Raw genomic sequence first — 57,671 nt, forward strand, 5'->3', positions numbered from 1 at the left:
GGGAATATACCTCTTCACAAGCATCCTTACAGAAGTATGGCCTTAGAACAAAGGACAGAACTGGATACCAACTCTCTTATTCTTTGGGAGTCGGCAATGGAACGCGTAAAAAGAGGCAAAACACCGCCCTACCCTGACGATGTCTTGGAAGATTTCCAAGAACTGGACTATAATTTATTTTCAGGTTCGCTGGTTCGATAATTTCTTCTAAATTCATCCATAAAAATAAATATTCCGATGAATTTAGAAGAACAACCACGAACTTACATCATCTATTATTTTTGTCAAAATCATTACATGTATTTCCTGTTTTTCCGACTCAGTATAGGCCTTCCATGAGTCATGGGAATAGTCTTTATTTATCTTTGAGCGGAAAAGGAGGGATTTTTCCTTTATTTCTTCCTCGGTTAATTTTGAATAGGATTGTAAAACATTGACGACAAAATAGGTACTTAAAGTTTTGATCAGAGGATTTTTAACCGTATCCGATACCTTGGCAAATAAAACGGCACTTTCTTCATATTTTTTAAGCATTTGAAGGGATAGAGCCGAATAAAACATGCACCACTCACCTGCACTCTTATTATCCGCAGGTAAAGACGAGGTAAAGTCAAAAACATCCTGATAATTTCCTGAAATCATCTTGGCAGCGGCAAATTTCGGGCCTAATTTTAATAGATATCTTGGTTTATTTTCTTTTAAAAAGGAACAAAGTTTATTCATTGAAGAAAAATCTCCTAAAAGAAGAAGGGCTTCCGTCAAAAGCCTTGAATTTTTATAGGTAACTCTTTGTTTTGAATATATTTTTATTTCGAGGAGGGAGGCAAGGGATGCCCAATCTTCAGCTTCAATATAGCTTATCAATGTCTTGTTCCTGACAAACAGTATATTTACAAATACTATAAGAACAAAAAACACGGGGCCAAAAAACCAGTTTGCCTTCCAAAAGTCCCTCATAAAAGAACCATCTGCATAAAATAAAGGAAGAAAAAACATGGTAAACAACAATAAACCTAAGACAATATTAAATATGATAAACAGTACTTTTAATTTCATTTAAAATCCTTTATAATGATATATACATTATACTACAGGAGAGCAAATAAGTGAATACCTATAATGCAGAACAGACAAAAGATTTGTCTTTTTTTAACAAAAATGTCTATTTAGACAAGAAATTTTTGCTTTTAATCCCCGAAACACCGCTTACAGCCGAGCTAAAAGCCATTTTAAACGAATGGGATTTTTCTCTCCTCTATTCTGACGGCGAACCTTCAAGTTTTATGACTGTAAGACCGGACAGAGTGTCATCATCGGGTAAAGATGTTTTAGACTCAAGCAAAGAAAATGAAATTCTATCGGACAAGATAAAAAAACAAAAAGAAATCATGGAAGAAGTCGAAAATAAATTCTGGGAATTTTTAAGATTTACCGATAAAATTTTTACCGATTATACGATGAAAAAAATTCTGGATCCTAGATTTATTTTTGATAGAATAAAGGAACTCTGCGATTTTGTAAAAACAGATAAAAAAAATATCCTTCTAATCGAGATGCAAAAATACAGCTCTCCGACAAATTATCTGGTAATGCACTCTCTAAGGTCCTCAATTTTTGCCATAATTATAGGACTTCAGCTTAAAATGCCTCCTCATAGGCTCATAGAGCTGGGAGCAGCCTGCCTTTTACATGAAATCGGAATGTTTAGACTTCCGCCTCAATATTACATGTATGACGCACCATTGAGCGAAGAAGGAAAAAAAGCTCTTTTTACGCATCCGGTCCTTTCATATAATATTTTAAAAACATCCTCTTTTTCTTTACCCATATGTTTAGGAGTTTTGGAGCACCACGAAAGAGAAAACGGACAGGGATACCCGCGAGGACTTACAAAAGAAAAAATCTCAATGTACGGCAAAATAATTGCCGTTGCCTGTTCCTATGAGGCGGCTACAGCTCCACGTCCTTACAAAGAAGCGCAAGATGCTTCTTCAAGTATCGTAGAAATGATAAAAAACACCAACGGACAATATGATGAAACTATTTTAAAAGCCCTTCTTTATTCTCTGTCTTTTTATCCTGTCGGAATGTATGTGCATCTTTCTAACGGAAAAATAGCAAAGGTAATAGATGTAAATCCCAATGATCCAAGATTTCCGATTGTACAGATCTACGGAAAGACAACTCCCATGGGAGACCCTGTTATTGTACAAACAAAGGCAAGGGAAGTTACCGTAAAAAGGCAGTTATCCAAAGAAGAATTAAAAAGTATTGACCGGAATACTATATAAAAAATAAAATTTAGTTTATAATCTGAAAATAGAGGTGAATAAATGAAAAAAAATAAAATTTTATGTTCCATGTTTGTTCTATTTGTTTTAGTTTTTAACCTTTGGGGAAATGAAGGAAAAAAACTTTTAGAAGACTATGAAACCGTTCTTACGCGAATAAGGTATTCAAAAACTTCGGGATTTTGTCATGACGGTAAAACAAGAATCAAGGAAGAAAAAGTAAAAGGTTCCGAAAATTCTTTTTTTGCCGAAAAGACAAATATTTACTTGAAGGTAAAACACACAAAAGAGAATAAGGTATATTATACAAGATGTTTTGACCTAAAAGAATACGGCGGAAAATTGGCAGCTGCCGCGAATTATCAAATAGAACCTGCCGTCAAAATAACGGGACATTGGAATTTTTTCAAAATAGGAAAAAAATTGAATATAACCGTATGCAGCGGTGAAACATGCAAAAACACCGAAATGACTCTTTACGAAATAAACGGCGAACCTGCCGAGATAAAAGACGGTATATTTTTTAAATTCGATGAATCCAAAGAAAAGAAAGCCGTAAATTTTGCCATAGCTCTTAATGAAAAACCTATGCCCATCATAGATGTCAAAGAAGAAGAAGCAAAAATGAATGAAATATTAAAAAAGATGGAAAAACATTTTACGGCAGCTCAAATTAAAGAAAAAAAAGAAGCTTTTTCTAAAGCCTTAAAAGCTTTAAACTAATTTTTATTTTAGTATAACCCAGGTAGAGCCGGTTCCTCCGTCTGCATTTTTAGGATGACCGCTCTCCCCTGCTCTTTTATGTTTTTCAAGGTAGAGCCGTACAAAGGGGGCCAAAACAGCTCCGCCTCCCGAATGATTTCCTTTGCCGTGGATAATCAAAATTTTTTTTAATCCGCGGCGGATGGAATTTTCAAAAAAAATATTTAAGGCTGATTCAGCTTCATCGCAGGTCATACCATGTAAGTCGATCTCGTCCTCGCAGCGCATTTCTCTCAAAATTTTACGCTGGCGCGCATAATCGACCGAAGTCAACTCTTCTTGAGCATCCTTATCTTCAACCCCGTATCGTCTTAGCCACATTTCCATGGGATTTATTTTTTTTGTATTTTCTTTTTTAGCATTAATCTTTTGAGTTTTTTTAATTGAATGCTCGTCTTTTTTTATCTGTTTTTTTCCGTAGGGTTTTCCCGTAATTCTTTCCCATTCGTCCAAAATATCGCCGAAATTTTTACTCATATTTATCCTAATCGCTTATAATAAATTCGCATCTTTTTTGCCAGCCGCCTGTTCCGTCTTTTTTTTCGATAAAAAACCATTCTGAAGTTTTTTGTTTTATGATAACGGTTTCTCCTATTTTTAATGAACTGACTACAGTTCCGTTTTTTTCGGGAATGTGATAAACCAATGGTTCTTCATCACGGTCTGTAGGTCTATAGACGGCTCTTTCGTACTGCCCGGAATAAAAAAATATAAAAACCGAAATAAGAATAAGCCCGCCCATCAAAAAAATTTTAGTCATCATATTTTTTTTCTTAAAAAAAATAAAAAAATAGATTTCCGCTACCGACAAAATAAAAAAAACAACCCAAAGTCCTTTTTTAAAAATTGAGGATCTAACCGGGAACCCATCCTTTAAATTCAATTCTTTTTCATATTCAAGCCGTTTATTTTTTATTTGTCCCGTAAAAAACAAACCGGCTTCTTTTGTCCGCATCTCTGCAATCATTTCAGCCTTTGATATTTTTTCTTCAAAATCTTTTTTATAATTGTCTGAATCATTTTGAGCTGCCGAATTATTTTTAACCGTTAAAGCAGGTTTTAAACTTTCAAGAGCTTTTTTTTCTTCATCGCTTTCTTCGGAGGGTTTAACAAACCCCTTAGTTACGGTTACAATTTGTTCTCGAACGTAAATTTTACGTGAAACTTTAGATTCCGATGCAATGCTTATTTGAGGCGCCGGAAGGCCTATCTTGCCGGCCTTTAAAGGCGTCCAAAAAAAATACGACACAGCCCTCCATCCTGTTTCTTCTATAGCGGAATTATTCATTTTAAGAGCGTCAGCTTCTTCCAAAATAGAATTTTCAGGAGTTCGGCAGTTTACGTCAAGAACAGAAGATTTTCCTGCATCGCGAAAATGATCATAAAAAAAGCCTATAAGAACAATCAAATACTTTTTGCCCTGAACAATTTCTTTTACAGAAGAATAAGTATCCGCCTCCAATATTTTCCATTTAAACATTGTATCCGTTGACAAAGCGGGCGGCTCTACCTTTATTGAAAAGGTATTGAGCTTTGTCTGATAATTCCCCAGCGATAAATAAGGTATGAGCTCGAAGTTTCCAATTTTTTTAAGTTTATATTTATTGGTAATTAAAATTCCCCCATAGAGTGAACTTATTCCCGAATCTAAAAATTCGAGAGCTTCAGATTCATCCAAAATAATAAGTTTAGGAATATCCGATGACTTGTAATAATACAAAGAAGTTTCATCCAATTTTATTTTTACTTCAAAAACAGAATCGATAAAAAGCGGGCTTGATGAAAATGAAAGATTTATATCTTCTTCAATTCCGGCATGGGCATAAGCCGAATAAAAAAATAAAATAAAAAGAATTATCAATAATCGAATGCCGAAGGTTGTTTGTTTTCTTGTGTTCTGTCTTGCCATCGCTCTTTCTCCTTTTTTCGTATCAAATTTAAAATAGTTTTCTCGGATAATTTATCTTCTTCATCTTGTGAAATATTCACTCCTTGAGAATTAGCAGGTTTATCTTTTTGTTTTTTTTGATAGCGCATACTCAGTTCAAAATTAATTTTAGCATCAATGCTGTTCGGATTCAGTTCAAGGGATTTTTTAAAAAACGCTACAGCTTTTCCGTAATCTTGATTTTTAAATTCTATTATTCCTTTTTGGTAATAAATATATGAATTTAATGTTTCATCTTTATTTTCATTTATCGCATCAAAACGGGAAAGAGCGGAAGAATCTTCATTTTGCATAAGGTAAATGGAACCGACTGCAAAATCAACATAGTTTTTAAGTTCTTTATCGTCGGCTTCTTCTGCTAAATCTATAGAATTCAAGAATTTTGATGCAGCCTTGTTCCAATCATTTTGTTTCCATGCAAGATATCCCGAAAGAAAATTAAGTTTTACCCTGTCGGTTTTAGTACACGACGAAATAACAAAAACGATAAAACCTATACAGATTATTCTACTTATTTTTACCATAAAACGATACTCCGCCCAAACATAAAAATATAAAAGAAATCAAAAGCATTTCAAAATTTCTTTTTACAGGTTCCTGTATATAAACCATTTTTTCGACACCTTCAGTGCCCGCATCGATTATTTTCAAAATGTTTTCCATTGAGCCTGAACTCAAGGCTGAAACGTACATACTTTCTCCGCCCGCTATATTTGCGGCCTTCTTCAAAAAAGCTTCTTCCAATCTTGTATCTCTTAATTGCGAAACTCCTTTTTCATCAAGAACCCTTATTTTACCGCCTTCAACCGTTCCAAAACCCACAATGATCAGCACGGCATCTGTTTTTTTTATTTTTTCTGCAGCATGCAAAAGTGAGCCGGCGGTTTCTCCTCCGTCAGTGCATAAAACTATTATTTTTGAGTTTCCCCTGTTTTCTCCAAAAGAGTCCAAAGCGCGTAAAACTCCGGATTCAAGATTGGTGCCTGACGAAGAAAGAATCAGCGGAGAGAGGGCATCAATAGCAGAAGAAAGAGCATTTTTTTCAAAGCTTAAAGGAACAGATAAAACACCGTCTCCTTTTGTGATCACAAGTCCTACTGCAAGCTCAGGAGATGTTTTATGCATTTTTTCGAGTAATATTTTTAAAAATTGCCGCTGCACTGCAATTCGGCTTGGCTGAATATCTTGAATGCTCATACTTTTCGAAATATCCGAAACGAACATCACGGATACCCCCCGCCTCCTGACAGAAACAGGTTTAGAACCCCAAAGCGGGCAAGCCAAACCTAAGATCAAAAAAATCCATGCACCGGAAAAAAAGAAAGAACGCAGTTTTGCTTTTTTAATCATTTTTTTGGAATTTTCCAAACCCAAATAAGCTTTTTTTATCTTTTTCAAGTTCATATAAAAAACAAACTGAACGGGGACCAAAAGAAAAATAAAAAACAGGTAATACGAATTTTCAAAACTTATCATAGGTATACCCTCATAAAAATACGGCGTAAAAACCATACAATTACAAAAGAAAATATCGAGGCCACCAAAAAATAGACATATAAATTCTCTTCGATAATTTGTGTAAAATTTGATTGAGCTGCAGGAACTTGTTTTGATATGGTACTAAATATATCCTCAAGGACTTCAGGAGAAGAGGCAGAAGCATATTTACCGTTCCCGTATTGGGCAATTTTTTTTAATTCGAATTCATCGAATTTAGAAAAAATAGAACCTGAGTAAGTTTTTCCGCTTTTTTTATCGGTATACTCCAAAGTGGTGTATCCTGAACTTCCTATTCCGATAACATAGAACCCGATATTTTTATTTACCAAAGATTCCGCTGCGGTTTTAGGATTAATCTCACCGGTGTTATTTTCTCCGTCGGTAAGTAAAACAATATACGAAGAGTTTAACTTTGTTCTTGTCATATAAGCCGAAGAAACCGCAAGCCCCATGCCGATTGCAGTTCCGTCGCCCAACTCTCCTATATCCAAAGAATTTAGGCGGGATAAAAATACCTGATGATCAATCGTGGGAGGCACAATAAGGGCGGCAGAACTGGAAAGTGCCGTCAAGCCGAAAGAGTCTCCCGGATATTTTGCAACAAATTTTCTTATAATTTTTTTTGCACTTGCAATTCTGGTTTCGCCGTTCATATCCTTTGCAGCCATAGAAGGACTTATATCCAATAGGAACATAATCGAACTTCCGGAGTCGGTATAAACCTGTTTATTTTTAAAAATTACCGGCTCAGATAAAGCTATTATTAAAAAAATAATTCCCGAATACCAAAGCAAATAACATAAAAAATTGCCGAATTCCATGAGCTTATTTCTTTTAGGAAACAAGCCTTTCCAATTAACCAAATTTAAATTTAATTCGGGATTCGACATCAAGCCGCTTTTTTTTAATACAAAGAAGAAAGGAAAAATCAAAATCAGCAAAAGCAAAAAAGGATGGTTAAAGCTAATCATTTACGGCAGCCTCTGTTTTTGTATTTATCTTTTGCTTGGCATTCATTACTTTTTGAATTTCCGATTCTGCAATTTTTATAAGTTTAATTGTTTGATTTAAAAAATACATAGTTTCCATTTCAAAATTTATTTTTGTCAAATCCGAATTACCGAAACGGAGATCCTGTAATTTAAAAAAAAGTTTTTCAAATTCAAAATACACGCCGTATGTATTTTCAAATCGATTTTTAAGACTTTCCAAAATTTCGGAATATGTCATACAATCTCCATCACCCGACCGCAGCTCTTTTTCTGATGATGTTAAACTAAAACAATATCTTCTAAATACAAATTCAAATTTTTTTAACCAATCCTTTTTCTTTGTAATCATTTCGAGCCCTTCGGAAGAAGAAACTGAAGACAGTTGCCGTTTTAGTTTTCGCAAAGATTTATTTAAAGTTCTGATTCTAATTCTTTGAGCCCGGGAAAAAGAATACACAAAAAAATGTTTTCTTAATGCGGAAATAATCATTATTGAAGTAAAAATAAGAACACCGCTTACCGATGCAATAAGATAAAGCAAATAGCTTGTACCCGGAATTAAAAGAGGAGGACGAGGAGGCTGTAAAACTTCGACCTTTGCCGTTTCCAATATTGAAGAAATAAAAACCTGAGGAATTGCATCGTTAATGCCTGCTTCATGGAGTGAAGGAAACGAAATAGAACCGGTTTCCCACGGAGTAAAATTTATGGATATATATTCTTTCTTTTCCTGTTTTTTAATTTGAATCGATGTTATGTCCATAAAAGAATTTTGTTTTATTGTTTCTATCCTAAACGCTCCGGACATTAAAACGGACGGATCGAAAGAACTTAAAGCGTCAATCGGAAATAAAAATTCTGCAGAGTCTCCAACAAAAACCTGTTGAGGAATCAAAATACCTTCCATACATCCGCCCTCAATTTACCCGGATTATTTTTAAAAATATTCCGGTTACTTTGCTTAGACAAAAAAAAGTTGCCTAATACTTTTACGGTATCTTCATTTATGTCGAGTAAGACGGGATTTGCAAGAGAATGTTTACAGGTATTTTCCCATCTCGATATGTCTTCAGCAAAATTCTTTTTGTACTCCATCTGAAAAATTTTAGAACCTGTAGGCAAAAGCATCCTAAAATTAGTTTCAGGGTCTTTAAACCTTATGGAGCCTGCCGCCGGTAAAGAAGAATCTATTGAACCGTGTATTTTAATGCAGACAACATCATGCTTTGCGGCCAAAAGGCCGAGCTGTTTTTCGTAACCTTCGACTTTAAAGTCTGAAATAATAATTACCAAAGAGCGTGAACGCAAAATCTTGGAAGCAGCCGTCATTGAAGCTGCAATACGGGTTCCGTTTAAAGGTTTTCGATTTTTAGAAAAAGCAAAATCTTCCATAGATTTTAATATGGCCAAAATATGGTCTTCTCCCGTCCGGGGAACAAATAATGGACCTTTTTCTCCATCAAAGAAAAGGGCTCCTACAGGAGAAAAAATATGGCTTCCCGCAAAGGCTAAAAGAGCAGCAGTCTCGACGGCCTTTTCCTTAGGACTGATTTTATCGAGCCCCGGTTCCATGGAAAGTGAAAAGTCCGCACAGATAAAAATGCTTAAATCTCTTTCTTCACGATACATTTTAACGAAGGTTTTACCGCTTCGGGCCGTAAGGTTCCAATCTATGGAGCGTACGTCATCCCCTGTTTCGTATTCCCGCACAGAATCGAATTCGATACCCTGACCGCGAAAAGCCGAACTGAATCCGCCTGACCGTAAGCCTTCAGAAATCGAAAGAGATGAAATTTTTAGCTGCTTTGCTCTTTCCGCAATAAAACCCGTTTTCATAAGTACACATTTTAGTATTAAAATCACTTTTATTCAAGATAGGTAAAAACGGGTATGCCGGTATATTGAAAAAAAGCAATTAATCGCTTATAATATGACTATGGAGGATTTATGATATGTGTAAAAAATTATTTTTTTTGATTATAAGTTTGGCTTTTATTTTATCAGCCTGTAATCAGTTTTTAGCGAATATTGAAACCGATTTGGCTTATTGGGCCTCCACAGTACAGATTACAGATATTGAAAACCCTCCTGCCGAAATAGATGAAAACGGTTATTTTTGTCTTCCAAGTACAGTTGCTAACGAACAAAAAATCATATTAAAACTTATAAATCCTCAAAAATATGAGCTTAAAGAAGCCGTTTTAGGCTCATCTTCGGACATAGTCCTTTTTGAAAGCGGCGTAAAGGGCAGGGATGGTACATCACCTCCCAAGCCCGGTGTAGATTACGAACTTAAGCAAACGGCTCCTGACCGTGTTGAGCTTATCTATAAACGGGATTTTTTAGAATATTCCGAATGGGGCAGTCAAGATTTAAGCCCTAAGATTACCCTTTACGGTAAGGACGGCCGTAAATTTGAACAAAGCTACAACCTTAAACTTAAAGCAAACACTAAGCCGCCCGCTCTCGAATATAAGGGATTATATAAATCCGGCGGGTACTATGTTTTATGCTTTAAAGCAAAGAATATGACCGACATGGCTAAAGTGCAGGGAGTAAATCAGCCTTTGCATAAAGATATAGCTTATCTTTGGGTAAGCGGTTTAGATTCCGCGAACAAGATAAACATTACGGTAGGTACTGCCGGTTTTAATATTACCGGTTCGGGAGGCCGCCTTTTAAATGCAGTTTCTGTTGAGCCGCTTGTATCGGGCGGAACTAAGCCTACAGACCCTTGGATAATCTATTTTAAGACTGATTTGCAAGTAAGCGGCGGAACTCCAAAAGAATTTACTTTGAAATTGATGGACGAAAAATGCTTATCCGGTGCCGCAATAAAAAGGTCTACAAGTCCTTCCGTAGCTACTTGGGCAGAACTTCATCATGCAGTTGCAACGGCATCTGCCGGCATGACTATCGAAATAAATGGTAAGATCAAGGCTAATGATGGTTCTCAAACAATTGATGGTAATTCTTATCCAAATAAGGATGAAATTACAATAGACAAAAATCTCACTATTCAGGGTAAGGGTACCGATGCCGAGTTGGATGCAAATCAAAAAAACCGTATTTTTAATATTACAGCCGGGAAGACCTTAATCCTTAAGAATATAGCTCTTAAAAACGGAGAAGCTCCTGCCGGAGCTAGTGGAGGCGGAGCCGTATTTGTAAGCGGGTCCCTTGAAATTTCCGGTGCTGTAACTATCAGCCCATCTTCCGGAAAAGGAAAAAATGATGTTTATCTTAAGTCAGGCACAAAAATAACGGTTAAGGGAGACCTCTCACCTGCAGGAGGTATTGTTGCCCACATAACGCCTGAGAATTATACCGGAGCCCCTGAAGTAATCGTTATTGATAATGCGGTTACTCAACACCCTGCCGAAATAAAAGATATGTTTAACATTACGCCTCAAGCGTCAGGTTATCATCAATTACAATCCAAACAGAATAACCCGAAAACAATTATAGTTAAGCAAGGTACTGTAATTAGTTCTAATTCATGGAGCACATTAAAAAGTCAAATACAAGGAGCTTCCAATGGGGATTATTTTATTGTTGAAAATAATGTTACTGCAACTTCCACCGATTTCGGACAGATTGAGATAAGCAAAAATCTCACTATCCAAGGAAAAGACTCCGGTGTGGAAATTGATGCCGCCCAAAAAAGCCGAATATTTAAAGTTGCATCCGGGAAAAACCTGACCCTTAAAAATTTGACTCTAAAAAATGCAAAAGATAACACAGAGGCAAGTATCCATGGATCAGGCGGAGGCGGAGTTTATGCTGATGCAGCCTCCAATATTGAGCTTATTGATGTAACAATAAAAGATTGTGAAACGGCAGGTAGCGGTCCAGGTATTCGTATTGACTATAAAAATCCGGGAGGCGGATACCTTTTATTGAAAAACTCTAAAATTATGAATAATACATATAATCCTGTGGGATATAACGGTTACAGCATTAGCGGCGGAGGGGTTGGCCTGCCTTATATCGACTATACTGCCGTTATAGACGGATGTGAGATTTTAGGCAATAAAATAGATCTTAGACCAATAAGTAACACAGACCAGTATTTGAATGTAAAAGGATGCGGTATAGACGGAGGAAATGTTAATTTAATCATTAAAGGAAAAACAAAAATAGAAAATAATACCTTTATTCCGAAACCCGGGAAAAAGGTAAAATCTTATGGTATGGGAATTTATAATCAATTCGGTACTATTACAATCGGTGAAAACGGTGCGTCTCACGAAAACAGCCCGATCATAAAAGGTCATACGAAGCCTAACAATGTAGCATCAGGTTCTTTGTTTGAAGGACAAGCCTTACATGTAAACGATTTCACATGGTATAGCGGCCAAATCACAAATAACGGAGGTTCGCATAATGCGGTAAAGGTACGCGGAACTTTTACGAATCCGAATAACTTGCAGGCAAATTAACCCATGGTTAACCGTGAACCTCTTGATTTTTTTTAAAAAAAGGACGAAAATAAAGATATGAAAAAAGGGTTTATTATATTTTTATTTTTTGTTGCAGCTTTTGGCTTTGCAGAAGAAGCTCCTATTGGCGATAAAACAGTTGCAGGTGAAAATGAGCTGCAGCAAATCATGCCTGAGGTAAGACCCGATAAAACGGGTTCCGAAAAAATAGAATTTTCAACTCAACCACAAGAAGAAGAAAAAACGGAAGAATTCGCATTTATATCTTTTTCGATTCTTTTAAGGGAAAAATCGGTAATGATAAGCTGGAAAGCTAAACCTGAAGGGCGAAATTTAATCATTTACAGATCAACCTCAAGTTTTTCGTCTATCAGCTCGCTTGCAGAAGCTATTCCGATTGCAAACATAACCGATAAGGGCCTTCCTTTTTTCGACTCCCCTATTCCCGGCATACCTTATTACTATGCAATAGCTGAAGAAAACGAAATAGCTTCGGGAAATATACAGTTTATAAACGGAATAAATACGATCAGCAGTCCGGTCGAAGTTTTCGGTTCCGTTGGAGATCAAAACAAAAAGCCTCAAAACAGGCCGGTACCTCTTCCTTTTTTAAATCTTGCAAAACAGCCCAAAAAGAGAGCGGAATTTTTTTCTTCCCAAACAGAAACCCTAATAAATACTCTTACAGCCGAAAAAAAGGATTACAGAGAATTTATCATTTCTTCTCAAAGGCTTGAACCATACATCTTTCCTGACGACAAAAAAACACCCGACGGGGGAGAAAGCATGGAATTGCAAAGAATTTTAAACGATTATTTTTATACAAAAAACTGGCAAAAATGCGAAAATGAACTTACTAATTTTTTAAGAATAAGAAGGACTTCAAGAATTTCTGCAAGAACTCATTTTTATATAGGCCAAACTCTTTTTTTCCAAAACATGTATGACAAGGCCCTATTGGAATTTTTAACTGCCCAAGACATGTATCCGTCTCAGGCTAAAGAATGGGCTCATTATTGCCTCTTGGAACTAGCGAATTCTCCTAAGAAGTAAAAGCAGCGAAGAATTTTTTTGACCAAAATAGGCATAATCTTCGGCGGGTTTTTCTTTTCCGTTTTCACTGAAAAGAATTACCGAATCTCCTGCATTCATTCTGTCATAATAACCTTTTCTTTTTAAAAGGCCTTCAGACAAATTCTCTTCAGACTTTGAAGGTTCAAAATAACCTAAGAGGTCTGAAGGATCAAAAACAATTCCCAAACCTTCCTTTTCGATGACCAAGCGATCCTTTCTTATGACGGCTATTTTCATGTCTTTAAAATCAGAATCATGTTTTCCTATGTCGATAACAGCCTCATTTTGATACCGATTTAAAACTTTACCTACAATCGGCATTGCTTCGTTAAGCACCGAAGAAAGACGCCTTATACCGTTCGAAAATCTATCATTTCCGGAGCGGTAAACGGTAAAAGTCCTTGCAGGAGAACCAGTTCTGGAAACATAAAGTTCCAATATAAGCTGAATGTCTCTTCGGTTTTCTTTCAGTTTTATAATACCGAAATAGTCTTCATTTTCAGTACGGGATTTTTTTGCAGCTTCTCTGTACGAAACAGGTTTATCTGAATAAGAATTTATTTTTAACCTAGGATTATATGAAAAAATATCTGAGGTTAAAATCTGGGTTATACGCTCGGCCTCAGGGTGTAAAACATTTGAGCTTTCCATGCCATAAAATAAACCTATCGATATGTGGCCCTTATCAAGATAAAGAGAGTCTATGCGCCACTTCGATTGAATGGAGCTTAAAAGATGCTTTTCATAAGCTTCAACAGCGTCATTTACCCTATTATTACTTTTTACAATTGACTGAATAAAAAGCATTTGTTCCAAATATCTTTCAGGATAACCGAGGCGTAATAAAATGCGTGCATAAGACTCCCGGCTTTCAACATCATAAGGATATATCTTTAAGGTTCTTCTGAACTCATAGAGAGCTTGTTCAGTCATGTTGCGCCGTGAAAAACCCAAGGCTTTTTCTGCATGATATTTTGAAAGTTCCATGCGGAAAGAATCTTCAAAATTAAGATTTTCGATTGCAAGTTCTTCCAAAAGACAGCGCATTATTTCGTCATCAGCATCTAAAGAAAGCCCGACCTTAGCGGCATTTACGGCATCACCGTGCTTCCCAAGCCGCCTTAAACTCAAAGTTTTTAAATACCATGCATCGGCTCTGTCTCTTTTTTTGGAAATCCTCATATCGGAAATCTTTATAACCTCTTCATAACGCCTTTGTGCGTAAAGGACAGAGGCAAGCAAGGCATAGGCATCATCATAATCTTCTTTTAATTTGATTGCGGCATAAATGCGCCCCTCAGCTTCTTCCAGTTTTCCTTCGAGAGAATTTAAATAGGCCGCAAAATAATGAACTTGAGGCTTATCTCCATGGTATTTTAAAGCTCTTTTTATGTACTCCTCGGCTTGTTTCATATTTCCGGCTTCATAACTTACGAGAGCTAAAGAAAGGAGAGCTTTTCTATTTTCACCCTGACGGGTGAGATTTTGTTTGTACATTTCTGAAGCAAGGTAGAGTTTTCCTTGAGAAATTTCTATTTCGGCCAAACCGAAACGGGCCTCGGGGTTATTGGGATACTTTTTTAATACCTCATCAAAAAGAATTTTGGCTTCATCTATTTTTCCTAAACCGACCAAAATAAAGCCGTGAAGATTTTTTAAATCGGGATCGTCTTTTTTATATCTTCGGGCTGATTCGGCAAAGGACAGGGCTTGGTCATATTCATCCAAAGCATAAAAACATTCGGCCAAGCCTTGATAGACCAAATTATATGAAGGATTTTCCTTTAAAGCCGATTGGTACATCTCGATTGCACCGTACCAATCTTCCATAGCCTGATATTCGGCACCTTTTTGATATAGATCTGCAGGATTGCAGAATAAAGAGGCTGAAAATAAAACGGTAAATATAAATCCGAAAAAAGGCTTTTTCATAAATTTCCTCCCATAAAATAACGCCCTTATCATATCATATTATCGGCATGATTGCAATAAATAAGTCCGGCTCACATTAATTTTGCAAATCTTTATTGTAAACAATTTTAACGGTTTTAACCTTGTGCCCGTCCATATCCTGAACGATAAAATCAAAATCATTCCATGCCGTTTTTTCATATTTGGCAGGTATCTTTCCGAATAGATCGAATACAAAGCCGCCCAGAGTTTCAAACTCATCTACAGGCAGATCTTCACTTTTAATTGTTTCGGCTAAATCATCCAAATCAACACGGGCATCGCAAAGCCACACTCCTGAGGCTATTTCGGTAATATCATCTCCTTCATTATCAAATTCGTCCTGAATATCGCCTACAATCTCTTCAATAATGTCTTCCATACAGACAATGCCTGAAACACCCCCATATTCGTCAACGGCAACTGCGATATGAACATGGCGCCTTTTGAACTCGGCCAAAAGAGCATCTATACGTTTAGATTCCGGAACAAAAAAAGCACGGCGCACTATCTTATCAAGCTCGATCTTTTGATTTTTAGTTAAAAGTTTAATAATATCCTTAACATAAAGAATGCCTATAACATTGTCGATAGACTCGTCATAAACAGGAAATCTGGAATGACCGCTTTCAGATATTCTGTCCAAAATTTCGTCGCCGGGCGTATCAAGGGCTAAAAAATCTACGTCAATACGCGGAATCATTACCTCTTTAACCGCCGTATCCGATAAATCTACAACGCCGCGTATCATATCGCGCTTTTCATCGTTTAAGCTCTCTTTTAGAATATTGTTTACACTACCCTTTTTTTTAAATAAATCCATTATTCCCATAACTATACCCGATAAATAATTATATTTTTATATTGACCAAGCAATTTTTCTTGAAATTTGAGCATTTCCTGTTCAGGAGAATTGTCGGAATGATCCATTCCGTTTAAATGCAAAATTCCGTGAACAATGAGCCGTTTTAATTCCTCATCTATTCCTACATTAAATTCTTCGGCATTAAAGTTAAGACTGTCAAGACTTATGACTATATCTCCTGCCATAAACCTTTTTTCTCCCTCATCATCAAAATACTCATCTCCCTGTTCAAAAGAAAGCACATCAGTGGGAGAATCGATATTTCTATACTGTTTATTCAAATTGCGGATAAAACCGTCATCGCAAAAAAGCAGAGAAATATCCCAATTATCGAGGTTTAAATCGTTTAAAACCGTGGAGATAAAGTTTTCGACTCTTAAAGGGTCGATAGCCCCCGGAGGTTCATCATTAAATGACACACTGATTGAATTAGACATTATTGTTTTCCTTTTGAGCTTGTACGCTCTCATCATCATCAATATTTTTTTGATTGGGATACTCTATTCGAGAATGATAGTATCCGGCTAAAATTTTTACGAAGGAAGCCTTTATTATGTTGACTTCACGGAATGTCAAATCTGAGTTATCAAGCTGTCCGGCCTTTATTTTCCCGGATACGAGCTCATCTATAAATTTTTCAAGCCGGGGAACAGAAGGCTTTTCTAAGGTGCGGCATGCAGCCTCAACTATGTCTGCAAGCATAACCACAGCCGACTCTTTTGAACGGGGAGGTATTCCGGGATAAGAAAAATCCTCGATATCGACATTCGGGTCAAGTTCTTTTGCTTTTGCATAAAAATAGGATATGCAGCTGTTTCCATGGTGCTCGGCTATTATATCGATGACGGCCTGAGGCAAGTGTAACTGTTTTGCTTTTTCAATTCCTATTTTTACATGGCTTCTTATTACCGTAGCCGAAAGCCGCGGGTTTATGTCCATATGTTTGTTGTAATTTGTTTGGTTTTCTACAAAATATTCTCCCTGCTCCATTTTTCCGATGTCATGGTAATAGGCGCCGACACGGGCTAAAATAGAGTTTGCTCCTATCTCGCGGCAGGCGCTTTCAGCCAGAGAGGCTACCATCATAGAATGGTTATAGGTTCCTGCAACAGTTATAAGCATTTTTTTCATGATGGGAGAATTAAGATCCGACAATTCCATAAGACGGAAATTGGTCGGCACGTTCATTAAAGTTTCTAAAATAGGCAAAAATCCCAAAACAAGTATTCCGCTTATAAAACCGTTTGCTGCAGTTCCCAATAAAAGAACGGATTTATCGTTTGAAGAATCAGGAAAAATCAAGAACATACAAAGCAAAATCAACGGCTGCACAAGAATCAAGCCGGAAGCGGTTTTGATAAGGTCCATTCTGCGTCCTGTAATATTTACCATGCCTGCTCCGGCCAGCCCGGCAAGCACAGCAAAGAGTGCCGGCTGAATTTTAAATCCTGTTGCACCGAAAACGGCAAGGGTGAACACAAAAACCGTAAGAACAGAAATTTTCCGCGAAATTAAAGCGGCAATCAGCATTGTAAAAAAGGTAATAGGCAGTACCGGTACAATATTAAGGGGATAAGAAAAAAATGAAATCCCCGAAACAAAAAGAAGCAAAATATAAACAATATCAAACGAAATTAAAAGGAGTAATTTGAATTTAAAATCCAAATTTTGCCCTATAATTTTCTGTGAAAATAAAAATAAACTCGTTATCATTGACAGGGTCAAAAAAACTATACCGGCAGCAATCTGCCAAAAATCTACATATTTTCCATCCCCTATGTAGGCTTTAAGGCGTGTATAAGCATCCTCCGATATTATAAAGCCCCGCCTTATAATCTTCTGATTTTTTTCTATGGTTATTTTTACAGGTAAAACTTTTTTTAAAGCTTCCTCCACTCTTTTTTCCGTTTCTTCGGCATCAAACAAAATATTGGGTTGAGCAAACGGCAAAAGAACACTTAAAACATCCAATTCAAGATTCGATTTTTTCATATCGGAAAGAAAGGTTTTAATCTGAGCTTTTACATTGTAGAATAAAACCAAGTTTGTCAAAAATACGTTTGTATAGGACTGCTTTTGATTTTGGTTTTTACGCAGGCTTATTTCCGCATCATTTAATTCTTCAAGCCCCGTAAGAGGCATTTCTATAATACCTATATCTAAAAGTTGTTTTAGAATGCTCAGTGCAAGCGAAGTTATTTCATAAAAACTTTTGGACTTATATATGCGTTCCAAATCAACTTCCGAAAGAAGTACCGGATATTTTTCCATAAACATAAATTTAAAAGCAGTAAAACTCTTAGATGAATCTTTTAATCCGATTATAAAACTTGCAAATTCCGAATATTCCCTTATCATATTTTCAGAAACAGAGTTATCTTTATAAAAAACGGCTTTTATGGAGTGCTTTGCAGCAGTTTTCCGTATTTCCGTCGCTTTTTCATCAATAGCTTCTATGTTTCGGTTCGATATTACATCCCGATCCGATACCATTCCGGCTTCAAAATCCGAAATCGTCAATTTGGAAAAACCGGAGTTTTCGTATGCATTGATATAAATCAATACCGATAAAATTAAAAAACTTACCAAAACCGAAATTACAAAAGCCTTGTTTCTTTTAAATATAAGACTTATGGAGGATAATTTTTCTTTTAACTTATTTTGCTTTTTATTCTTTATCATAAGCTGTAATTATTTTTTGAACGAGAGAATGGCGCACTACATCTTCAGAAGAAAAATGTACAATACCTATTCCCCTGATCTTTGATAGAAGGTTTGCTGCATGAACAAGTCCTGAACCCTTGGCCGATGAAATATCGGATTGAGAGGGATCGCCTGTTACAATGAGCTTGGAACCTTCGCCCATCCTCGTTAAAAACATCTTCATTTGCTCCCTGGTTGTATTTTGAGCCTCATCCAAAATTACGGCGGCATTATGAAGGGTTCGTCCCCTCATATAGGCCAAAGGAGCAACCTCAATCATATTGGACTCCTCCATTTGGCGTATAAGCTCAAAAGGCATTAAAAGTTCTATAGAATCATAAAGAGGCCTTAAATAAGGCGTTATCTTTTGCACAAGGTCACCCGGTAAAAAGCCCAAACTTTCTCCTGCTTCGACTACCGGTCTTGTAAAAATAATCTTTCGCACCTGCCGCGACATCAACATTTGAAGAGCACATGCTGCGGCCAAATAAGTCTTTCCCGTACCTGCAGCCCCAAGACCGAAACTTACATCATTATTGCGGATTGAGTGAATAAATTCAAGCTGATGGGCATTTTTTGGATATACCGAACGAATTCCCCTCGGGATATGAATACATCCCGATGCGAAATCCTGTTTTTCGGAAACGTTTATAGTGGAAATAAGAGATTCTATATATTCCGATGAGTTTTCGGATTTTATTTCAGAGGAATTTACAGCCTTATCAACTACATGCTGAAATTTTTTACAAACCTCATCATCAGCGCTTAGAACACTCACCTCATTACCTCTGCAAACAACCGGCACACCGAGATAGCGTTCAAGAAAATCCAAATTTCTATCATTGGCACCGCATAGAGCGGAAAGCACTTGTTCATCTTTTAACACTATTGTATATGCGTCTTCCAAATATTAACCTCTATTAATGTATTCTAAATGGAAAAAAGCCCTTCCGTCAAGGGCTTTAGACATTATTTAAGGCTTTTTCTCGTAATTTAGACCTTTAAAACACTTAAATTTTAAATATTTTCAAAAAAAAGAGATATCGACTTTATCGATATCTCTTTTAGCTTACTCACCGTCTTTTTTTGAATCGGTGTCCGATTTATCGACACCGCTATCGGTTTTCCACCATTCGGTTGATGTTTCAGTTTGTTTTTTCATTGCCTCTTCAGACAAGCCTGAATCCGATGGAGTTTTTGTAATAAGTGCCAATAAAAAAGTCGTTATAAAAAACAGGGCAACAACGACATATGTAGCTCTTGTTAAAACATTGCTCGATTTTGAACCGAAAGCCGAATTACTGCCGCCTGAAAAAAGCCCTCCCAAACTATCTCCTTCTTCGTTTTGCAACAAAACCAAAAAGATAATAATCGCACAAATTATGACAAAAAGCACCAACAATGCAATACCTAAACCACCCATAATATAACTCCAAATTATAAGAATATACCCTATAGTTTATAACAAAACAAAAAAAGTTTCAATAGGTCGTCTTATTAAAAAGCAAGGCACTTCCAATACATTTAAGTTTTAGAAGTGCCTAAGGTTTAAACAGCTTTTAAACTGAACTAGCGTACTTTTCGAAAGATAACACGTTTTAAAACGGTTGTTTTTGTTTTTCCTATTGCGGCGGCTTTTAAGTCTTCAACCTCAAATTTTGAAAAAACATTGATTCGCTTGTATTCGGCGATAAATTCCATAATGAATTTTTCGCAGTCGGCTTCATTATAGGTATCATTACTTTCTTCATAAGTAAGGTAAAATTCGAGCTGATTTTCCAAACCGGGAACATCCATTTTAGTCCAATAAATTACGGCTGTCGGTCTTTCCTTAATCTCGATTTTTTCGGTTTTGGGCTTTACAAGAGCCGGATTTTCGGCAAAAACAGCCAAAACCAATAAAGCCATGATGCTTAAAGCAAAAATTCTTTTTTTCATTTTAATAACCCTCCAAATTTAAGTCATTTTATCATACTGTAAAGCTAAACAACAATTACAGCTCTTAGATACTAACATTTTATACTCATTTTTTCAAGTAGAAAACAAAGCCATCGGAAAGAATGTTTCGGTTTTAAGCCCTGCCCCGCCTATTAAGCCGCCGTCAATATTGGGCTTTTTTAAGAGGCCTTCGGCATTTTCGGGTTTCATGGAACCACCGTACTGTATTATCATATTTTTTGCAGCTTCTTCGCCGTAAATACCGGCTAAAGTCTTTCTTATTGAAGCATGGATTGCGTCGGCATCCTCCGGGCTCGCATTTTTTCCTGTACCTATTGCCCAAACAGGCTCATAAGCTATTGTTATCTTATCCAAATCTTTTACGGATACATCTGCAAGGCCTTTTTTTATCTGCCTTTCGCATACGGCTTCGGCATGTCCTGCCTCGCGTTCTTCCAAAAGTTCTCCGACACATAGGATAACTTCCAATCCGTGTTTTAATGCGAGTTTTATCTTTTTATTGATAAGATCATCGGTTTCTTTATAAATATGGCGTCTTTCGGAATGGCCTAAAATAACGGCTTGAACTCCGACATCCAAAAGTTGAAGGACGGACACTTCACCCGTGTGAGCTCCTTTTTCTTCCAAGCCCATGTTTTGCGCTCCCAGCAAAATATTGGAACCCTTTAATACGGCAGAAACATCCTGCAAAAGAGTAAAGGACGGAGCTATCATATATTTGTTTTTTCCGTCTTTTAGACCTGCTTTCATTTGTTCTGCGAGAGCTTTGGCCTCGGATCTATTCATATTCATCTTCCAATTTGCCGCGATGTAAAACTTCTTCATCATTTCCTCCTAAATTTGCAAATACCGGACATCCGGCACATCTTGACTTCAATAGGTTATCTTTTTAAGAGCGGGTTGTCAATAAGGATAATTGAATTTTACTTCTTATTGTGTTAAAATACTAAAAATATGAGAGGCGCATTATGAATTTTAAACAATACATCTTAGCTTTTTTTCTTGTTGTTTTTTTGATGACCGAAAAAGGGCAAACCGGCTTCGCGGCTGAAAATGAATCCGAGTACGACATACCTTATGCAAAAATTTTTTATGAAAAAGATACCGATATTTATGATGCCGTATATTTTTTGGCTGTTGAAAACGGATTTTCTCCACTTTCCTATAAGAGACCACAATCGGGAGCCGAACTTTATAAAACATTCACTCTTATTGATAACTCAAATTTAAGTAACATAGGTTTAAAAGTTTTCGAAAATACAAGAAAAGCCTTAATTACTCCTAAATATCTCATTCAGCAAGAAATCCTAAAATTCAATATAAATGCACAATTGGGCATTCAAGGCCGTTTTGCTCATAAAGTTAACGAATATAGTCCACGAATCGATCAATTTTTAGCTTACAATGAAATGCCCGTCCCTTTGGCTGTACCTATAGATTTTTTAATTTCTAATTATTTTTATACTTATTGCTATTTAAGCCTAAACAAAAATTTTGCAGCAAGTAAATTTTCGAATACTTTTTTGAATATTCCGCTAAAAGGAAAAGACATAGATTTTCATTTTCCTCAAAAAGCAGGGATAGCCATAGGCGGTTCTTTCTTCAATCTAAATATCGGGCGAGGTTCTTTAAATTTAGGAAGGACATTGGGCGGAAGTATGCTTATAGCCGATACAGCAGACCGTTTTGATTATTTTACGGGAAGCGTATTCACAAAAAATTTAAAACTGGATGTGACCATTGTAGAATTAAATCCTACCAGATTTTTATTTATGCATGAAGTTACTTTTAGACCTATAAAACAAATTTCCATAACTTTGCATGAAGGAGTTCTAGTCAATTCTTTTTTTGATCCGCGTTTTTTAAATCCGGCGATGATCTTTCACAGCCACGCTGCATGGAAAGAAGACTACCTTCCTGGTACATCTCCAAAATCAAAAAATGGAGCAGTAGGAAGTCAATTTGGAATTACGATAGATGCAGTACCTACAAAAGGATTAAGGATATACGGGCAATTTGGAATGAACCAATTTCAAACTCCATCAGAACTTAGAGGCCTAAACGGAAAAAATTACACCCCTAATTCTCTGGGAGGTCTTGCCGGTATAGAATACATTTACCCAACAAAAATAGGATACATTGTATCTTCGATTGAAGGAATCTATGCAAATCCTTGGTACAATATTCTTTCAAATAAAAAAATAAGTTACTATCATGAAAGACAAGAAATATCTTCATCAGTTTTGGACTATGATAAGTCGCAAATATACACATGGATTTCAAATCCTTATGGCCCTGATACAATTACTGCCATTGCCCAAATCTCTCTTATAAATCCGAAAACATATTCCACTTCCTTTACTTACAGGCTTGTATGCAAGGGTGAAAATGAAGATAATTTTTTTGACAAAAATAAAGAAAAACCTTCAGGTGTATACTATCCTGAAGCCGAGGGAAATAATCATCCCGAATGGTTAAATTGGAGAACCCCAAGCGGAACTCCTGCTTTTTTCAGTACCCTTAAACTCTCAGGCTCTTATAATATACTACACAATTTGTTAATAAAAGGAGCTTTTTCTTGGACAAACGCTTTAGGGAGAATAAGAGGAAATGCGATTGACTTTTCTGTTTCTTTAGAATATAGTATACGCTAAATTTTGAGGTCATTACATGAAAAAGAGAATATTATATTTTATTTTTTTATTATCGTTTTTAAGTATAGCGATATACAGCCAAGCACCTATAGATATTTTTGATCCTATATATGGAGATATAAGTCTTTGGGAAAAAACAGGTCTTATAAACGATGCACCATCGATACGGCCATATCCATTACAAGAAATAAAAAGAATCTTAGATATCGTTATCGAAAGAGGAACTGAAAACCAGAAAAAAAAAGCAGAACAATATAAAAAAAGGTTGTTCGGCAGAATCTTTCATTTTGGAGGAATGACGGAATTTAATATAAAAGCACCGGGATGGCAAAAAGATTTTGCCTTTGCCCCACTGCTTGAGTTAAATTTTTCGCTGAATGAAATATTTACGGCTTCGGCTCATGTAAACTTCAGTTTGTTAAATAAGGTACCAAAGAATGAAACTTTACCTGCATTTCAATTCTCAAAAAAAGATATTATGCCCGATAACAGTGAAGTAGGTTCATTCACTCTATTACCTATGTTTAACTCCGGAGTTGCTATAGGAACTAGTGAATATTATTTAGCCGCAGGAATGAGCAGAGCCGCCTTCGGCCCTTTTGACGAAAACAATATTATAATCGGCGAACAAGCTTTTCATGCAGGACAATTTATCTTTGTAATCAACAAAGATAAATTTACATACAATCAGATTTTTTCAGCTATATCGGCATCAAATGATTTTGGAAGCAACTATTTCCCTCAGAAGTTTCTGGCAGGCCATTCAGTCAGCTTTCGGCCTCTTCCTTGGATATCTATAGGACTTTTAGATTTAATAATGTATGGAGGAAGATTTGAGCCTATATATTTTATCCCGCTGTCAGCCTTTTTTCTTGGACAGAGTATTTATAGGTTTCCGGATAATAGCTTGTTGGGACTGACTTTTGGAATAAAACCGGTAAAAGGTCTAAAGATAGATTTTGTATTACTTGCCGATGATTTGGGTTTTAATGAAATAATAAAATTTAAAAGTGCAAGATGGAGAATAGCCTCACAATTAGGAATTTCTTATGCGATGCCGAAGGATCATTGGTTTACATTTGTGGATGCTAATTATACATTCATTGCGCCATATTGTTATACCCACGCACACCATGAAAATTATAAAAATCCGAATTATGAAAATTATACACATAACGGTTCTCCGCTGGGAAGTAATTTACATCCAAACTCAGACCGTATACATGTGAAGACCCAATTCCGCCCAATAGAAGGAGTTTTCATAAATCTATACAACACCTTTATAAGGCATGCAAATATTACCGAAAGCGTAACAGATCCTATAATATTAAAAGAGTATCTTACAAAAAATTATTCGACTGATGGGTCGGTTTTTAATCATCCTACAGTAATAAAAGATGAATGGCATCATGCTTTTCTATACTCAACTCCATTCTTAACACAGAAGACAATTCAATATGTCAATCAGCTTGGATTGGAGGGTGTAGTTAATCTTCCGATTTTAAAATCGGGAGGGTCAATGCAATTTAAAATAGGCTATACCTTTGAAGCAAATATAAATCCGGGCGTGAATAGGCATATTTATAATAGAAAAGTTGCTCCCTCAAATTTAAGCACAGAAGCACAAATAATGGAGGAAGCCGAGAAACAGTTAAAAGACTGGAGAGAAAAAGCAAAAGGAAAAGAGTTTAACCATTATTTTAATATCGGTGTAAAAATATCTTATTAAAAGAAGACAATTATTTTACGGCCTTTTGCCAAACTTTATTTTTGATGCACCATGTGCAAAGGCCGTTTTTTTCTTCATTAAATTCGACATCTGCATAGTACCAGCTGCGGCAATTCAAAATCGAAAAGACGGGTAATTTTGTTTTTGGTTTTAGGCTTTCAAGTTTTAAAATTATATTTTCGGCTTCATTCGCCGCATCTCCCAAAACAAAACCGCCGTTTTCCTCAAAAGAATCAGGAGAATTACAAGGCCGCACTATCAATGATCCGGATAGAATAGGCGGATAGATTGCAAGAGATTCAAATTTTTCTTTTGTCTTAAAAAAAGGAATCGCATTCCGAAACGGAAAAGGCAAAAAACTTTGAATTAATTTTTGCTCTTCGTAGAGAATAGCCATGAGGTTATCGGGTAAAAAAAGCCAAGTTTCCATCATATTTTACAAGGATTTACTTTCAAAATCTTTAAAAAGAGAAACATTAAATTTACGTTCTATACCCACTGAAGTAGGAGGACCGTAAAACGGCATGATGATAAGCTTATCATCTAAGTTCATGAGTTTTATTTTTAAAATATCTTGCAAGGTTTTTGCGGCATACACATTTGTAGTCTGACCAATCATTCCTGCGGATAAGGAAGTTCCGGTAAACACAAGGTTTTCAATTTTGAACATGGATGATTGAGCCGGAATTGCAAAATACCTTACAGAATAACCGGCCAGATCTATAGTTCCGTCTCCTCTCAATGTGTTTATCGTTATGTTTTCCGAAAAACAGCTTCCGGCATAAACTTTCGGACTATAAATTTTTAAAATAGTATTGAGCCCTGTCTCATAGGGACTTTCAAAATTATGAGTCAATAAAACAGCTTTAAGATCAAATTTATTTTTTTCAATCTGTTGTATAATTTTTTCCGTAATCTTTGCAGGGTCAATGATAAGAGCTTCTTTGGTCTTTTCATTACCTATAAGATAAGTATTTGCAAAAAGTTGAGGCGAAAAATGAAGATAAACTTTCATATAAATTCGTCTCCCTCAACAAAAATTGCCTCCCGAGTGTTGGAAGATTTATACGAAACGCCGTTTTCCTGTATATATAAAAATAATGTCTTTTTAAGATTACAGTTTTGAAAATAGACATCTTTTAAAATCGAATACATAAACCGCGAACTGTAAAGATCGGAATCATTGAAGGAAACTTCCTCAGCCTTAATTCCGTTAAAATTATTTTGTAAAAGCTCGGAATTCTTAAAATCCGTGCGGATAATTTTTGCTCCGCCAAAAGATGAAAACTGAATATCGGAACTTTGAAAATTACAGGAATCTATTTCGCAAAAATCAAAAAAACACATTCTAAGATGTAAATTACTGCAATTACAGTTTTTGAATTTACTGTTCGAAAAAAAGCATCCGGTAAAAGATTTTTTTGAAAAATTCAAGCCTTCAAATTCCAGCCCGGATAAATTTAAGCCGTTTAAAGAATCCGATTTTTTTAAAAGCTCGAGGAAATCTTCATATTCAGTTTTTTTATCAAAATTAAACATCTGCTGCTTCTTTTTATAATATTGTAAACTTAAAAAAAATATGTTTCAAGTGGTTTAAAAAAACATTTTACGCATAATTTTAAGTTACGGTATTGCCCTTAATAAAATTATATGATATAAATATCATCAATAAGGATTATAGTAATTATGTATTTCTTATATTCTGTGCTTTTTAGTGTTACCCCCCCCTGCGCCAAAATGGCACACTAAAATTTCATTTTGGAATCTATTTCAATACACACAAACATATTTTAATCTTATTAAACTCATTTTCATGGCTTATTCGAGAGGGAAGGATGCCGATTATAAATTGCATTAGATATTTTGCATGTCCGGCAGCAATGCGGTTGTTACCTCTGAATAATATAAAAAATAATTTTTCAAAGGAGTTTTTTTTATGAAATTAAAAAAATTATTTTGTATTGGTGTTGTGGTCTTTATTTCTGCAACAATGTTGCCTGCTATTGACCTAAGCGCAGGCGTCGGTATCAGCTTCAATTACATGAGACAAGCCATAAAAATCAAAGACTCTGCAAAAATTGGCGGATTTAATACTTCAATAGATGCAAAGAGTTCGACCTCAGTACCTTCTTTAGGCATAAACGGATTTTTTGATGCCCAATATTTTACGGCAAAACTTGGAATGGCCTTTAATGTTGGAAAAGTTAAGGCTTCATATTCCTATTCGGTTAAAGCCGGCGGAATAACAGATTCCGGATCCGGAAGTGAATCAATTCCGAATTTAAAATTAACTTATTTTGAATTGGGACTTTTTGGAAAATATCCTTTTAATGTAGGAATTGCTAAATTATACCCTGTAGCAGGATTTAATTTTAAATTCAACACATCTGCAAAATCTGACGGCATAAATTTTCGCGAGTATATGACCTCAGATCAAAAAGCAGCATTAAATGCTTATTATTTTGTAGCAGGTTTCGGTGCAGATATATTTGTTGCCGGAAAATTTTTCTTGCGCCCCTTAGGTCTTTTCGGTATTCAAATGAATTCTCCCGCAAAAAATCCCGCAATAGGAGAAGCATTACAAGCACTACATCCCACACTAAAACCAAAATCCGGATTCAGCTATATGCTTGATATCGGCTTGAGTATAGGTTATCAGTTTAAATAATTAAAAGTTACTAAGAACAACCGCAAGCCGTCCGTTTTTAATAGAACGGACGGTTTTTATTTATAGAATTTCAACTTAAATTTTAAGATTTAAGCTCGTACACCCGTATCCGATTATCCAAAAAATCGGATAGGACTATTTTTTTCCCGTCAGGAGAAACATCCAAACCTGTAGGCTGATTTCCGGCTTCTATGCTTTCAATGAGTGTAAAGGTTTGCGTGTCGATTATATCGAGACGGCCTAATACATAACCCTTGTACAAATACCCCTTATCGGGATTATTCGGCCCCCTGCATGAAACATAGAGCAGTTTTTTATCGGCTGAAAGTTGAATTGTATTTGGATTAAAAAACACCTTTATGCTCGCAAGAAGTTTATCTTTATCTGCGGAGTAAACTTCAACAATATTGTTTCTCATATCGGAAACATAGATGAGCTTACGTTCATAGTCGGTAACTATATGCCTCTTTGCACCCATTCCCCCGCCCTCGTAAACTGTTTTATAGTCGGCTAAAGATTTTTTTATAAGCCTGCATTGGGATTTACCTGCCGAATCTTCAAATTGTGCACAGTAGATAAATTTTCCGTCTTGAGAAAAAGCCATACCCCGCGGAACAGCCTTGGTTTTTATTTTTTTTTCTTCCTTGTAAGAAGAAGGATCTATGACACTTATATCCTGCGAAGTCCAGTTACTCAAATAAACTCTGTCAAGGCCGGCATTATAAGCCATAACCTTGCTCCACGTACCTGAAGATTCTATAGTTATTTTATATTCAAAAGACGTAAGATCAAAAACATGAATCGAAGCTGTCGGCATTTGACTAACCCATAATTCGTTTTTATGTTTTAAAACCAAGGATTCCACAAAACCGAATTTTTCGGCATATTCTTTTGGAGGAGAAATTCTTTTTGTTTCTCCCGTTTCAATATTTATAATATCTATTCCCGTTCCGTCAAGAAGAGCAACGGCAACAGTCTTTTCGTTTACAAAAGTTACACTCTTAGGTTTTCGTCCAGTGGAAAAAACCTTAACTACATCGTATTTTGAATTTATGGGAGAGAGAACAACAAAGGCAGTTTTATTTTGGCTTTCAGTTAAATTCAAAGTGTGAGTACGGAAGCCGTCTTTTTTTATTACAAAGGTAGAGGCCTCATCTTTTAGAGTAAAAGTCAATCGACCCATAGTTTTGTCGGAAGAAAGCAGTTTAGGTTCAACCTTATGATCATCGGCAAAAAACTCCGCCTTTTTATAAGGCTGAAGATTAAGATCAAAAACAAAATCGGCAAAACCAAATAAGGCGGAAACAAAAAAACAGAATATACACAAATTTTTTTTTATAACACACAAAAAATAAATCGAAACTTTCATAAATCTTATTTTGCTTTTTTTGTAAAACTTTGTCAATGGGATTCGGCTTGACCTTTTCTTTAGTTTTCGATATATTATAATCATAATTTTGATACATCAAAATAAAGGATTTTACATGACAAAAAGAAAATTGATACCGGCAGGATTTATGGGATTTATTTTATTGAGTCTGGGATTTTTTTCTTGTTCCAAAGCGGAGCAAAAAAATCAAACTAATGATTCGGGAAAAATAAAAATTACGGCAACAATAGGTATGGTTGCCGATATAACAAAAGCTGTAGGAGGAGATGAAGCAGAGGTACAAGCTTTAATGGGAGCCGGAGTAGATCCGCACCTTTACAGAGCCAGCGCAGGAGACATGGAAAAGCTTCAAAAAGCGGACATTATTTTTTATAACGGTCTTCATCTTGAGGCAAAGATGGGAGAAGTTTTGCAAAAGATATCTTCTACCCGAAAAACCGTAGCGGTAGCGGAAAACATCCCGAAAGAAAATCTTTTGCCCTTTGAAGAATCGGAATTCGATCCTCATGTTTGGTTTGACGTAAAACTCTGGAAATATGCGGCGGAGGCCGTATATAAAGCACTAACGGAATTTGCTCCGCAAAAAAAAGATATTTTCCAAAAAAACTATGAGGTTTACATTGCGAAACTTGATGAGCTTGACGAATTTATCAAAAAAAGAACTTCAGAAATTCCGCAAGAAAAGAGAGTTTTAGTTACTGCCCATGATGCCTTCAACTATTTCAGCAGAGCCTACGGTTTTGAAGTCCGAGGTTTACAAGGAATAAGCACTGTAAGCGAAGCCGGAGCAAAAGATGTGCAGGAACTTGCAGATTTTATTGCCGAGAAAAAACTTCCGGCCATATTTGTTGAAAGCTCAGTTCCCGAAAAAAACGTAAAGGCCTTGCAAAAGGCTGTAAAGGCCAGGGGTTATGATGTTTCAATCGGCGGAGAACTTTTTTCCGATGCTATGGGCGATGACGGCAGTTTTGAAGGAACCTACATAGGAATGCTTACTCATAATATAAACACAATAATAGATGCTTTAAAGAAATAAAAAACCTGTTACATTTTAAGGATAGTTTTATGAACATGTGCTGTGACGAACATTCAAAACAAAATTTAATTCCGGCTTTTTGCGTTGAAGACCTCACCTTAGCTTACCGCGAAAAGCCGGTACTCTGGGATATCGATGTATGCGTACCTCAAGGTGCAATGGAAGCTGTAGTCGGTCCAAACGGAGCAGGCAAATCAACTCTTCTTAAAGCCATGATGGGCATCCTCCCCATAGCATCCGGAGAAATAAAGATATTCGGAAAATCGTATAAATCCCAACAGAAAAGGATAGCCTATGTGCCGCAAAGAAGCTCGGTGGATTGGGATTTTCCAACAACCGTCTTTGATGTAGTTTTAATGGGCTCATACGGGAATTTAGGATGGATAAAAAGACCGGGGCAAAAAGAAAAAAAAGAAGCCCTATCAGCCTTGGAAAAAGTCGGAATGGCAGAATTCGCAAAACGCCAGATAAGCGAACTTTCGGGCGGTCAACAACAAAGAGTTTTTTTGGCAAGAGCTCTTGTTCAAAATGCGGATCTTTATTTTATGGATGAACCCTTTCAGGGAGTAGATGCAGCAACCGAACAGGCAATCGTAAAACTTTTAAAAGAACTAAAAGCCGGCGGAAAAACTCTTTTGGTAGTTCATCATGATCTTCAAACCGTAAAAGATTATTTTGATAGAGTTCTCTTATTGAATGTAAGATTAATAGCCGAAGGAAGTGTTAAAGAAATTTTTACCGAAGAAAACTTGCGTAAAACTTATGGAGGCAGAATAGCCTACAATTCTGAAAAAAAATGAACGAGATAATAAATTTTTTTGCCGACTATACTTTGAGAAATGTTTTTTTGGGAACAATGCTTTTAGGCATAGGATCAGGAGCGGTTGGAAGTTTTGCAGTCTTACGCAAACAAAGTTTACTCGGAGACGCGGTTGCACATGCAGCCCTTCCGGGCGTAGTAATAGCATTTTTAATCACAGGTTCAAAAATGACGTTTCCCCTTTTAATAGGTGCAGGTCTTACGGGACTTATAGGAACATTTTTCATAAACAGTATTGTGAACACCTCAAAAATAGATACGGATGCAGCACAAGGCATTGTATTGGGTGTATTTTTAGGATTAGGTTTTTTACTTTTAACCTATGTTCAAAAATTACCGGGAGCAGGAAAAAGCGGCCTCGATAAATTTATATTCGGACAGGCTGCAACTATAACAGGGCAAGACGTAATATTGATTTTTACGGTTGAAACAGTAATTCTTCTAACAGTTTTGCTTTTTTGGAAAGAACTTAAAATATCGACATTTGATCCGGGATTTTCTCAATCAATCGGCTTTTCACCCAAAATAATAGAATCAATTTTAACCGTTTTAATCATAATTACAATAGTTATAGGAATACAGTCTGTCGGAGTAATTTTGATGAGCGCACTTTTACTTGCACCTGCCGCCGCAGCGAGGCAGTGGACAGATAGATTAAGCATAATGTGTTTTTTATCGGCTATTTTTGGAGCTGCCTCAGGAATGGGCGGAGCAGTAATTTCTTCTCAAGTTTTAAAAATGCCGACAGGGCCTATGATAGTTTGCGTTTTAACAGGTTTTACTCTTATTTCAATATTGTTCAGTCCGCATCGAGGAATTATTCAAGCAAAGTTAAAAAAAATTCACATCAAAAATAAAATACTCAAAGAAATAAAAGAAGAAAAGGATTAAACTTATGAATATGGAAATAATATTAATTGCAATTATTGTCTCCGCTTCATGCGCTCTTTGCGGAGTATTTTTAGTTTTACGAAAAATGTCATTGATGAGCGATGCAATCAGTCATTCAATAATAATAGGAATCGTATTAGGATTTTTTATAAGTAAAAGTTTATCTTCAAGTATTCCGTTAATAGGAGCCGTTATAGCAGGGATGGCTTCAGTTTTATTTACTGAAGTTTTACAAAAAACAAAACTTATAAAAAGCGATACGGCTATAGGTCTTGTTTTTCCTTTTTTATTTAGTCTCGGAGTTATTTTGGTTTCACTATATGCCGGAAACGTTCATTTAGATACGGATTCCGTATTATTGGGAGAATTAGCCTTTGCACCGTTTGACAGAATAAATTTTTTTACGATTTCACTTCCAAAAAGTTTGGTTCAGATGAGCGGGATTCTCTTATTTGATTTAATTTTTATCATAGTATTTTTTAAAGAATTGAAACTGACAACTTTTGATTTAAACTTAGCAAAATCATTAGGGTTTTCTCCTGCAATCATGCACTATAGTTTAATGTTTGCAGTAAGCCTTACCTGCGTAGGTGCATTTGATTCTGTAGGAGCCGTTTTAGTTACGGCTCTGATGATTGCTCCGGCTGCCGCAGCTCTTTTATTGACAAACAGTCTTTTTTATATGATAATCATTTCGATTTTTATTGCATCAGCGGCATCAATAAGCGGTTTTTATCTTGCAATAAAAATTGACGGCAGTATATCGGGTTCAATGGCATCAATGACAGGACTATTATTTTTACTTGTTTATTTATTTTCTCCAAAAGACGGATTGATAAAACGAAAATTGGAACAAAACAAATTGAAAATAGATTTTGCAGTTAAAATGCTTATTGTTCATCTTTTACATCACCAAGGTGAAGAAAACATGGCAAGGGAATGCCGGGAAGAGCATCTATGCGAACATATTAACTGGTCCGAAAAAAAAGCTCACACAGTAGTACTTGCAGCAACGCGATTAAGATATATTAAAAAAGAAAACGGTTTATTGCTTTTATCTTCTTTAGGAAAAAAAGAAGCGGAAAAATCGATTACAAACACTTAGTTAAAATAAAACTTAAGGATTAAGCGTGGAAATATCAAAAATTACAACCGAAAATTATTTAAAATCCATTGTTAAGTTTTTATCGGCAAACGACAAAGATATAATTACCAATGGTGAAATTGCAAAATTATTACATGTTACGCCCGGCACTGCTACATCTATGGCGAAAAAACTTGAAAAAGAAGGATATCTAGAATACCAAAATCGAATCGGATGCCGATTAACTGAAAAAGGTAAAAAATACGGCCTCAATATTATAAGAAGACATCGTTTAATTGAAACTTTTTTATTTAAAACTTTGAAAATGGATAAAAAAGATGTTCACAATGAAGCAGAAAATTTGGAACATGCAGCTTCCGACATTTTAATCGATAAAATAGATGAATATTTAGGAAAACCTAAAAGAGATCCTCATGGAGCAATAATACCTAAAAAAAATCAAAGCAACTATCGGCGTACCGATATGGAGCTTTCAAAACTAAAATGCGGAACAGAATACTCAGTTGTAAGACTTAAAGGTTCCGAAGCTCAATTTGAATACTATAAAAAGATAAATTTAAAATTAAATTCTAAAATTAAAATAGAAAATAAAAATGAAGAAAGCGGTTTAGCCGAAATTATAATAGACGGAAATAAGATATCGTGTTCTACTATGATTTTAAAACATATTTTTGTCGAAAAAAATATTACCTAGAACTTTTTTGTTTTTTTAAAATATCTTCCGCAGCCTTTTTTGCCTTATAAAATTTTTCTTTATCGAATTTATTTTTTTCAATAGGCATGCATAATTCATCTATGATACCCATTTTTATTTTTATTTTTAAAATATTATATACGGCATCATCAATACGATTTGCAAAATCGGCATCCTGCTTTATTTTATTTGAAATTACATTGACCAATTCTTTAAATTTCGGCTCCGAACACATCACCATATCACAACCTGCACTCAGAGCCGAAATTACGTTATCGGCTGTTGAGCGGCCGTCAGTTTTTAAGGCTTTCATTGCCATATCATCGGTAAGAATCATTCCTTTAAATTTTAATTCGTTTCGTAAAAATTTTTCGATTCCGATTTTTGAAAAACAAAACGGAACTTTTTCTATAAAGGAAACTTCAGCATGAGAAATTAAAACAACTCCGTCAGTATCGTAAATAACCCGTTTAAACGGCCGAATAAACTCTTTATAAAAAATATCTTCTGAATCATCAATAATACTTTTTGAAAGATGAGGATCGGAAGCAGTTCCGGGAAAATGTTTAACGGTCGAAATTACTCCGCCCTTTTCCATTCCGGATATAAATATTTGGGAATATTTTACAAGAACATCTTCATCTGAAGAAAATATGCGGTTATCAAAAAAACTTTCATTTTTTTCCTGTATTTTTTCGACAATAGGAGCAAGATTTAGATGAATTCCCAATAAAGATATTTGTTTTGCAGTCTGTTCATAAAGAGATAAAGCATCTTCTTCATTAAATGTTTCAGCTATTTCTTTCGGCGAAGGCAGAGGAGAAGCTATATTCTTGATTCGATAAACCCAGCCTCCTTCAAAATCGGATGCAAAAAAAGGAGGAATAAATACTTTTGTTTTGGATAATTTTTGTATTGACTGTTTAACAGATTTTATATATGCAGCCGACTCTTGAGGTGTATCAGAAAAATTAAAGCCGAATAAAATAAAAGCTCCGGGTGAATAAGGCGAAAAATAAGAATTTAAATATACCGGAAAAGTTTTTTTACCTTCAATGCTCATCATTAAAACCTGCGCTGCTTTTTCTTCAATACTCATTTTTGAGATATGAGTTTTAATATTTTTATCATCATTTGCAGCAAAAATAAATACATGAACAAAAAAGCAACATAACAAAACCGAAAAAAAATGTTTCATAAAAATCTCGAAATTAAATAAGCTTTTGATTTTTGGCTACCGTAAAAAGTTTTGAATTCCATAAATTATTTTGCATGTACTTATCACGGATATCGTTTTCCCCGATAGCCAATACATTTTTTTGCATGGATTTAAAAGCTTTACTTAGGTAAGCAATAGTTTGCGAAGAATTATCGCCGTAAAGACGGACAGATAAATCATAACACAAATACATGTATAATGAAGAGTACGGATCATTTTGATATAAGGACTCGACAGCAGAAACTTCCAAATTCGATAAAAAAACTTTACATTTTTCCAAATCATACATTTCAGAAAAATTAATTTTACAGCTATAATAGTCGTAAAAAGCATTAAATATTTTTTTTCCGGTTGACATATTATATATTTTAAACCAAACTAAATCTTCGACAAAACTAAAGCCCGATTTTACATTCTTAAATTCGGCAAAACCCGAATTAAAAGGTTCATCATAAAGAGAGGATACATCCAAATCCATTTTTTCCAAATCATTATGCAAAACAGGATAGAATAAAAAAGATTCCAACAAAAACAATGAAGCATCATCCGTGTAGTCGACATATTTTACTAAAATATCTTGCGCACTTTTAATTTGTCCCATATAAACGAGAGAGCGTCCATACCAAGCTCGGCATAAAGCTTCAAGTTTATCAAAATATAAATTGGCAAAATCCGCTGCCAATTTAAAACTTTCAGCCGCATTATTAAATTCTCCTATCTGTAAATAAACACGCCCTTTCATAAAAAGATAAGGAATTTTCCACTCTTGTTCAAAATATTCATCAACAGCACAAGCCAATCGATCTAAAAATGTCATGGATTGTTTTAAATTATTTTGTAAAAAATAAATTACGCTTATATTAAATAAAGCATCACAAATAAAAGATGTATCATGAGATTGTTCTGCATTATCAAGTGCATAAGAAAAATATGTAATAGCATCCGATATTTTGTTTTGAGTCAAATGAAAAAGAGCAAGTAAAGAAAAGGCTCTGTACTCTCCCGACTCAAGTTTATTTTCTTGAAAGAAACTTATAGCCGTTTTTATAAGTGCATAAGATTTGGAAGTACTATCATCCATATTTGCAATAATCGAATTTTGATAATATTTTAATGCATCATAAAAAATTTCATTTTTATATTTTTTCAAATCGAGACCTTCAACAGATGAATCCGAATAATTATGAAATATCGAAGCAAGCAAAAAATCAGGTTTACATTTAAAATTTAAGGATTCAAAAATTTTTTCGGCTTCAGCATTAGCACTTATAATTCCTTTTTTATATTTTGCCCATAAAAATTCGGCTATATGTTCATCAATTATGTTTTTATTAAGAGTAATTCGTCTTTCTATAATTTCGAGTAAGCCATAGGGAACAGCATAAATATTATTTTCAAGCAAGATAAGCCCCATCGAATACATCCAATTATATACATCATCAAAAAAATTTTTACTTTTGTTTAATGAAAGCAAAAAATCGGTAATTTCATCATAAAAAAAATATTTACTTGAAGATAAAATAATATATATTAAATGGAGTAAATCATCCGGTATGTTATATATTGACGGAAGCCCTGCATCTAAAGGCTGAATATTTATGTACTTATTAACAGCATATATTTTTTCTACTTCTTCTATATTTTTTTTATCGTTTGTATTATCTATAAAAACCTTAATGTATTTTAACTTTTTACTTTTTATATAATTCTTTAAAAAAATAGAAGAATTAGTCAAAAAGGCATCTATAAAATATTGCGGCATTTCTTTTGAAAATCTATACTTTTTTAAATAAGTATAAACATTTTTTGTACTTAAAAAAGAATTTTTATCTTCAGCAGACATAGCTTCCAAGCAAGTTTCGTCCAGAGGATTAGCCAAAATAAAATTATACAAAGCCCAAAAATAACTATCATTACGATGAACAATAATGGAAGCACTTTTATCTATATTTTTATCTTGTGTATTTGTTATGTTTTCAAAAAATTTGAATTTATCACATATAAAAATTGAAGAATCGGCAACAGCTGCAGCCGTATTAAAGTCGATATATTTTGAAAGTTTAATCGAAGCACTTGTTGAAACAAAAAGGCCTTCTTCAGGTATTAATTTTTTCTTATATAATGATACGGATTCCAATAGAAATTCATTTGAGACTTCTTCTTCATAACAATCAGTTATACATCTGACTTCAGAAATTTTACTTTTATATGATACAAGTATTTTATTTAAATTATACAAAAAACGCGCAGCAGAAAACACATAAGCAACAGATTTTTTTTTAAACAAAAAATATGAACCGCTCTGTACCTGAAAAAATTCGGCACCGTTTGACAAAGCTTCTTCTTTTATCAAATCGATAAAAGAAGTGAGAGTCTTTAAATCTATTTTGCGCAGCTGCCTTTCATACACTATCTCCAAAAAAACACTTAACATATATTCACCCTTGATTAATTATATCTCTTAATTAAAATAAACTTGATTTTTACCGAATTTATAGGTAATAATATCATCAATATATTTTTCTTCAGATTTTATATTTTCTTTTTCCCATAATTCACGTTTTTTTTCTTTTAACTTTGAAATTACTTTACGCTTCGATGCCGCTTCAATATAAGTTTTTCTTTTTTCTTCAATAAGCTGCTCGGCAAAAATCAATTTTTCCAATAACTCATCTCTTTTTTTGTCTAAAAGAATAACATAATTTTGAGCAGCATGAAGCTCGGTTATATCTATTTCTGCTGTAGATGGATTAAATTCGGTTCCGGTTTTAATTTTTAATTGAGCTATTTGTTTCAACTCAAGATCTATATGTTCTTTACGGGCAATAGCATGAGCCAATTCAATTTCTGCTTGATGTTCATAAAACTCACGTAAGTTTAAAAGTTTTTCAAGTCTAAACTCAAATCTTTTCATAAACTAAACCTCAGAATTGTTTCCATACAATGCAGAGGCTTCAGAACTTTGAGCATATTTTTTTATAGCCCCTAAACCAAGTCCGGCTTCATCAAATTCTTCAGGAGGAATATCAACTTCAGTAATGTCAGAAAGTTTTTGCAAGGTGTCTTTTAATTTTGCAGGATCATCTACATCCTGTGTTAAAAAATCATAAATTAGCGGATAGTGATCTATGGCATCATCAATGTTGGAATTACTTCCTTTTTGATAAGCGCCTAGATTAATCATATCTTCGGATTCGGTATAATCTTTTAATAGGGTACGCATACGCTTTGAAGCTGTTTTTGTGTTTTGCCCCGATACTCTGTTTGCTAAACGGGAAATACTTTTTAAAACATTAACGGCAGGATATTGCCCCCGTTCTGCAAGGTTTCTATCCAATACGATATGACCGTCCAAGATACCTCGCACGGCATCCGAAATAGGCTCATTCATATCGTCGCCTTCTACCAAGACTGTATAAAACCCAGTGATAGAACCTTTTTCGGAAGTACCGCTTCTTTCAAGAAGTTTAGGCAAAGAACTAAAAACGCTGGGCGTGTAGCCGCGGGTTGCAGGAGGTTCACCTATCGCAAGACCTATTTCACGTTGAGCCATTGCAAACCGAGTTACCGAATCAAAAAGGAGCATAACGTCTTTTCCTTGATCGCGGAAATATTCTGCAATTGCAGTGGCGGTATATGCACCTCTTATTCTTGCAAGAGCACTTTGATCCGAGGTTGCACTTACAATTACCGAATGTTTTAAACCTTCAGGCCCCAGATCATGCTCGATAAAATCTAAAACTTCCCTGCCCCGCTCTCCTATAAGAGCAATAACGTTTACATCTGCATTTGTATTTCGGGCTATCATTCCAAGCAGGGTAGATTTTCCGATTCCGGTTCCTGCAAAAATACCCAAACGCTGCCCGCGCCCTACTGCCAAAAGTCCGTCAATAGCACGGATACCCGTGACAATTCTTTGCCTTATAGGCTTACGGGTCATGGCATCGGGAGGAGGAGCTACTACAGGATATCTTATTGCAGAATAAGGTTCAGGTTTACCGTCAGCAGATTTACAGAGAGCATCTACAACACGTCCAAGTAAAACGTTTCCGACAGGAACCGATAAGATTTCGCCGCTGGCTATAACATGGTCACCGATTTTTACACCTTGTACATCTTCAAAACACATTAACTGCACAGTGGTGCCGTTTAAACCTACGACTTCGGCTTTTAATCCTTCAGGATTATCATCGGTAATAATCTGACAAAGTTCTCCTACAGAAGCTATGGGCCCTTCACTTTCAATGAGTTTATCGTGTACACGGACAACATTGCCGGTAAATTTTATCGGGTCGATTTCTGCAACGGCATCGGTATATTTATCAAAAAGATCTACCATATCGGCACCTTAAATATTTCCGGTTTTTATCTTTGTCTTAATGGGAGATATTTCCAAAATCTTTTGTTCAAGTTCGTTAAGCTGACTTGCAATGCGTGCATCAACTGCGCCAAAATCGGTTTCAATGATACAACCGCCTTGATCAACTGTAGAATCTTCAACCACCGTAATATTTTTAACGTTTTCTGCAGCGGATATAAAGTTTTGAGTATGCTCTGTAGTCATTTTAACATCAGCAAGGTTTACGCGTATAACTACATCGCCTCTTCCTTTAACTTTACGCAAGGCATGAACAACATTTGAAACAACAACATTTCTTTGGTTTTCGGAAATAACCTTAACAACCTTTCGTGTCATCAAAAGAACAAGATCGACAATCTGCTGTTCGGTTTCGGAAAGGATCTCTTGACGCCTATCCATTGTCTTATTTATTATCGTATGCAATCGATCGGTCAGGCGCTGTACTTCAAGGTTCCCTTCCTTAAAACCTTCTTCACGTCCCCGGTTAAAACCCTCTTTATAAGCATCCCGATTCACCGAATCTTTATTTTTTTCGGAATCGGCTATTATATCGCGGGCTTTTTGCTCGGCTTCAGCTATAATATCTTCGGCTTCTTTTTTTGCATTTTGTGCTATAACTTGAGCCTCATCAGTCTGCCTCTTTACTTCATCGAAGGCGGCATTTTGCGCACCTTGAATAATCTTATCGGCTTCCTCTTGAGCATCGGAAAGCATTTTTTCTTTTTGCTTTTCCCATTCGAGTCTAAAATCTTCAGCTTCCTTTTTTAAATCTTCAATAGTAGGCCCTTCATAAATTTCTACTTCTTCTTCAATAATTTCTTCAGGCTCTTCTTGAAAAGTTTTATTAAGCTGTAAAAATACTACATCGTTACTGTTTTTATTTACCTCAAAGCCTCTAAAAATAGTCTTAGCCATAAGCAATTCTCCGTTTTATTTTATACCAATTCATCCTCTTCGGATCTGGCGATAACAATTTCTCCCTTATCCTCCAAGTGTCTGATAATCGAAACAATCTTTTGCTGAGCTTCTTCAACATCTTTAACACGTATCGGGCCCATGTATTCCATTTCATCTCGAAGCATGGCGCCGGCGCGCTTAGACATGTTTCTGAATATCTTATCTTGAACTTCAGCATCAACCTGTTTAAGAGCCTTAGCCATTTCATCGTTATTAACTTCACGCAATACCTTACTGATGGATCTATCGTCAAGCATAACAATGTCTTCGAATACGAACATCTTCTTCTTGATTTCTTCTGCCAAATCGGGATCTTCATCTTCAAGAGATTCAATAATCGATTTTTCTGAAGAGCGGTCAACAAGGTTAAGAATTTCAACGATGCTGTCAACACCTCCGGCTGCCGTATAATCTTCACTTGAAACCGTAGAAAGTTTCTTTTCCAAAACGCGTTCAACTTCACGGAGAACATCGGGGGAAGTAGTATCCATGGTTGCAACACGTCTTGCAACATCGCTTTGAATTTCATCGGGGAGGTTTTGCAAAATTACCGATGCTTTTTGCGGTTCAAGATATGCAAGAATCAAAGCTATCGTCTGCGGATGCTCTTGCTGAATGAAGTTCAAAAGGTGAGCCGGATCCGTACGTCTTATAAAATCGAAGGGACGAACTTGCAAAGAACTTGTGAGCCTGTTTATTATTTCGATAGCCTTTTGACTTCCGAATGTTTTTTCCAAAACATCCCGTGCATAATCGATACCGCCCGTTGTTATAAAGTTTTGGGCAGTCATCAGATCCTGAAACTCTTGGAGAACGGCATCCTTTAATTCGGCCTCAACTGTTTCGGTTCTTGCAATTTCAAAAACTATTTTTTCGACTTCGTCTTCACGAAGACGTTCCATTATTTTAGCGGAGATTTCACCTCCGAGAGATACCAAGAATATAGCAGCCTTTTGTCTTCCGGTAAGAGAATTAATGTCCTTACCTTTTTTTGTACTGCCTCTTTCTTTTGCAGGTGCTACAGCCATATTATTCCTCCATGAGCCAAGTTCTAATTAAGAGAGCAACATCTTCAGGATGTTCACGAGCCATATTGATTGCATTTTCTTGAAGCTCCTGACGTCTGCGCTCTTCAACCGTCATTGAAACATCAGCATCAGCCATCTGTTGATCGTACAACATTCTTTCACGTTCCAACTGTGCTTGACGCAGCATTTCTTCTTCGCGAAGTCTTTTTCTTCTTTCAAGCTCACGGCTTATAATTCTATACAAAATAAAGATCAACAATATTAATGCAATACCGGCCAATGAAAGTAAGAATATCGTTTGCCGTTGTTGAGCTTTAAAATATTCTCTATCTTCAAACTCAAACTGCGAAGACCTGTCAACCATAACGTTTAAAACGCTTACCGAATCTTTTCGGCTTGCATCAAATCCTATAGCATCTTTAATTATTTTTTCGGCCTGCTTTATTTCTTCAGGAGAAAGAGATTTATATTCTCTTTCAATCATTCCGTTTTTGATAATATATTTTCCGTTAACATCTTTCTTCTTTACCCAAAGACCATCTATGTTTACGGATACGGTTCTTCTTCCCATCTTAGGAAGAAAAACTTCTTTTATTTGGCTCGAACTTACAAGATGATTTTCTTTTGTAATTGTCTGAGTTGAGCGGCCGACCAAATTTCTTGTATCCTGATACGAAGGCGCAGTTTGTCCTTCCGTTCCCGTAGGGCCTTGAGGGTTTATTCCGCTTCCTTCCCAAATTGTACTTGCGTTTTCGGAACTTACCGTAACCGATTCAACTACTTTAGAATCGTCATAAGGAGTTTCAGGGTTATCCGGTTTGATTATTGTAGGGCGTATTTCGGTTGTATCGGCAGAGCGTTCCGACATATCCATGTCGATTTTAACGTTTATATCCCTTACTCTGTCTTCACCGTATATTTTTTGTAAGGGTATCAATATATTTGCCCCGTATTGTCTTTCGAGTTTAGCAATAAATTTTTGCTGCTTTTCAATTAGAGTTAATCGATCGGAATCCCGCCTGCCTTCAAAATCATTTAAGGTAATACCGGAACTATCGGTTATCGTAATATCTTCATCCTTTAATCCGGGAACCGCAAGCCTCAGCATCTTTTGAATACCCTCTATTTTTTTGCGGTTATTGGAAATATCGCTTCCCGGTGCAGGATAAATAACAACGGTGGCCGTTGCAGGAAGCTGTTCCGATTCGAATAAGGCTTTTTCGGGTATGCGGACTACAACATTGGCATCATCAATGTCATCCAAGGCTTTTAAGTGTCTTCTAACTTCTTCGGTGATAGCACGGCGTAAATCGATTTCACGGTCAAAATCTGTGCGGGAATATCTTTCAACATCGAAGAAAGCCCAAGGGCTTGTATTGTTGGGTATCAAGTCTTCGCGCATCAAGATAGCCCTCATTCTTCTCGCAGTTGCTTCGTCAGCAACGGAAATTACGCCTTCTGATGAAATAGAAGTTTTGACGTTCTCTTCGTTAATTCGCAAGATTATTCTATCCCGCAGATCAACATCGGTTATTGCCATGTCTATTACGGGCACCGATGTCGGTTTTGAAGACCATCGAGTAAATACTACAACCAACACCAGAGCAATCACAATTACACCGATGATGATTCCTTTTTGGAGCTTTGTCCATTTTCCCCAAAGCGTCCCAAACTTTGTTTTCAGATTGTTAAACTTTTCGTTCATGTTTCCCCCCATGTACTGAACGAGCTTTGCAAGACTTTAAGTTTAAAGTCTTGCGAGGCTATCTTTTATCTCGTTGTGGTAATATCATTCCAAGTTTTTACCAAACGGTCGATTATAGTTTGCGCTAATTTAAGCGACAAACTTGCTTCGGCCATTCCCATCGTTATATCATGAACATCGACCGATTCGGGATCGACAATCATCTGCTCTCCTAATTTGTCCATGTTTGTTTGCTTTGCATTCATGCTGTCGAATGCTTTTAAAATTGTCTGCTCAAAACTTGAAGCTTCTTTATTTACGGCAAGCTCAATCATGTCCGTATTCGAAACCATCTTGGCTCTAAAATTATCGGTAACAACAGCATTAATTTTCGGAACATCTAAAAGCCCCGGTACCGAATTTACATTTGCAACATTTACAGCGTTTACCATTTTTTCCTCCCATCTTTATTGTTCATTTTATCTTGCAATATCCAAGGCTCGTTGGAACATATCCTTTGCGCCGTTTACAACAGCAAGGTTTGCTTCATAAGCTCTTGAAGCCGAAATCAAATCAACCATTTCGGTAACTATGTTTACATTGGGATATTCTACATATCCTTCCTTTGGGCCGTACTTTAAAGCCTTAGGATGGCTTGGATCATAAACCCAGCGGGTATCGGAAGTATCTTTTTCTATCGAAAGAACTTTAACTCCTTCGCCTACTCCCCTTTCTACATTTTGAGGAGTAAAAGGAGTCTGCCAGTCGATACCGCTTTTCTTTTGACCGACTATTACACGGCTTCTTTTAAAGGGGCCGCCTTCTTGTGTTTCCAAACTGGAAGCATTTGCAATATTGTTCGATATTACATCTGTTCTAAGACGCTCTACTCCCATTCCCGTAGCTGCAATATTTATACTTGTAAATAATCCCATATTTTTTCCTCCGCTTCCTTATTCTACTTTAAAACCGATTGTACCTGGTTGTACTGAAATCCTGCCATCATACTTAAAAGCTGATACTGCATTTGAATCTTCAATACCTTCATGGCTTCATCTTCAGGATTTACATTGTTTCCGTTTGCCTTTTCGGCAGTCAAATAATCCAAAACACGCACAGGTTCAACCGTTCGATAATCTATAGGCTCATTTGATTTTATGTGCAAGGGATGAGTTGTTGCAAGCTGAAAAGCACCTTTTACATTTTTTTCGGAATCAAAAGCTCTTTTTAACTCGGATTCAAAATTTACCTCAGTCCTTTTAAAATTAGGAACATCAGAATTTGCAAGGTTGTTCGATGTAACGGTATAGCGCAAAGAGCTTACATCCAAGGCTCTGTGAAGTATATCCGTTGTTCTTAAAAAACTATTAAAACCCATAGTTCACTCCTAAGCATATTTTCGGCAAATTTTAAATCCCTCTTAACCATATTATAGAATATATCGGGATAAATCCTGATCCTGTACTATATCCTTTAGTCTTTCATCTACATAAGACACATCGATTCTTACGGTTTCACCGCTCATCTCGCTTGCATTAAACGAAATATCTTCCAAAAGCATCTCCATAATCGTATGAAGCCGCCTTGCTCCAATGTTTTCGTTTTTGCTGTTTACATCGGCAGCCAAAAAACTCATTCTATCAATGGCTTCATCCAAAAATTCTATTTTTACGCCTTCTGTTTGTAAAAGTTCCGCATATTGCTTTGTCAAAGCATTTTTAGGTTCAAGGAGAATTCGTTTAAAATCTTCTGCATGAAGGGCTTCAAGCTCTACACGCAAGGGAAAGCGGCCTTGAAATTCCGGGATTAAATCGCTAGGCTTCGATACGCTGAAAGCTCCGGCTGCAATAAAAAGAATGTGGCGGGTATCGACTACTCCGTATTTTGTAGAAACCTTAGAGCCTTCAACAATCGGAAGAATGTCGCGCTGAACTCCTTCTCTGGAAACATCGGGACCTCCACCGCGATCGGAGCGGGAAGCGACCTTGTCTATTTCGTCGATAAAAATAATTCCCATCTGCTCGACTCTTTGCTTTGCCTCATCCGTAACCTTATCGTGATCGACCATTCGGTCAAGCTGTTCGGCCATTATAATCTCGCGGGCTTCTTTTACGCTTACATTTTTGCGTTTTGATTTTGCTCCTCCCATAATCATATTCGAAATATTCGACATTGCAGATTCGATATCTTCCATATTTGAACCGCCTGCAAAAAATTCGAATGTAGGCATTCCGACAGATGGAGAAATAGTAACTTCAACCATCTTATCTTCCAGTTTACCCTCGCGAAGCATTACACGGAATTTTTCGCGAGTACCGCTCATATCGTTTTCATGTTGAGCCTTATCTTCTTCACCGGAAGAAGGCGTACTCATACTCGGAATGGCTATCGGTGTCCCGGCGGAGGCATGAGAACTCTCTTGTGCAGGAACGGCAGCGGCCGGTGCAGCAGATTTCTTTTTATTTGAACCGGGTAAAAGCAAATCCAATAAGGATTCTTCCGTGTTTTTTTCTGCCTGTTCTTTTAGTTTTTCCTGCATTTCGCTTTTCACCATTGTGTAGCCCACAGCCATTAGATCCCTGATCATAGATTCAACATCACGGCCGACATAGCCTACCTCGGTATATTTTGTAGCTTCAACCTTTAAAAAAGGAGCTCCCGACAATTTTGCAAGCCGTCTTGCTATTTCGGTTTTACCCACACCTGTAGGCCCTATCATCAAAATATTTTTAGGAGCTATTTCATCCCTTATTTCTTCCGGCAATTTTAGACGGCGCATTCTGTTACGGAGAGCAATAGCAACGGCCCTCTTTGCCTTGTTTTGTCCTATGATGTATTTATCCAATTCCGCAACAGTTTGCTTAGGCGTCAGCTCTTTTAATTCTTCGTTCATTATATTTCCTCCATAACTATTTTTCCGTTTGTGTAGATGCAGATTTTTCCTGCAATCTGTAAACTCTTTTCTGCAATTTCACGGGCAGAAAGATTTGTATTTTGCATCAAGGCCAAGGCCGAAGCATAGGCATAATTTCCTCCGGAGCCTATTGCAAGTACATCTTCTTCAGGCTCTATGACATCTCCGTTACCGGAAATTAAAAGAGTTGTCTTTGCATCGGCTACGAGCAAAAGGGCCTGTAAATTTTTTAGCATCTTATCGGTGCGCCAATCCTTTGCAAGCTCTACAGCGGCGCGAGTCAGATCACCTGAAAATTCTTTTACCCGTATTTCGAATTTTTCCAAAAGAGTAAAGGCATCGGCCGTCGCTCCGGCAAAGCCCGTTATAATTTTTCCGTCATAAATTTTTCTTACCTTTCGGGCATTCCCCTTCATAACGGTTTCGCCCATAGTTACCTGACCGTCTCCGGCCATAACAATTTTTCCGTCTCTTCTTACAGCAAGCACAGTCGTGCTTCTTATCTTTTTATCCATTATAACTCCTATAAAAAATTTTTGCAGCAAATTTTAATTTGCGAAAAAAGTTTTTTCAAGTGTGTGCCTAAAAGCACACACATAAAATAATACGAAGTTTTGTACCTAGGTACAAAACTCGGCAGATAAACAGTGAGGCTGAATTTCTGCCGAACTGTTTATCAAACCTCCTATGAATGAGGATGAGCAGTCTTATATAAATTTTGAAGCTGCTCAGCCGTAATATGCGTATATCTTTGCGTAGTGGAAACACTTTCGTGTCCAAGCAATTCCTGTACAACCCTTATATCCGCACCTCTTGTAATTAGAGTAGATGCAAAACTATGTCTAAAAGCATGGGGTGAAAGATGTTTTAATTCGGGAGATAGTTCAACATATCTGTTTATTATATACCGAATTCCTTTACTTGTTAAGGGTTGAGCTTTTTGATTTATAAAAAGAGCATCCCTTATTTTCCCCGTATTATCTTTTTGAACTTGCCCCTTGTGCTTTTCAAGCAGAGCAGCTCTTTCTTTTAAATACTCCTTTAAATACTCCTTTGCAAATTCTGCAAAAAACACCTTTCTTTCTTTTTTTCCTTTTCCGAAAACGATGGCATAAGAAAGAGTTCTATCCAAATCTTTTATATCGAGTCCGGCTAATTCCGAAACACGGCAGCCTGTAGAATAAAGAGAAGCGAATAAGGCAGCATCCCTTGCCTCCCAAAGAATATCCGCATTTGAAGGCAGTTTACAAAATTCTTTAGCCTGTTTAGGAAACATGAACACAGGAAGTTTTTGAGCAAGTTTTAAATTCCTAACAGAGGATATGGGATTTGTTTTTGCCAGATTAAACCTTAAAGCATATTTGTAAAACCCCCTGAGGGTAGACATCATCCTGTTGATCGAAGCCGGAGCAAATTTTTTATCTGCAAGTTCTGCGATAAAAATTCTAACATCTGAAGCTTTTAATTCAAAAACATCCAGCTCAAGTTCCTTTAACCATTCTTCAAAAATAATCAAATCGTTTTTATAAGAATCTATTGTTGCTTTTGTAAATTGCCTGACTCCCCCGCTGTAAGTGAGGTAGTTTTCAAATACTTCATTCATTACTTCTATCTACCTCCACATCTTCTACGCCTTCAACTACGCTGTGTAAGTAATCGCAATCAGGATTAATACAAGCCTTATAGTTTCCGTTTTTCTTATCATATTTTTCTACCATAAACCATCCGCATTTAGGACAGGATGCATTGATGGGCTTAAAGTGAGAAATAAAATCGCATTCGGGGAAATGAGTACATCCGTAAAATTCTTTTCCCCTTTTTTTTGATTTACGGGCGATTATGTCGCCGCCGCAGCCTTCACGCGGACATTTTGCCAAGGGAATGGATTTTGTATTTTTACATTCGGGGAAGGCGCTGCAAGCCAAAAACACTCCGAAGCGCCCGAGTTTTTTTACCATCTTGTTTCCGCATTTTTCGCAGACTATGTCGGTAACCTCATCCAAAGACCCCTTAATACTTTCTACATTTTCCAGGGCCGTATCTACTTTTTCTTTAAATGAACCGTAAAAACTTTCCATCAGCTTAGGCCATTCTATTTTATTTTCTGCAACTTCATCCAAGCGGTTTTCCATTCCGGCAGTAAAATTAACGTCGATTATTTCTGAAAAATTTTCTACCAAAAGACTGTTTATAATTCTTCCCAACTGGGTCGGAACAAGCTGCTTATTGGATCGAGTTACATAATAGCGGTCAAGCAAAACCGAAATAATAGGAGCATAGGTTGAAGGCCGGCCGATTCCTTTTTCTTCCAGCATCTTTACGATACTTGCATCCGTATAACGAGCAGGGCCTTGAGTAAAATGCTGTTCGGGTCTTAAACCTTCGATGCTGACTGCATCGCCGACCTTCATTGCAGGGAGAGCTGTTCCTTTTTCATCTTTTGAAATCAAGGTTTTTGTAACGGTGTAAAAACCTTTTTCCGTTACCTTTGTAGAAGCCGCACGAAAAATTGCGTTCCCTACTTTTATTTCGTAACTCGATGTTTTTGTTTTTGCATTTTTCATTTGACTTGAAACAAAGCGTTCCCAAATCAAAGAATAAAGCCTTAATTGATCTCGAGTTAAAAATTCTTTTAAATAAGAAGGAGTGTACTCAACATAGGTAGGGCGTATTGCTTCGTGTGCATCTTGAGCTTTTTTTCCTGCCGCGTACACATTCGCTCCTTCAGGTAACTCTTTAGGATGATTTTCGGTTATCCACTTACGCACTGCATCTATCGCGACATCGGATATTCTAACCGAATCGGTACGCATATAGGTAATCAAACCTACACGGGTAGAACCGACTGCAACGCCTTCATAAAGCTGCTGGGCTACCTGCATTGTTTTTTTGGAAGTAAAACCTATTCGGTTTGCCGCAACCTGCTGTAACGTAGAAGTCGTAAAAGGAGGACGAGGCTTGATGCTTTTTTCGGTAATTTTAATATCATCGACAAGGGCAGGTAATGAACCCAACTCTTTTATAATTGCATCAACTTCTTTTTGATTTTTCAATTCGGGTTTATTGTCCTTGTATTTTACAAGCTGGGCTTCAAAAGAAGTTTTATTGTATTTAAAGTCTCCGTCAAGAGTCCAATATTCATCCGGTATAAAATTTTCAACTTCTTCTTCCCTCTCGCAGATTAAGCGAAGAGCAACAGATTGAACTCGGCCGGCCGATAGACCGTTTTTTACTTTTTGCCAAAGAAGAGGAGATAAGTTATATCCTACAAGTCTGTCTAAAACTCTTCTGGATTTTTGAGCATTTACCTTTCCCATATCAATATCCATGGGATTTTTTACGGCTTCTTGAATCGCATTAGGAGTTATTTCGTTAAAAACTATCCTTTTTATGGGAGAAGAACATTCGGCAAGTAAAGCCTCATGTAAATGAAAGGCTATCGCTTCTCCTTCACGGTCATTATCACTTGCGAGAAAGACACCTGAAGATTTCTTCGCTTCCTTTTTTAATTCTTTTAAAATTTTAGCACGACCTCTAACCGTGATATACTCAGGAGTAAAATTATTTTCTATATCTATTGCCAATCTGGACTTAGGCAAATCTATCAGATGCCCCATTGAGGCTCTGACTATATAATCGTTACCTAAATATTTTTCGATAGTCTTAGCCTTTGCAGGAGACTCGACTATAACCAAGCAATGCTGTTTTGTTTTTTTTGCAGTACGTTTAGTTTTCTTTGTTTCATTCGTTGTTTTTTCCATAAATCAATACCTCATAATCTATAAATTGGTAAACAGCATATTTTGCTGATTATTTTTTAAATGACTTTCCGTAGGATATTTCCAATCATGTAAAATATCATCTATGGATTTTATCGCAAAAGCCCCCTGTGCGTAAAGAGCTTTACCGCCTTCATTTTGTAAAGAATGTAAAATAGGTTCACATACATAAACATCCCTGCCCTGCTCTAAGGCAAAATCTGAAGTAATAAGAGCCCCCGATTTTTTCGGAGCTTCAACAATCAAAACGGAACGCGAAAGTCCCGAAATAATTCTATTCCGTTCAGGAAAGCGGTAAGACAGGGGCTCAGTTCCCGGAGCATATTCACTTAAAATACAGCCTCCCGACTCCAAAATATTTGCGGCAAGTTTCTTATTTGAACGGGGATAAATCATCTCAGGTCCGCAAGCCAAAACGGCTATAGTTTTTCCCCTTCCTTCAAGACAGCCCCTGTGCGAAAAAGCATCTATACCGAAAGCTAATCCCGAAACAACCGGAATATTTTTTTCGCCGGCTTCCTTTCCTAAATTCAGAGCTTGTTCAATTCCTTCTCCCGTAGGGCGTCTGGTTCCTACCATTGCAAGCATGGGCTGTTCAGCTGACGGAAGACTTCCGCGATAAAAGACTGTAAAGGGATGATCGGGAATTTCTCTAAGCTGCGGAGGAAATTCTGAATCATAGAAATAAAGCATTTCTATATTATAAGCATCCATGAGTTTTAAGGTTGAGTCAACAAGAGATTTAAGTAAATCCTTATCCCATTTTCTGGGGTTAACTTGACGACCTACAATTACGGAAATATCTTTTATAGAAAGTAATAAAAGAGAAGATAAAGAGTCAAGCTTTTCCGATAAAAGAAGTTTTTCTTTTCCCTTGAGAAAATAACAATGAGATAATCCTATATGTAAAATTTCTTTTTCGGATATATTCATCTTAATTTTTTATCTTCCTCCGGCTTTGATTTCCCGAATATTGCTTTCAGCTTTCGCTTTATTTTCTGCACTGCTTGAAACTTCTATAATACGCTCGTAAACAGAAACGGCTTTTTCGCTTTCACCGGTCATAGAATAAGCGGCTCCAAGTAAAAATAAATGATCTATGGGCTTTTTTTCAGATTCGGTGACTCTTTCCAAAATAGGAATTGCATCAGCAGGTCTATTTAGTTCAAATATATACAAAACCGAAAGAGCGTAAACAGCCTTAGAATGCTTAGGATCTATTTCCAATGCGCGGTTATAAGCCGAAACGGCAAGAGAAAAATATCTTTGTTTTTCGATATCCGTTCCCGTTAATTCAAAATCTAAAGAATTTTTTGCAGTTAAACTTGCGGCAAGTCCTGTCTGATAAAATAAATTTTGATTTTCGGGATAGTACTCTAAAGCTGATTGAAAAGCCTTTAATGCTTTTTCGTACATCTTTTGATCCATATATCTTGAACCGAGTATTTTGTACCAAATGCCTATTCGGCCTTCGGCAATAATTATATCGTCAACTCTTTTTTCATACTTTCTTATAGCTTCTTTTAATTCGGCTTCAGTATTAGGATTGCTTACTCCTTCTTCCAATTCTTGAAGTCTTTTTATACCCGTAACCTTATTACAACTTATCGATATAAAAATCAAAAATAAAATAATTATTGCGGAACAAAATCTTTTTTTCATTTTTCACTCCTTTTCAATTTTTTGGAATCAAAAAATTTATTATGATACATCTGTAAAGACTTATCCTCGATATGTGTATAAACTTGCGTTGTAGAAATATCGGAATGTCCCAAAAGGCATTGTACGGATCTTAAATCCGCACCTCCTGCAAGCAAATGCGTCGCATAGGAATGCCTCAAAGTGTGAACCTTTGTTTCAATACCAGAAAAATTTGAAAGCTCGTTTATTCTTTTCCAAATTCCTTTTCTGGTCAAAACGGATCCTCTATTATTTAAAAAAACGGCACCTGAAGTTAAACTATTTTCTGCGTGTTTTGGTTTTAATAGTTCGGTACGGGCTTCAAATATATACCGTTTAAGCCAATATTTTGCAGCACTTCCAAATGGAACTATTCTTTCCTTGTTTCCTTTTCCGGTAACTTTAATTAAGTCTTCATCGTAAAAAATATCTTCAAGTTTTAAATTAACAATTTCGCTCACTCTGAGCCCTGCAGAATAAATAAGCTCAAACAAGGCTCGGTCTCTGATGTTATTGGGTGTATCCAAGGGTATAGCCGCGAAAAGACTGTCCACCTCATCGGGAGATAAAACTCTGGGTAAGGTCTTTTCTCGTTTAGGCCTTTCAATTCCTTCACTCGGATTATCTTTTCTGACTCCTTCGATAATCAAAAATCGAAAAAAAGAATTAAGAGCGGCAATATCTTTTGCGATAGTCTTAGCCATAATTCCGGATTCGGATCTATGCAAGATAAAATCGATACAGTCGGCTTCAGTCGAATTTTCAATTGAAGTGCCGGGCATATACTCTTGAAACAATTGCAAAGTATTGATGTAGGTTTGAGCTGTTGCCTTTGAATGAGACTCTGCTGAAATTAAAAATCCGTAGAAAGCCCTCAGCTGTATCTTCGTCAGTTTATTTTCCTCCTTTTACCTTAAAGCCTTTTGATTTCGAAGCCATGCAGGAGTATCCAAATCATTTTCCATAGGAGGAACAATGGAACTAAACGAAGGTCTTCTTTCAGAAACATAAGCACCTTCATAGTTTTTTTCGGAAGGAGCTTCGGTTCTGTTTCGTAATCCCAAACCGGAAAGCGTAGGAGCTTTGGTTTTGTTTAATTTATTCCATTCACTAGATGTCATAAAAGAATTATCGTTCAATGACAACGCTTCTTCTTTTTCACGGGAAGATTTTAAGGCAACATTTACTTCATCAATAGAAAAAGTATCGTTGGATTTAAAACCCGTTGCAATCAATGTAACAACTATTTTGTTTTCTACAGAAGGATCAATAGTTGCACCGAAAAAGATAGCAGCATCAGGATCGGCGCTTGCCGTTATAATTTCCATTATTTCCTGTATTTCATGCATACTTAATTTTTCATCACCGCAAATATTTACCAAAATATTTTGAGCGCCTTCAACTCTGGCCTCTTCTAAAAGAGGATTATTGATTGCATTTGTTGCAGCATCGACAGCTCTGTTTTGTCCTTCACCGACACCGACACCCATATGAGCATTTCCTTGAGCTTTCATTACCGATTTAACATCGGCTAAATCAACATTAACTTCTCCATGCTGATAAATCAAATCGGAAATTCCTTGAACGGCTTGACGTAAAACATCATCAGCTTTTTTAAAAGCCTCTACAACAGGAGTGGAAGGCTCCACCATCTTTAAAAGATGTTGATTAGGAATAGTGATTACGGTATCGACTGACTCGCGTAATTTTTTAATACCTTCCTCGGCAAGGCTCATTCTTTTTCGGCCTTCAAATGTAAAAGGCTTTGTAACTACTGCAACAGTTAAAATCCCCTGCTCTTTTGCAATTTCTGCAATGATGGGAGCAGAACCTGTTCCCGTACCTCCACCCATGCCGGCAGTTATAAAGAGCATATCGGCATCTTGTATTGCATTTGCAATAGCTTCTCTGTCTTCAATGGCAGCCTTTTCACCTATTTCGGGATCTCCTCCTGAACCGAGACCCTTGGTGATCTTTGTTCCGATAGGCAGCTTTAACGGAGCATTTGAATGGCTCAAAGCTTGAAGATCGGTATTTGCGACTATAAAGTCAACGTACCGCATATTGCTTGACATCATTCGGTTTACGGCATTTGATCCGCCTCCTCCGGCGCCTATAACTTTAATTATAGCCGGAGTGCCTGCTCCTGCCTGCTCATCATTAATCTTGTCTTCTATAACTTCATATAACATACTAAAAACCCTCCCGTATGCAATTTTAAAATAATTCTTTTATAAAATCTTTTATTTTTGAAAAAACAAATCCCGAATTTTCTTTTCGAGGATTTGAAACCTGTCCGCCCTTATTTTGGTCATCAAAGCTATGCAATATCAAACCCAATACTGCAGCAAATTCCGGACTTCGGTATTGTCCCACAACTCCCCCTATCGTTGATGGAATTCCCAGCCGGGCAGATTGCATGCCGAATATTTCATCGGCCAGCTCTGTTGTACCGTTTAATAATGCGCCTCCACCGCATATTACAACCGAGCCTCCAAGATGCGTACCCTGTACAAGAGTATCAACTTTATTTTTTACCATTACGAAAATTTCAGCCATACGTGCTTGTAATATTTCGCATATTTCGCTTCGATATATTTCTTCAGGCCCTCTTCCTCCGAAACCGGGAATCAAAACCTGTTCATCGGATTCGACAAAGGGCATCCAACAACACCCGCTCGATACCTTTATTTTTTCGGCCGTATCAAAAGGAATATTTTTTACGATTGCCAGATCATTGGTAACCTGCATTCCGCCTACAGGTAAAGAGGCGGTAAGAATCGGACCGCCATTTTGCATAACAACTATATCTGTAGTACCGGCACCGATATCTATTAAAATTGAACCAAGTTCTTGTTCGTCTTTTGTCATAACAGCTCTTACATCAGCCAGACCGTTATGCATTAAACCATCAATATTTAAATTAGCTCTTACAACACAATTAGGTACATTTTTTATTGATGTAACTGCTCCGGTAATAACGTGAACTTCCGCTTCAAGTCTGATACCGATCATATTTAAAGGATCTTTTATTCCGTGTTGCTTATCTACAGTGTAAGACTGAGGCACCACATGAATTATCTGTCTATCCATAGGAATGGCAACTGCCTTAGCGGAATTAATAACCGATTCAATATCTGAGCGGTCAATTTCTTTATTGTTTTTACCCTTATCGCTTATGGGAAAAACACCTTTAGAATTTATACCTTCTATATGAACGCCGCCTAAACCTACGGTACAATGAAAAATATCAACACCCGACATAACTTCTGCCTCATCTACAGCTTTGTTTATTCCTTGCACGGTATTTTCGATATTTGTTACTATGCCTTTACGCATACCCGTAGAATCGCTTACACCGATACCGGTAATCTGCAAATGCCCTTCTTCATTTTTTTCTGCAACGACAACTCGAATATTTTTGGTACCTATATCCAATCCTACAATTATATTATCGCTCATCTTTAGCCTCTCTTTTTATATAAACGGCATTAGCACCACGCAGATCAATTCCAATAATATTTTTATCCAAATTTATATCCTTTACTACATCAAGTATAAGCATCATATACTGTAAAGATTCTTCCGTCAAAAATTTATTAGTTATTACGGAAAGACGGCTCTTTAACGGATAAATCACCAAATCATAGCCTCCGTATTTTTTCGGCTGAATTTTTATTTCAGAGATTTCATTCAATAATACGGGATATTTTTTTTGTAAAACATCCAACTGAACAAAAAGCTGCGAAAGTTTTTCGTTGATTTTCATACCTTCACGAGGATTATTAAAAGTCAATCCGGTAATAATAGGCAAATTAGATTGAATAATCGGAGAACCTATTCTAAAAACAACTCCGTATCCGTCAATCTCCATAGCAGTTGTTCTTCCGCCGACTTCAGTAAAAGCTACTGCAACGGCTTTTCTTTCCACTATTTTAATTACAACCTTATCGGGGAATTTTTTTTCTACCGTAGCCGATGCAATACCGGGATACGACACAAGCCTTTTAGAAACTTCAGAAGAATTTATACTAAGCCATTTGGTATTTTTGTCTATTCCTGCAAGTTTTTTCACTTCGATAGAACTTAAATCCAAACAACCCGAAATATTTATTGAAGCTGTAGAGTTATACGGTAATATTATTGCATAGTAAACACCTTCTATCATCAAAAGTAAAATAAGGCTTATAATAAATATTTTAATTACAGCTGATTTAATTTTCGATGATTTTTCGACTGCAAGAGGTTCATCCTTAAAATATGCATTATGGGAGTACTCATCTTTTTTCCATGTATACAAAATATCAGCCATCTATTTCTCCTTTTTATTTACATAACCTGATGCATTTAAAATTAAACCGCATAAACAAAATGTGACTACAAGCGATGATCCTCCCGATGAAAAAAACGGAAGAGGGATTCCGGTTGCAGGAATTAGTTTTGAAACAACCGCACAATTTATAAGTGACTGAGTTAAAATGCAGCTTACAGCGCCGAAAGACACATAAGCTCCGAATCTGTTCTTACATCCGAAAGCTATACGATATCCAAAAATTGCAAAAAACGCAAGAAGAGCAATATAAAAAATCACACCGATAAATCCCATCTCTTCAGCCCAAACTACAAATATAAAATCCGAATATATTTCGGGCACACTTGCAATTTTACGAACACCGTTTCCCAATCCCTGCCCCCAAAGGCCTCCGTTTGTCAAGGCATTAAGCGAAGCCTGTATTTGAAATCCGGAATTTAAAGGACTCCGAGAAGGGTCCAAATATGACAAGACTCTTTCCATTCTGTATTCTTTTGTAACTATCATTAAAATAAAAATCGGAATAAAACAACCGCAGCCCTTAAAAAACCATAAAAGAGGAACGCCGGCTATAAAAAACATCAAAACTCCGATATACAGAATAAACATCGAAGAAGAAAAATCATTTTCCAAATAAACCAAAAGAGCAAATAAAGATGTTATAACAAATGGTGTAATAATCGAAATTAAAGGCTGATCGTATTGATTATTTTTTTTATCGAAAAAATTAGCCAAAAATAGAATCAGAGAAAGCTTTAAAAGCTCCGAAGGCTGAAACATAAAACCTGCAATATTTACCCAACGGGAAGCACCGTTTCTTTCTTCTCCTATTCCGGGAATAAACGGCAATAAACAAAAAATAAAAGTTATAAGCATTATAAAGGGCAGCATTTTTCTTATTGTTGAAAAATCTACAAAAAGAAAAAACGTCATTGCAATTATACCTGCAATAAAATGTTTTATTTGTTTACTGACAAAATAAAGATGATTATCAAAGAGACGCTGTGCATAATAAATCGACCCTGAATATAAGGTCGCAAAACCCACGCCGAACAAAAGAAGAACAGACATAGCAAAAACAAAATCATATTTTTCCGAATGAATATTTTTCTTTGCAATAATATGTTTTACCACTTAAACCTCTCCTTCCTTTAAAACAGATTCCAACCTCTCAAGCTCCATTGATCTTGAACCTTTTAACAAGACAAAATCATCTTTACACAAATTTTCTTTAAGCCGGTTTTTTAAAGCATCAAATTGATTTGTTTTAAATCGATATATTTTTTTTGAAGAAGAAATTTTTACATTTTCAAAAGCAGAACAAATACCGTCTCCAAAAAAATATAAATTATCCGCATCGGATTTTAAAGCATCTCCAATAATCTTTTTGTGTTCATACTCCGACTCTGCACCGAGCTCAAGCATCGATGCCAAAATATAATGCTTTGAATACTCCGTATTTATAGAATCACAAAATTCTATCGCACTTTTCATCGAATCGGGATTTGCATTATAGCAATCCAAAAAATAGGTTACGAAGCCGCGGGCAACCTGCGATCTACCAAACAGAGGTCTCACGGCTTCTAAACCTGATTTTATCTCCTTAGCCGAAAAACCATTTTTTTCGGCTAAGGCTATACATAAAAGAGCATTTTTTACATTATATTTTCCGGGCAATGGAAATAGAATTTCATTCCCTTTATAAAAAATTTTAGAACCCGATATGCCGGCATCTTCAACCCTTTCAACCAATGAAGAGCCTTCATACGGAACGGTAAAAATAGAACCGTGAGGAACATCTTTTAAAAATTCGGTAAACTCACACTCAGGAACAAAGCCCAAAGACTCATCATTAAAACAAGAAAAAATTTCTTTTTTTTCCTCAGCAATCGCCTGTCTTGTGCCGAGAATTCCGATATGGGCAGTTCCTATATTTGTAATTATAGCAGCGTTTGGTAAAAGAATTTTTGTTATTTCGGCTATCTCACCTCTGCGGTTCATACCGAGTTCAAATATTCCGGCCTCATGTTCAGGACGAACTTCAAAAACTGAAAGAGGCAATCCTGTCTCGGAATTTAAATTACCCTTCGTCGCCACGGTATTATATTTTTGGGAATATATCGAAGATAAAATTTCTTTTGTAGTCGTTTTCCCGCTCGATCCGGTAATCCCCACTTTATAAAGGTTAGGGAACTTTGCCAGATAATAAGCTGCCACATCCTGTAAAGCTTTTAAATTATTTTTTACGGCAATGCAGGAAACATT

55 protein-coding genes (2 of these 55 running past the window's edge) are annotated in these 57,671 nt (G+C 36.3%); 13 read left to right on the top strand and 42 right to left on the bottom strand.

Going from position 1 to position 57,671, the window contains the following annotated elements; translation table 11 throughout:
- Window positions 1–201, top strand: partial view of a GrdX family protein gene (locus E4O01_RS07540; protein WP_253691382.1) — the 3' portion only. Its footprint begins 195 nt before the window's first position; the window shows 201 of its 396 coding nt (coding positions 196–396); its start codon lies beyond the left edge, outside the window; it ends in the stop codon at window positions 199–201.
- A gap of 42 nt (window positions 202–243) precedes the next feature.
- On the opposite strand, the gene E4O01_RS07545 is transcribed toward E4O01_RS07540, so the two are convergent.
- Complete coding sequence (locus E4O01_RS07545) at window positions 244–1,056, bottom strand: hypothetical protein (RefSeq protein WP_253691383.1); 813 nt, start codon at window positions 1,054–1,056, stop codon at window positions 244–246.
- A gap of 50 nt (window positions 1,057–1,106) precedes the next feature.
- On the opposite strand from E4O01_RS07545, the gene E4O01_RS07550 reads away from it, so the two are divergent.
- Entirely contained in the window at window positions 1,107–2,291 is a 1,185-nt protein-coding gene (locus E4O01_RS07550; protein WP_253691384.1) for an HD-GYP domain-containing protein, read from the top strand.
- A gap of 42 nt (window positions 2,292–2,333) precedes the next feature.
- Complete coding sequence (locus E4O01_RS07555) at window positions 2,334–3,014, top strand: hypothetical protein (RefSeq protein ID WP_253691386.1); 681 nt, start codon at window positions 2,334–2,336, stop codon at window positions 3,012–3,014.
- A gap of 3 nt (window positions 3,015–3,017) precedes the next feature.
- Here the strand turns inward: E4O01_RS07555 and E4O01_RS07560 are convergent, their stop codons facing one another.
- Genes E4O01_RS07560 through E4O01_RS07590 form a run of 7 tightly spaced genes read right to left on the bottom strand, consistent with a single transcriptional unit; the run spans window position 3,018 to window position 9,329 of the window.
- Window positions 3,018–3,530, bottom strand: coding sequence for a Smr/MutS family protein (locus tag E4O01_RS07560; protein WP_253691388.1), 513 nt, complete (start codon window positions 3,528–3,530; stop codon window positions 3,018–3,020).
- A gap of 7 nt (window positions 3,531–3,537) precedes the next feature.
- Window positions 3,538–4,962 carry a hypothetical protein gene (locus E4O01_RS07565; protein WP_253691390.1) on the bottom strand — a complete coding sequence of 475 codons (1,425 nt, stop codon included), beginning with the start codon at window positions 4,960–4,962 and terminating at the stop codon, window positions 3,538–3,540.
- A complete protein-coding gene (locus E4O01_RS07570; RefSeq protein WP_253691392.1) occupies window positions 4,911–5,525 on the bottom strand; it encodes a tetratricopeptide repeat protein in 615 nt (204 codons plus the stop codon). Before E4O01_RS07570 ends, E4O01_RS07565 begins: the two co-directional genes overlap by 52 nt.
- Window positions 5,509–6,477, bottom strand: coding sequence for a vWA domain-containing protein (locus E4O01_RS07575; RefSeq protein WP_253691394.1), 969 nt, complete (start codon window positions 6,475–6,477; stop codon window positions 5,509–5,511). Before E4O01_RS07575 ends, E4O01_RS07570 begins: the two co-directional genes overlap by 17 nt.
- A complete protein-coding gene (locus E4O01_RS07580) occupies window positions 6,474–7,472 on the bottom strand; it encodes a VWA domain-containing protein (protein ID WP_253691396.1) in 999 nt (332 codons plus the stop codon). The genes E4O01_RS07575 and E4O01_RS07580 overlap by 4 nt, the downstream gene beginning before the upstream one ends.
- Window positions 7,465–8,400 carry a hypothetical protein gene (locus E4O01_RS07585; protein WP_253691397.1) on the bottom strand — a complete coding sequence of 312 codons (936 nt, stop codon included), beginning with the start codon at window positions 8,398–8,400 and terminating at the stop codon, window positions 7,465–7,467. Before E4O01_RS07585 ends, E4O01_RS07580 begins: the two co-directional genes overlap by 8 nt.
- On the bottom strand, window positions 8,385–9,329 hold the full coding sequence (locus E4O01_RS07590; RefSeq protein ID WP_253691399.1) for a DUF58 domain-containing protein: 945 nt from the start codon (window positions 9,327–9,329) through the stop codon (window positions 8,385–8,387). The genes E4O01_RS07585 and E4O01_RS07590 overlap by 16 nt, the downstream gene beginning before the upstream one ends.
- Before the next feature lie 116 nt (window positions 9,330–9,445).
- On the opposite strand from E4O01_RS07590, the gene E4O01_RS07595 reads away from it, so the two are divergent.
- Together E4O01_RS07595 and E4O01_RS07600 are read left to right on the top strand one after the other, a co-directional pair.
- Window positions 9,446–11,935 carry a right-handed parallel beta-helix repeat-containing protein gene (locus E4O01_RS07595; RefSeq protein ID WP_253730142.1) on the top strand — a complete coding sequence of 830 codons (2,490 nt, stop codon included), beginning with the start codon at window positions 9,446–9,448 and terminating at the stop codon, window positions 11,933–11,935.
- Window positions 11,936–11,992: 57 nt separating this feature from the next.
- A complete protein-coding gene (locus E4O01_RS07600) occupies window positions 11,993–12,988 on the top strand; it encodes a tetratricopeptide repeat protein (protein WP_253691404.1) in 996 nt (331 codons plus the stop codon).
- Here the strand turns inward: E4O01_RS07600 and E4O01_RS07605 are convergent.
- The 8 genes from E4O01_RS07605 to tpiA form a co-directional block, all read right to left on the bottom strand.
- A complete protein-coding gene (locus tag E4O01_RS07605) occupies window positions 12,965–14,941 on the bottom strand; it encodes a tetratricopeptide repeat protein (protein ID WP_253691406.1) in 1,977 nt (658 codons plus the stop codon). The two genes, E4O01_RS07600 and E4O01_RS07605, sit on opposite strands and share 24 nt — an antisense overlap.
- A 76-nt stretch (window positions 14,942–15,017) precedes the next feature.
- On the bottom strand, window positions 15,018–15,791 hold the full coding sequence (locus tag E4O01_RS07610; RefSeq protein ID WP_253691408.1) for a hemolysin family protein: 774 nt from the start codon (window positions 15,789–15,791) through the stop codon (window positions 15,018–15,020).
- 2 nt (window positions 15,792–15,793) lie between these two features.
- Window positions 15,794–16,261 carry an rRNA maturation RNase YbeY gene (gene ybeY / locus E4O01_RS07615; protein WP_253691410.1) on the bottom strand — a complete coding sequence of 156 codons (468 nt, stop codon included), beginning with the start codon at window positions 16,259–16,261 and terminating at the stop codon, window positions 15,794–15,796.
- The gene (locus E4O01_RS07620) at window positions 16,254–18,506 is read right to left on the bottom strand and encodes an HD family phosphohydrolase (protein WP_253691411.1); all 2,253 of its coding nucleotides are present in this window, start codon (window positions 18,504–18,506) and stop codon (window positions 16,254–16,256) included. The genes ybeY and E4O01_RS07620 overlap by 8 nt, the downstream gene beginning before the upstream one ends.
- Window positions 18,493–19,434 carry a PhoH family protein gene (locus E4O01_RS07625; protein WP_253691413.1) on the bottom strand — a complete coding sequence of 314 codons (942 nt, stop codon included), beginning with the start codon at window positions 19,432–19,434 and terminating at the stop codon, window positions 18,493–18,495. Before E4O01_RS07625 ends, E4O01_RS07620 begins: the two co-directional genes overlap by 14 nt.
- A 162-nt stretch (window positions 19,435–19,596) precedes the next feature.
- Window positions 19,597–19,950: a preprotein translocase subunit SecG gene (gene secG, locus E4O01_RS07630; RefSeq protein WP_253691415.1), complete on the bottom strand. Its 354-nt coding sequence runs from the start codon at window positions 19,948–19,950 to the stop codon at window positions 19,597–19,599.
- A gap of 146 nt (window positions 19,951–20,096) precedes the next feature.
- Complete coding sequence (locus tag E4O01_RS07635) at window positions 20,097–20,465, bottom strand: hypothetical protein (protein ID WP_253691416.1); 369 nt, start codon at window positions 20,463–20,465, stop codon at window positions 20,097–20,099.
- Between the two features lie 93 nt (window positions 20,466–20,558).
- A complete protein-coding gene (gene tpiA, locus E4O01_RS07640) occupies window positions 20,559–21,311 on the bottom strand; it encodes a triose-phosphate isomerase (RefSeq protein WP_253695189.1) in 753 nt (250 codons plus the stop codon).
- A gap of 143 nt (window positions 21,312–21,454) precedes the next feature.
- Between tpiA and E4O01_RS07645 the strand changes: the two genes are divergently transcribed.
- Entirely contained in the window at window positions 21,455–23,140 is a 1,686-nt protein-coding gene (locus E4O01_RS07645; protein ID WP_253691418.1) for a hypothetical protein, read from the top strand.
- 16 nt (window positions 23,141–23,156) lie between these two features.
- Window positions 23,157–24,869 carry a hypothetical protein gene (locus E4O01_RS07650; RefSeq protein WP_253691420.1) on the top strand — a complete coding sequence of 571 codons (1,713 nt, stop codon included), beginning with the start codon at window positions 23,157–23,159 and terminating at the stop codon, window positions 24,867–24,869.
- Window positions 24,870–24,879: 10 nt separating this feature from the next.
- On the opposite strand, the gene E4O01_RS07655 is transcribed toward E4O01_RS07650, so the two are convergent.
- The 3 genes from E4O01_RS07655 to E4O01_RS07665 are packed head-to-tail and all read right to left on the bottom strand — an operon-like array spanning window position 24,880 to window position 26,408.
- Entirely contained in the window at window positions 24,880–25,299 is a 420-nt protein-coding gene (locus E4O01_RS07655; protein ID WP_253719220.1) for a hypothetical protein, read from the bottom strand.
- A 6-nt stretch (window positions 25,300–25,305) separates the two neighbouring features.
- Complete coding sequence (locus E4O01_RS07660) at window positions 25,306–25,884, bottom strand: MBL fold metallo-hydrolase (protein WP_253691423.1); 579 nt, start codon at window positions 25,882–25,884, stop codon at window positions 25,306–25,308.
- Window positions 25,881–26,408 carry a pentapeptide repeat-containing protein gene (locus E4O01_RS07665; protein ID WP_253691425.1) on the bottom strand — a complete coding sequence of 176 codons (528 nt, stop codon included), beginning with the start codon at window positions 26,406–26,408 and terminating at the stop codon, window positions 25,881–25,883. The genes E4O01_RS07660 and E4O01_RS07665 overlap by 4 nt, the downstream gene beginning before the upstream one ends.
- 397 nt (window positions 26,409–26,805) lie before the next feature.
- Between E4O01_RS07665 and E4O01_RS07670 the strand changes: the two genes are divergently transcribed.
- Window positions 26,806–27,537 carry a PorT family protein gene (locus E4O01_RS07670; protein WP_253691427.1) on the top strand — a complete coding sequence of 244 codons (732 nt, stop codon included), beginning with the start codon at window positions 26,806–26,808 and terminating at the stop codon, window positions 27,535–27,537.
- Between the two features lie 82 nt (window positions 27,538–27,619).
- Here E4O01_RS07670 and E4O01_RS07675 read toward each other — a convergent pair whose 3' ends face one another.
- Window positions 27,620–28,906 (bottom strand): YncE family protein, encoded by a 1,287-nt coding sequence (locus tag E4O01_RS07675; RefSeq protein WP_253691429.1) that lies wholly within the window; start codon window positions 28,904–28,906, stop codon window positions 27,620–27,622.
- A 115-nt stretch (window positions 28,907–29,021) separates the two neighbouring features.
- Here E4O01_RS07675 and E4O01_RS07680 point away from each other — a divergent pair, with 115 nt between their 5' ends.
- From E4O01_RS07680 to E4O01_RS07700, 5 genes are read left to right on the top strand one after another with little or no spacing between them, the layout of a single operon-like run.
- Complete coding sequence (locus E4O01_RS07680) at window positions 29,022–29,963, top strand: metal ABC transporter solute-binding protein, Zn/Mn family (RefSeq protein WP_253691431.1); 942 nt, start codon at window positions 29,022–29,024, stop codon at window positions 29,961–29,963.
- A 35-nt stretch (window positions 29,964–29,998) separates the two neighbouring features.
- Complete coding sequence (locus E4O01_RS07685; RefSeq protein WP_253695191.1) at window positions 29,999–30,763, top strand: metal ABC transporter ATP-binding protein; 765 nt, start codon at window positions 29,999–30,001, stop codon at window positions 30,761–30,763.
- The gene (troC, locus tag E4O01_RS07690) at window positions 30,760–31,674 is read left to right on the top strand and encodes a transition metal ABC transporter permease subunit TroC (RefSeq protein WP_253691433.1); all 915 of its coding nucleotides are present in this window, start codon (window positions 30,760–30,762) and stop codon (window positions 31,672–31,674) included. Before E4O01_RS07685 ends, troC begins: the two co-directional genes overlap by 4 nt.
- Before the next feature lie 4 nt (window positions 31,675–31,678).
- Entirely contained in the window at window positions 31,679–32,779 is a 1,101-nt protein-coding gene (locus E4O01_RS07695; protein ID WP_253691435.1) for a metal ABC transporter permease, read from the top strand.
- A gap of 25 nt (window positions 32,780–32,804) precedes the next feature.
- The gene (locus E4O01_RS07700) at window positions 32,805–33,473 is read left to right on the top strand and encodes a metal-dependent transcriptional regulator (RefSeq protein WP_253691437.1); all 669 of its coding nucleotides are present in this window, start codon (window positions 32,805–32,807) and stop codon (window positions 33,471–33,473) included.
- Here the strand turns inward: E4O01_RS07700 and E4O01_RS07705 are convergent.
- From E4O01_RS07705 to murF, 22 genes are all read right to left on the bottom strand, one after another.
- A complete protein-coding gene (locus E4O01_RS07705; RefSeq protein WP_253691439.1) occupies window positions 33,466–34,671 on the bottom strand; it encodes a glycoside hydrolase family 3 N-terminal domain-containing protein in 1,206 nt (401 codons plus the stop codon). The genes E4O01_RS07700 and E4O01_RS07705 overlap by 8 nt on opposite strands.
- Before the next feature lie 13 nt (window positions 34,672–34,684).
- On the bottom strand, window positions 34,685–37,126 hold the full coding sequence (locus E4O01_RS07710; RefSeq protein WP_253691441.1) for a tetratricopeptide repeat protein: 2,442 nt from the start codon (window positions 37,124–37,126) through the stop codon (window positions 34,685–34,687).
- A 27-nt stretch (window positions 37,127–37,153) separates the two neighbouring features.
- Complete coding sequence (gene fliJ, locus E4O01_RS07715; RefSeq protein WP_253691443.1) at window positions 37,154–37,606, bottom strand: flagellar export protein FliJ; 453 nt, start codon at window positions 37,604–37,606, stop codon at window positions 37,154–37,156.
- 3 nt (window positions 37,607–37,609) lie between these two features.
- Window positions 37,610–39,031: a flagellar protein export ATPase FliI gene (gene fliI / locus E4O01_RS07720; RefSeq protein WP_253691445.1), complete on the bottom strand. Its 1,422-nt coding sequence runs from the start codon at window positions 39,029–39,031 to the stop codon at window positions 37,610–37,612.
- 9 nt (window positions 39,032–39,040) lie between these two features.
- The gene (fliH, locus tag E4O01_RS07725; RefSeq protein ID WP_253691447.1) at window positions 39,041–39,967 is read right to left on the bottom strand and encodes a flagellar assembly protein FliH; all 927 of its coding nucleotides are present in this window, start codon (window positions 39,965–39,967) and stop codon (window positions 39,041–39,043) included.
- 20 nt (window positions 39,968–39,987) lie between these two features.
- The gene (gene fliG / locus E4O01_RS07730) at window positions 39,988–41,037 is read right to left on the bottom strand and encodes a flagellar motor switch protein FliG (protein ID WP_253691449.1); all 1,050 of its coding nucleotides are present in this window, start codon (window positions 41,035–41,037) and stop codon (window positions 39,988–39,990) included.
- Between the two features lies 1 nt (window position 41,038).
- Window positions 41,039–42,742 carry a flagellar basal-body MS-ring/collar protein FliF gene (gene fliF, locus E4O01_RS07735; protein WP_253691450.1) on the bottom strand — a complete coding sequence of 568 codons (1,704 nt, stop codon included), beginning with the start codon at window positions 42,740–42,742 and terminating at the stop codon, window positions 41,039–41,041.
- A 65-nt stretch (window positions 42,743–42,807) separates the two neighbouring features.
- Window positions 42,808–43,173 carry a flagellar hook-basal body complex protein FliE gene (fliE, locus tag E4O01_RS07740; RefSeq protein WP_253691452.1) on the bottom strand — a complete coding sequence of 122 codons (366 nt, stop codon included), beginning with the start codon at window positions 43,171–43,173 and terminating at the stop codon, window positions 42,808–42,810.
- A 27-nt stretch (window positions 43,174–43,200) separates the two neighbouring features.
- A complete protein-coding gene (gene flgC / locus E4O01_RS07745; protein WP_253684824.1) occupies window positions 43,201–43,656 on the bottom strand; it encodes a flagellar basal body rod protein FlgC in 456 nt (151 codons plus the stop codon).
- 23 nt (window positions 43,657–43,679) lie between these two features.
- Complete coding sequence (flgB, locus tag E4O01_RS07750) at window positions 43,680–44,099, bottom strand: flagellar basal body rod protein FlgB (protein ID WP_253691454.1); 420 nt, start codon at window positions 44,097–44,099, stop codon at window positions 43,680–43,682.
- A 51-nt stretch (window positions 44,100–44,150) separates the two neighbouring features.
- Window positions 44,151–45,614, bottom strand: a complete 1,464-nt coding sequence (hslU, locus tag E4O01_RS07755) for an ATP-dependent protease ATPase subunit HslU (protein ID WP_253691456.1) — start codon at window positions 45,612–45,614, stop codon at window positions 44,151–44,153.
- Window positions 45,614–46,150, bottom strand: a complete 537-nt coding sequence (gene hslV, locus E4O01_RS07760) for an ATP-dependent protease subunit HslV (RefSeq protein ID WP_253679685.1) — start codon at window positions 46,148–46,150, stop codon at window positions 45,614–45,616. Before hslV ends, hslU begins: the two co-directional genes overlap by 1 nt.
- A gap of 170 nt (window positions 46,151–46,320) precedes the next feature.
- On the bottom strand, window positions 46,321–47,238 hold the full coding sequence (xerC, locus tag E4O01_RS07765; RefSeq protein WP_253691457.1) for a tyrosine recombinase XerC: 918 nt from the start codon (window positions 47,236–47,238) through the stop codon (window positions 46,321–46,323).
- Window positions 47,231–49,396: a type I DNA topoisomerase gene (topA, locus tag E4O01_RS07770; protein ID WP_253691459.1), complete on the bottom strand. Its 2,166-nt coding sequence runs from the start codon at window positions 49,394–49,396 to the stop codon at window positions 47,231–47,233. Before topA ends, xerC begins: the two co-directional genes overlap by 8 nt.
- A gap of 18 nt (window positions 49,397–49,414) precedes the next feature.
- Complete coding sequence (dprA, locus tag E4O01_RS07775) at window positions 49,415–50,347, bottom strand: DNA-processing protein DprA (RefSeq protein WP_253691461.1); 933 nt, start codon at window positions 50,345–50,347, stop codon at window positions 49,415–49,417.
- A 9-nt stretch (window positions 50,348–50,356) separates the two neighbouring features.
- Window positions 50,357–51,076, bottom strand: coding sequence for a tetratricopeptide repeat protein (locus E4O01_RS07780; RefSeq protein WP_253691463.1), 720 nt, complete (start codon window positions 51,074–51,076; stop codon window positions 50,357–50,359).
- On the bottom strand, window positions 51,073–51,987 hold the full coding sequence (locus E4O01_RS07785; protein WP_253695193.1) for a site-specific tyrosine recombinase: 915 nt from the start codon (window positions 51,985–51,987) through the stop codon (window positions 51,073–51,075). Before E4O01_RS07785 ends, E4O01_RS07780 begins: the two co-directional genes overlap by 4 nt.
- Window positions 51,988–52,002: 15 nt before the next feature.
- The gene (gene ftsZ / locus E4O01_RS07790; RefSeq protein WP_253691465.1) at window positions 52,003–53,286 is read right to left on the bottom strand and encodes a cell division protein FtsZ; all 1,284 of its coding nucleotides are present in this window, start codon (window positions 53,284–53,286) and stop codon (window positions 52,003–52,005) included.
- Window positions 53,287–53,311: 25 nt separating this feature from the next.
- Window positions 53,312–54,556: a cell division protein FtsA gene (gene ftsA, locus E4O01_RS07795; protein WP_253691466.1), complete on the bottom strand. Its 1,245-nt coding sequence runs from the start codon at window positions 54,554–54,556 to the stop codon at window positions 53,312–53,314.
- Window positions 54,546–55,406 (bottom strand): cell division protein FtsQ/DivIB, encoded by an 861-nt coding sequence (locus E4O01_RS07800; RefSeq protein WP_253691468.1) that lies wholly within the window; start codon window positions 55,404–55,406, stop codon window positions 54,546–54,548. Before E4O01_RS07800 ends, ftsA begins: the two co-directional genes overlap by 11 nt.
- On the bottom strand, window positions 55,407–56,540 hold the full coding sequence (ftsW, locus tag E4O01_RS07805; RefSeq protein ID WP_253691470.1) for a putative lipid II flippase FtsW: 1,134 nt from the start codon (window positions 56,538–56,540) through the stop codon (window positions 55,407–55,409).
- Window positions 56,541–57,671 carry the 3' portion of a UDP-N-acetylmuramoyl-tripeptide--D-alanyl-D-alanine ligase gene (gene murF / locus E4O01_RS07810; protein ID WP_253691472.1) on the bottom strand. The gene runs 300 nt beyond the window's last position, so only the last 1,131 of its 1,431 coding nucleotides appear in the window; the start codon falls outside the window, past its right edge; it ends in the stop codon at window positions 56,541–56,543.

The sequence above is a fragment of the Treponema sp. OMZ 790 genome (assembly GCF_024181285.1).
Classification (GTDB): domain Bacteria; phylum Spirochaetota; class Spirochaetia; order Treponematales; family Treponemataceae; genus Treponema_B.

Excerpts from the sequence above, each read along its gene's own strand:
- E4O01_RS07545 (WP_253691383.1), bottom strand. The coding sequence starts at position 1,056 with ATGAAATTAAAAGTACTGTTTATCATATTTAATATTGTCTTAGGTTTA.
- E4O01_RS07555 (WP_253691386.1), top strand. The coding sequence starts at position 2,334 with ATGAAAAAAAATAAAATTTTATGTTCCATGTTTGTTCTATTTGTTTTA.
- E4O01_RS07560 (WP_253691388.1), bottom strand. The coding sequence starts at position 3,530 with ATGAGTAAAAATTTCGGCGATATTTTGGACGAATGGGAAAGAATTACG.
- E4O01_RS07565 (WP_253691390.1), bottom strand. The coding sequence starts at position 4,962 with ATGGCAAGACAGAACACAAGAAAACAAACAACCTTCGGCATTCGATTA.
- E4O01_RS07570 (WP_253691392.1), bottom strand. The coding sequence starts at position 5,525 with ATGGTAAAAATAAGTAGAATAATCTGTATAGGTTTTATCGTTTTTGTT.
- E4O01_RS07575 (WP_253691394.1), bottom strand. The coding sequence starts at position 6,477 with ATGATAAGTTTTGAAAATTCGTATTACCTGTTTTTTATTTTTCTTTTG.
- E4O01_RS07580 (WP_253691396.1), bottom strand. The coding sequence starts at position 7,472 with ATGATTAGCTTTAACCATCCTTTTTTGCTTTTGCTGATTTTGATTTTT.
- E4O01_RS07585 (WP_253691397.1), bottom strand. The coding sequence starts at position 8,400 with ATGGAAGGTATTTTGATTCCTCAACAGGTTTTTGTTGGAGACTCTGCA.
- E4O01_RS07590 (WP_253691399.1), bottom strand. The coding sequence starts at position 9,329 with ATGAAAACGGGTTTTATTGCGGAAAGAGCAAAGCAGCTAAAAATTTCA.
- E4O01_RS07595 (WP_253730142.1), top strand. The coding sequence starts at position 9,446 with ATGTGTAAAAAATTATTTTTTTTGATTATAAGTTTGGCTTTTATTTTA.
- E4O01_RS07600 (WP_253691404.1), top strand. The coding sequence starts at position 11,993 with ATGAAAAAAGGGTTTATTATATTTTTATTTTTTGTTGCAGCTTTTGGC.
- E4O01_RS07605 (WP_253691406.1), bottom strand. The coding sequence starts at position 14,941 with ATGAAAAAGCCTTTTTTCGGATTTATATTTACCGTTTTATTTTCAGCC.
- E4O01_RS07610 (WP_253691408.1), bottom strand. The coding sequence starts at position 15,791 with ATGGGAATAATGGATTTATTTAAAAAAAAGGGTAGTGTAAACAATATT.
- ybeY (WP_253691410.1), bottom strand. The coding sequence starts at position 16,261 with ATGTCTAATTCAATCAGTGTGTCATTTAATGATGAACCTCCGGGGGCT.
- E4O01_RS07620 (WP_253691411.1), bottom strand. The coding sequence starts at position 18,506 with ATGATAAAGAATAAAAAGCAAAATAAGTTAAAAGAAAAATTATCCTCC.
- secG (WP_253691415.1), bottom strand. The coding sequence starts at position 19,950 with ATGGGTGGTTTAGGTATTGCATTGTTGGTGCTTTTTGTCATAATTTGT.
- E4O01_RS07635 (WP_253691416.1), bottom strand. The coding sequence starts at position 20,465 with ATGAAAAAAAGAATTTTTGCTTTAAGCATCATGGCTTTATTGGTTTTG.
- tpiA (WP_253695189.1), bottom strand. The coding sequence starts at position 21,311 with ATGAAGAAGTTTTACATCGCGGCAAATTGGAAGATGAATATGAATAGA.
- E4O01_RS07645 (WP_253691418.1), top strand. The coding sequence starts at position 21,455 with ATGAATTTTAAACAATACATCTTAGCTTTTTTTCTTGTTGTTTTTTTG.
- E4O01_RS07650 (WP_253691420.1), top strand. The coding sequence starts at position 23,157 with ATGAAAAAGAGAATATTATATTTTATTTTTTTATTATCGTTTTTAAGT.
- E4O01_RS07655 (WP_253719220.1), bottom strand. The coding sequence starts at position 25,299 with ATGGAAACTTGGCTTTTTTTACCCGATAACCTCATGGCTATTCTCTAC.
- E4O01_RS07660 (WP_253691423.1), bottom strand. The coding sequence starts at position 25,884 with ATGAAAGTTTATCTTCATTTTTCGCCTCAACTTTTTGCAAATACTTAT.
- E4O01_RS07665 (WP_253691425.1), bottom strand. The coding sequence starts at position 26,408 with ATGTTTAATTTTGATAAAAAAACTGAATATGAAGATTTCCTCGAGCTT.
- E4O01_RS07670 (WP_253691427.1), top strand. The coding sequence starts at position 26,806 with ATGAAATTAAAAAAATTATTTTGTATTGGTGTTGTGGTCTTTATTTCT.
- E4O01_RS07675 (WP_253691429.1), bottom strand. The coding sequence starts at position 28,906 with ATGAAAGTTTCGATTTATTTTTTGTGTGTTATAAAAAAAAATTTGTGT.
- E4O01_RS07680 (WP_253691431.1), top strand. The coding sequence starts at position 29,022 with ATGACAAAAAGAAAATTGATACCGGCAGGATTTATGGGATTTATTTTA.
- E4O01_RS07685 (WP_253695191.1), top strand. The coding sequence starts at position 29,999 with ATGTGCTGTGACGAACATTCAAAACAAAATTTAATTCCGGCTTTTTGC.
- troC (WP_253691433.1), top strand. The coding sequence starts at position 30,760 with ATGAACGAGATAATAAATTTTTTTGCCGACTATACTTTGAGAAATGTT.
- E4O01_RS07695 (WP_253691435.1), top strand. The coding sequence starts at position 31,679 with ATGAATATGGAAATAATATTAATTGCAATTATTGTCTCCGCTTCATGC.
- E4O01_RS07705 (WP_253691439.1), bottom strand. The coding sequence starts at position 34,671 with ATGAAACATTTTTTTTCGGTTTTGTTATGTTGCTTTTTTGTTCATGTA.
- E4O01_RS07710 (WP_253691441.1), bottom strand. The coding sequence starts at position 37,126 with ATGTTAAGTGTTTTTTTGGAGATAGTGTATGAAAGGCAGCTGCGCAAA.
- fliJ (WP_253691443.1), bottom strand. The coding sequence starts at position 37,606 with ATGAAAAGATTTGAGTTTAGACTTGAAAAACTTTTAAACTTACGTGAG.
- fliI (WP_253691445.1), bottom strand. The coding sequence starts at position 39,031 with ATGGTAGATCTTTTTGATAAATATACCGATGCCGTTGCAGAAATCGAC.
- fliH (WP_253691447.1), bottom strand. The coding sequence starts at position 39,967 with ATGGCTAAGACTATTTTTAGAGGCTTTGAGGTAAATAAAAACAGTAAC.
- fliG (WP_253691449.1), bottom strand. The coding sequence starts at position 41,037 with ATGGCTGTAGCACCTGCAAAAGAAAGAGGCAGTACAAAAAAAGGTAAG.
- fliF (WP_253691450.1), bottom strand. The coding sequence starts at position 42,742 with ATGAACGAAAAGTTTAACAATCTGAAAACAAAGTTTGGGACGCTTTGG.
- fliE (WP_253691452.1), bottom strand. The coding sequence starts at position 43,173 with ATGGTAAACGCTGTAAATGTTGCAAATGTAAATTCGGTACCGGGGCTT.
- flgC (WP_253684824.1), bottom strand. The coding sequence starts at position 43,656 with ATGGGATTATTTACAAGTATAAATATTGCAGCTACGGGAATGGGAGTA.
- flgB (WP_253691454.1), bottom strand. The coding sequence starts at position 44,099 with ATGGGTTTTAATAGTTTTTTAAGAACAACGGATATACTTCACAGAGCC.
- hslU (WP_253691456.1), bottom strand. The coding sequence starts at position 45,614 with ATGAACGAAGAATTAAAAGAGCTGACGCCTAAGCAAACTGTTGCGGAA.
- hslV (WP_253679685.1), bottom strand. The coding sequence starts at position 46,150 with ATGGATAAAAAGATAAGAAGCACGACTGTGCTTGCTGTAAGAAGAGAC.
- xerC (WP_253691457.1), bottom strand. The coding sequence starts at position 47,238 with ATGAATGAAGTATTTGAAAACTACCTCACTTACAGCGGGGGAGTCAGG.
- topA (WP_253691459.1), bottom strand. The coding sequence starts at position 49,396 with ATGGAAAAAACAACGAATGAAACAAAGAAAACTAAACGTACTGCAAAA.
- dprA (WP_253691461.1), bottom strand. The coding sequence starts at position 50,347 with ATGAATATATCCGAAAAAGAAATTTTACATATAGGATTATCTCATTGT.
- E4O01_RS07780 (WP_253691463.1), bottom strand. The coding sequence starts at position 51,076 with ATGAAAAAAAGATTTTGTTCCGCAATAATTATTTTATTTTTGATTTTT.
- ftsZ (WP_253691465.1), bottom strand. The coding sequence starts at position 53,286 with ATGTTATATGAAGTTATAGAAGACAAGATTAATGATGAGCAGGCAGGA.
- ftsA (WP_253691466.1), bottom strand. The coding sequence starts at position 54,556 with ATGAGCGATAATATAATTGTAGGATTGGATATAGGTACCAAAAATATT.
- E4O01_RS07800 (WP_253691468.1), bottom strand. The coding sequence starts at position 55,406 with ATGGCTGATATTTTGTATACATGGAAAAAAGATGAGTACTCCCATAAT.